Source organism: Veillonella sp., assembly GCF_032470285.1.
Taxonomy (GTDB): Bacteria; Bacillota; Negativicutes; order Veillonellales; family Veillonellaceae; genus Veillonella.
Map to the genome: position 1 here is coordinate 173,014 of NZ_JAWEKP010000004.1, position 57,671 is coordinate 230,684.

Here is a 57,671-nt window from a genome sequence, read left to right on the forward strand (position 1 = left end):
CTGCTATTACAGAACATGTTCATGCTGTTGTAATAGCTGGTGATATTTATAATAGCGAAGACCATAATTTAGAGGCTCAAGTCCGTTTTGTGCGCGCCATGTATCGCTTGGCGGAGCATCGTATTGATGTCTATATGGTACAAGGTAACCATGATCCTGCTGAAAGCTGGAAAGCACAATTACAGATGCCAGATAATGTACATGTATTTTCTAGCGAACAGGTACAGCGTTTCCCGCTCATCGTTAACAATATAGAAATTGGTGGCGTATATGGTATTAGTTGTGGTCATGGTAATGAAAGTGACAACTATGCTCGTCAATACAGAGCTTTTGAACGGGATGAATTTTCTCTTGCTGTCATGCATGGTACTGTAGGTTCTAGTGTAGGCTCTGAAAACCACAATGTAACAGGACCTTGTAACTTAACTGATTTAACAGAGGCCGCTATGGATTATTGGGCATTGGGCCATATTCATAAATCTCAAGTTCTTAGCGAGGAGCCTCTCGTAGTTTATGCTGGTAATTCGCAAGGATTGCATCGTAAAGAACATGGACCTAAGGGGTGTTATCTTGTATCTGTATCTCATAATGGTCATTGTGATTTGCGATTTATCGACACCTGCGCTGTCCGGTTTGAGGAAATCAAAATCGATATTGCTGGCATGCAAAATGAAACAGATTTCTTAGAGATTTTGCGCCGTAAAAAAGAAAACTTGCGAAAGCAGCATAAGAAAAACATCTTGCTATCCATCGTTTTGTCTGGTACAGGACCTCTACATCGCCTATGTACGCAAGAGGGGATTCGAAAACTATGGTTGCAAGAGTCTCAAAATGAAGAGAAAGGCAAATCTATATTTGTTATGCCTTACCGTATCATTTCTAATACAAGACCTAGTATTAATCTAGTTGAACGACGTCTATTAACAGATGTAGTAGGTGATTACTTGCGTGCTTATGATGATATGGTAGATGGGAATGCGATACAGACTGCGCGCCAAATTATGGCGGATCGTCCTGAATTTAAACGCTTAGGCACATATGCAGATTTATTAAGTGATGAATTATTGGCACGAGCTTTGAAACGTTGTGAAATTGAAGGTGTTACTGTATTGATGGGGGCTAATGATGAACATTAAACGCATACGATTTGATGAATTTGGCCCGTATCGTGACTGGTCTTTCACTACGGGTGACAATGGGGTTCAACTCATGTATGGCCCTAATGAAAGTGGTAAAACATCCTTGCTCGAAGGGATGCGCACCTTGTTATTTGGCGGTACTCATAAGGCTTATGGTCCTATGACGGGGGCCCTTGATGTGGACCGTAATGGTGAAAGCTACTATATCGGTCGTAAGGGTAAGCAGTTAGACTTTTACAGTCCTGGTAATCCTGCCATCCATGAAGAGCCGGCTCAACATTGGTGGCATGGCATCGATAAAAAAACATATAACCGCATATTTGCGTTAACATTAGACGACCTACAAGGCCTTGATGTATTACAAGAGGTAGAGGTTCGTTCCCGATTCTTTGGCGCTGAAGGGGGAGAACACTTAGGTGGCGCTGTTAAGGATGTTGAAAAAGGGGCTACAGACCTACTTGTAGCATCCTCGAATGGTAAACGTCGCATCAATGTATTGATGGATGAGCTTAAAGAAAACCGCCAAAAGCTGAGTCAGTTGGCGGAGCATGAAGCGCAATATGTGGAATTACAAACCGTCTTTCACAGTACGGAGCAAACCGAAATGGAATTGCAAAATCAGTTGAAAGAATGGAAGGAATATCGGGATGGTATCGATGTAGTATTGCGTGCGTGGGATACGTATCGTCGCAGTGAAGAGGCACGTATGCACATGCAGCAGTACAATAGTGAGCTCGCCTTGAGTCGTGATGAGTTTCTTCGCCTTGATGAAGAAATTAAACGGGCTCGTGACAATATGCAATTATGGCAGGAAAAGGAAGCGGCATTGATGCCGGCTAACTTTAGTCCTGATAGCCCATTTGGAACTTATGGCCAAGATATTGAAGATCTTATTCAACAAGGTGCTAAATGGGAGCAATTACGCCGTGAGTGCGAAGAAGGCGATGCGTACATCCGTAAGGTTAGAGAACAATTGGAGTTTTCACGCACCCTACATTCTGCGTGGCGTTATGATGAGCCAATGGCAGAAGACATCAATTGGTTTGATGGAGAACGTTTAGCCAGTCGTTTGCGCACCGCAAAAGAACAACTTTTACATTGGCAAGACCGCAAACCTGCAGAGGCTACCGATGAGGTGCCGACGGCGAACCTTGAAGGGGCATCCTTACCTAACTTTAGTGAAGAAGAATTAGCTAAAAAAGAATATTTAGAACGTGAATTAGATCGTATCTTAATGGATATAGATCGAGTAGAGGCTAGACGGAATAGTCCTGGTTCAGATACACAGCCTACAATTCTGCCAAAATGGCTACAACGCATTAGTGGTATAGGTGCTGTTATTGCTGTATTAGTAGTATTAGCAGGCTTGTTGGTTCTTGAATCGGCATTATATACTATAGGTGGTTTTATTTTCTTGATTCTATCTATGGGGCTATTCTGGTATGCTACATGGAGGCTTCATAATGGTAACTCTGAAGTGTCTAAATTAAACTATGAGTTACAAATTTTATCCTCCCGTAAATCCGATGTAGAGCATCAGCTAGAGGCTTTGATCAAGGCTGCTACGCCTACAGCGAGTCCTGTACCATCCTTAGAAGGGGTGGCACATCTTGAACGTTGGATTCAAGAAGGTCATACATTACAAGGCATTTACGATGAAGCTCTCGCAGCATGGCAAAACTGGTTACCCCGAGGGGCGGCTAAGAGTCTCGATGAAGATGATTTCTTTGGCCTCAAACATGAATATGATCAATATCATGAGCAACTACGTACCATAGAAGGCTATGAAAAGCGTTTGGCGGAGCATAAAGAAGGTCTACGTATTATTGAAGACCAAGCGATGGCTTTGTGGTATAACCTTGGGATAGAGGCGCCAGTATCTCCAACAGAGCTAAAACGCATTTATAACCAATATAAGAACTTCCAACAAAATAAGATTGTATGGGAACAAAAGGAAGCACAACGTAAAAGCTTCCGCAATGAATACGATAATTGGCATCGTAAGGAAAAAGAGCTACTCCTTCGTCAACAAGAATTGCTCCATAAAGCGGGTATGGAAAGTTCCAACGAGTATCGTCAACATCTTATCGATGAGGACCAATATAAACAGTGGCAAACCATCTACAAGCAAAGTCAAGTGCAGCTTGATTTGCTTGCTCCTGATGCGGAGAATAAAGACTTGTTCTACCGTCGTTTGCGTGAAGGCAACAAGGATAACTGGTTGGATGAATTGGCTCATTCTGAGCGTGAAATAGCCTCTATCGAAGATAAATTGGCTACCTTGTATGAGCGTCGCGGCCAAATCGTTGAAGCCATGCGTACACTTGGTTCTGACCAGGAACAACACCAAATGTTGCAAGAACGAGAGGCTTTACAAAGTGAATTAGAGTCTGCTCTCGAAGATTGGGCTACGCAAGTATTGATAAGTCATTGTATGGATAAGGCTCAACAATCATATGAACAAGAAAAACAACCTCATATGTTAGAGCTTGCCTCCTCTTATGTTGAAAGACTAACTGGTGAGAGGTATACGCTTGATATTCTAGGTATCAATAAAGGGGTAGCACTTATCAACAACAATGGGGAACGACTAGAACTTAAATTCTGGTCTAGTGGTCTAGCTGACCAAGTATACTTGGCATTGCGTCTTGCCCTAGCCAAGGTATTCTCTTATCAAGTAGAATCCTTGCCGATTATCTTGGACGATATTTTGGTGCGTTTTGACGAAAATCGTCAACGTAGTGCCTTGGAACTGTTGGCTGAGCTTGGAAAGAATCAACAGATTTGGCTCTTTACCTGTCAACGCTCCGTATATGATATGGCTCAATCTATTATGGGCATCGATTGCCATAGACTAAGTCGTAGCTAAATGAAATTTGGACTTGAATTAAAGACTCAGTCAAATTAAAGTAGTGGTTACATTACAGTACTAGTAAATTTAACGACATACTTGAATTAAAGTCTTAGTTAAATCAAAGTGGTAATGAAATAATAATCCCTGTGGAGGCACATGCTTTCACAGGGATTATTAGGGATTATTAAAGAATAAATAATGTGTGTGATTGTAACCAAAGTAACTGTTTTAGTTACCATAGTGTGTTAGTATACATTTAGAACGAAAGGGGTTGAGTACTTGAACACAGCTTATTTGGACATGATCCAAGGGAAGAACCCTGGTGTAACGCCTGTGTGGTATATGCGTCAAGCTGGTCGTAGCCAAGCGGAATATCGCAAAATCAAAGAGAAATATTCATTATTTGAAATTACAAAAGAGCCCGAGTTATGTGCTCGTGTTACGGAATTACCTGTTAAGGAATACGGCGTTGATGCGGCAATTCTCTACAAAGATATCATGAGCCCAATGGTGGCTATGAATGTAAATGTTGAGCTCAAGGCCGGTGTGGGTCCTGTGTTTAGCACGCCTATCCGTTCTATGGCTGATGTAGAGGCTCTAGATTCCTTTGATCCTACCAAGGTAGAGTATATCGGTAAAACGATTACACTCTTAACATCTGGCATGCTCGACGTGCCACTCATTGGTTTTTGCGGTGCGCCGTTTACGATTGCATCCTACCTTATCGAAGGGGGACCAACGAAGAACTACAATAAGACTCGTGGCATGCTCATCGGTGCTCCTCATGTGTGGAATGCATTGATGACTAAACTGGCGGACATGTCCATTGCGTACTTATCCATGCAAGCCGAAGCGGGTGCCAATGCACTTCAAATCTTCGACTCTTGGGTAGGGGCTGTTAATGCAGATCAGTATAAACAAGGGATTTACCCTCATATGGAACGAATCATTAAGGCTGTAAAAGCTAAATATCCTCATTTACCAATGGCCATGAATGGCGTTGGCACTGACCATTTGGTGTCTATTTGGTCTCATTTGCCATTAGACGTCATTGCCCTTGATTGGCGTAGTTCCATTGTTATGGCGAATGAACGGGGTGTAACGCAAACCGTGCAAGGTAACTTGGATCCAGCGTATCTGTTCGGGGACGAAAAAACATTGGCTCACGAAGTAGATCGTATTTTGCTCGAAGGAGTTCGCTATGGTCGCCATATCTTTAATTTAGGTCATGGCGTATTCCCCGAGGCAGATCCTCAAAAACTCCATTGGCTAACGGACTATGTGCATGAACGTAGTCGTGAAATTTGGGCTCAAGAGAGGTAAATTAGTGAAAGTAGAAAAAAAAGGATTATTATTCCTGTCTTATGGTAGCCCTTTAAGTAAGGATGATTTAGTACCCTATATGACGAGTATTCGTCGTGGCCGTGTACCAACGAAAGAAGAGATTGCTAATCTTACTAAGCGTTATGATACAATCGGTCAATGGGAAAATGTTGAACTTCAAACTATGGCAGAGTGCCAATATAGAACCTTGCTTACTCTGTTGCCGACTATGCCTTCCGCTATTGGTTTTTTACACATGAAACCGTCCATTGCAGATGCAGTTGACTCCTTAGTCCAGCAAGGAGTGGAGCATATTATCGCTATTGTAACGGCTCCATTCTTCACCGCTCTCGGTACTGGAGCTTATGAAAAACAAGTGCAAGTAGCTATTTCCAACCATGATAATATGACATTCGACTTTATCCGTTCCTGGTGGGATCAACCAACTTTCAAGGAATACTGGGTAAAAGCAGTTTCAAAGTGTGTGAATATTAATAAAGATTTATTTGTTATTTTTAGTGCTCACAGTATACCTCTTATCAATAATCATGGTGGCGATTCGTATGCGTTAGCTTTAGAGGAAAGCGCCAAAGAGATTGCTGAACATTGTAAATTACCGAAATGGACTGTGGCGTGGCAAAGTGCAGCTCCTCATGGACAATGGTTGGGCCCTACTGTAGAGGATGCTATCAACGAAGCCTTACAAACTGGTGCTGATCGCATTGTTTTTGTACCATTTGGATTTGTAAGCAATCACGTTGAGGTATTGTACGATAATGATGTGGAGTGTAAAGAACTCGTTGAAGCAAAGGGCGCAACATATATGCGTGCACCCATGCCAAATTGTAATGAAATATTTTTACAAGCAATGGCGAGTGCAATAATAGAAAGGATTCATTCGTGAACGTAACAATTGTGGGCGGTGGCTTAACAGGGCTAACAGCGGCTTATTATCTAGGTCATGCAAAGCCAGAATGGACCATTACTCTTTATGAACAAGCACCACGATTTGGTGGGAAAATACAAACGCAACATGTGGATGACTTCGTAGTGGAACTCGGTCCTGACTCCTACTTGGGTCGTAAAACAGAAATGACAGATCTTGTGCATGATCTTGGACTAGGGGATACCCTTGTGTCTAATGAAACAGGCCAAGCCTTTGTATATGATAAGGGTTCTATCCACCCAATTCCAGGCGGCTCCATCATGGGCATTCCTACGGAAATGATGCCCTTTGTGAAAGCAACGCTCATTTCTTGGCCTGGTAAATTGCGCGCTGGCTTAGACTATTTTAAGAAACCATACCAACTCGATGAAAATGGTGATGTATCCATTGGTCATTTCTTTAAATACCACTTAGGTCAAGAAATGATGGATAAACTCATCGAGCCCCTATTAGCGGGTATTTATGGTGGGGATATTTATAAAATTAGTCTATTGTCGACATTCCCTCATTTCATTCAAGTAGAACAAAAATATGGGAACATGGTGAAAGGTATGATGGCTGCTAAGATGAGTCATTCCAAAGCAGGTGTCTCTAAAGCAGCTAAAGATGCTGTAGCAGAAGGCGATGTGCCTCGTGCTGGTAAAGGTACTATGACAGACCGTCAATTTGAAAGCCACGAAGCAAAGTCTAGTCAAGCTAATTTTGCTAGTAATAGTGCAAGCAGTTCTAACCATATAACAAAGACTAGTTCAAATCATCAGTCTGCTAAGGCGCAAACGGATATGGAAAGTCGGAAGGGAACAGCGGCTCAATCCGGCATGTTTCGTCAATTGACAGGCGGCCTTGAAAGCGTGATTACCGCTATTGTTGAGGCTATGCCTAGTAATGTACACTTGCATACAGGTACACTAGTTTCGGATATTCGATATGTTGAAGGCATGTACGCAATCGATGTGGCCAATCAGTATAACAATTCTTGTGGTTGTCAATCTATGGCAGACCATGTGATTATCACTACACCGCCGGCAACATATACTCAATGGTTCAAGGATGATGCGGGTTTTGATTTCTTGCGATCCATGGAGCAATCTAGTTGCGCCATTGCTATTATGGCCTTTGATAAAAGTACTTTTGATGGTGATTTAAAAGGATCGGGTCTGCTTATTACCCGTAATACGGATACACCTCTTACAGCGTGTACTATTCTTAATCAAAAATGGCCTCAAACTACCCCTGATGATAAGGTGGTTTTGCGTGTCTTTATTGGTAAGCCAGGTAATGATGTAGTAGAACGACTCAGTGAAGAGGAACTTTCAGAATTGGCAGTCAAAGAAATTCAACATATTATGAATTTTTCTGCCAAGCCAGAGTGGGTGCGCATCAATCGTCTCATTCACTGCATGCCTCAATATAATGTAGGCCATCGTGCAGGTATTAAAGTCGTACGTGAACATGTAGCCGAGCAGTATCCAAATCTACACCTCATCGGCACACCTTTTGATGGAATCGGGATCCCTGACGGTGTAAAACAAGCAAAAGAACTCGTAGAAAAACTTGTGAATGACAAGTAAAATAGTGACTTGCTTAAAAGAGTTAGTACAGTATTAAGCGACATAGGATTATCTCAGCCTAAAAGCAGTAATTTAGTCTTAACTAAAGAATATACTAATAAAAAATCTCAATAGAAACTAAATTGAAAAGACTCTATATGCTATAATAATAAGTGGAGTCTTTTGATTTCCGTAATTATAGATATACATTATTATTTTGATATAATCACCATAGATAGGAGTGATCATAATGGGAAAAGCAATCCCTACAGTAGAAGGTTGGCATAGCCAACACATGGTATTCGCCATGGATTTCAGCGCATGGAACTGCTTCACAGAGGATGAAAAAGCAGCAGCGCGCAATGAATTAAAAGCATTCTTAGCCGACCTTGAAGCTAAACATCAAGCTAAAGAAGGTAGCTATGCATTCTATGATTGTAATGGAGCAAAAGGGGATTTAATCTTATGGATTCTCGGTCCATCCCTTGAATACTTGGCTCAAGTAGAACGTAAATTCCGTCGTTTAGCTATTGCAAGCGTGTTGGTGCAAACTTATTCTTATACTTCTGTAACAGAAGTAAGCACCTATGTTAAGGCCAAGTTAGATACAGAGGAGGTTAATCAAAAATTATATCCTCATGTACCTCGCGATAAATATATCTGTTTTTATAATATGAGTAAAAAACGCGAAGGTGATGACAATTGGTTCATGTTACCACCGCAAGAGCGCGGTGCTTTGATGAAAGCTCACGGTGAACTTGGTAAAACATACTTGGATGTATTATCTGAATTCACTACTGGTGGCTGTGGCCTAGACGACTGGGAATGGGGTATTACTATCTTTAGTAACGACGACATCCAATTCAAAAAAATTGTATACGATATGCGCTTCGAAGAAGCCAGTGCAAAATACGGCATCTTCAGCGACTTCTACGTTGGTACTATCATCGATGATGCACTACTAGAAGAAATCTTTGGATAACAAAAAGAGCCTGCAATGCAGGCTCTTCTTTATTATTTAATTCATATATATCGATAAATAACTGCTTATTGTATCGTATATTTGTTCAATTTATAATGTTGTTAAGGTAGTTGGCGAGGTTGGGCCTCTCTTCGTTATAGAAGGGGGTGAGCTTATGAGTGACTTTGAACTTATTACAGTTATTACTGGAATCTTGACGCTAGTCGTTTCCTTTGGAGCACTTATAGCGCTTATTTGCCTCACAAAAAGCAAATAGCCCTCCGTTACCAAGTGTAATTAGATAAACAGAAAGGCCATTTCCTAGATAATTAGTTTTTGAGATGCGCCTGACGTTCCTACTCGTCTGACTATCTATTTATATTATAGAGATAAAGGTATATATCGTCAAATTAGAATGAATGGACTGCCTAGCAGTCCATTTTTCTCCCCTCAAAATGAAGGCTATAATTTTGAGGGGAGAAAAGTTAATATACGCACTATACTTCGTAAAATATAATTCACAATATATGAGTATCGCACTAGCAACTATATTCTCATAAAAGAGAACCCCGCATCTATCCGACTTACGAGGTCAAGGCCCTGGGCCGCAGACCTGATAAGTATGGAGGAGAGATGCGGGGTTTCTTTTATCACTTAGTATAGAGAAGTGAATTATATTTTGTAGTACTGTTCAGTGAACGTAAATTTTCTGTTCCAGAAAATTATACGTTCATGTTTGCACCTTTACGCACATAGAACCAGTAGCACACTGCTACAGTTACAATGTTAAATGCAAGTAATACAGCAAAGGCTGGGTGAATATTGCCGAACATGGAATATACAAAGCCGAAGATTTTAGGTGTAATGAAGGCACCGTATGCAGCTACAGCGGCTACGAAACCTGTAATTAAAGAGGAGAGCAAAGGATTGCCAAATACGTGTGGAATCATACGGAATGTTGCGCCAGTAGCAAAACCACAGCATACAAAGGTTAATACGGACATTGCAAAGAAGAATGGGAAGTTGTGCATATCTACACCAACCGCAATCAATGCAGTGGAAGCACATAAGCCAATAAGACTAATGAAGGTAACTTTTGTACCGCTATTGATCTTATCTGCTAACCAACCGCCTACAGGACGAAGGGCACCTGATACAAGAGGACCAACAAATGCGATAGACGCAAATGGAACTTCAGGGAATTCTTTACCTACTAATAAGCCAAGTGCTGCCGCATAACCAGAGAAAGCACCGAAGGAACAAGTGTATAGCAATGTAAGTGCCCAAGTGTGTTTGTTCCCAAAGATTTGTACAAGATTTTTAGGATTTGGTTTTTCTAGTGGTAAGTTATCCATGAAACGTGTCATAAGTGCAAGGATAACAACAAGTGGTACAATCCACATGAAAGCCGCATTGGCAAGGTATACTGCGTTACCTTTGATGATAGCTGGTGTTACACCAAATACGCTACCTAATGCAGCAGAACCCATAGCGAATGGAGCCAAGAAGTAGATTACAGAAATACCAAGGTTACCAACACCGCCGTTGATACCAAGAGCAGTACCTTTTTCGGATTTAGGGAAGAAGTTGCCAATGTACGCCATGGAGGACGAGAAGTTGCCACCCGCTAAACCGATGAGGGCAGTTAAGATCATGAATGTCGTATAAGAAGTTGTTGTATCTTGAACGGCAAAGCCGAGCCATACAACAGGAACTAATAGAATAAGTGTGGAAATAAATGTCCAGTTTTTACCACCGATTAAGGCTGGCATGTAGGTATATACAAAACGTAATGTAGCACCTACAAGACCTGGTAATGCGGCTAATGTAAATAATTGATCGGTTGTGAAATTAAAGCCTGCGCCGTTGAGTTGCGCTGCAATGGTTGCCCATAAATACCATACACAGAATGAAAGGGTTAATGCAATTGTGGATATAACCAGGTTTTGTTTAGCAATTTTTTTACCAAACTTTTCCCAAAATTCTGGATTATCTGGTTGCCAATTAGCCACAATTTCGCTACGGCTTGCCCCTACTTGAGGCATTTTTAGTTCGCTCATTTTGAACTTCTCCTTACTGAAAAACTATACATGCAATGAAGACATGGAGGATACAATTATCAGTCAATGTATATGAATATTGCAATCTATAGAATTTCTATAGAAAGTATTCGAATTACTTAGAGAACTGAGTTATAATTATTGTATCAACAAAATTTGCAATGTCTTATATCACAAATATATTATATATTGTAAAAATTTTTGTGAATGTGACATAAAACACACATATTCTGAAATTAATAAGTTATAATAATCTTATATATACAAAAAAGTATATAATACATGTACTTTTACTATAAATAGATTAGTATAACTAATGGATTTTATTTTAAAAGTACAATGGAGTGGTGAAGGTATGGATAAAAATTTAATTAACCAATTACTTGCTTTGCCGGGCGAGGAACTCCATCTTAAAAAAGGTGATTTTCTCTTCCACGAGGGGGACAAGGCAGAACACTTTTACGTAGTGTTAAAAGGTAGAATGAGCATTAAGAAATTCGAAGCTAGTGGGCACATTTTTGCGTTGCGTCTAGTAGGTCCGAATAATGTAATTGGTGAGGTTCCGTTGTATGAGGAGAACACAAGAACTTATGTGTTCAACGCCATCGCTCGGGAGGATTGCTCTGTTTATTCCATTCGCTATGATGTGTTAGAGTCAGCTATTGCAAAAGATCATTCATTGGCTATTGCGATGATGCAAATCTACACATTACATATGCGTCGTCAACAGGCAAAATACCGAGACTTGCTACTATATGGCAAGAAGGGAGCATTTTATTCTACCTTGTTGCGCTTAGCCAATAGTTATGGTGTAGAGCGCGAGGATGGTATCTTTATCGATATCGCCCTAACAAATCAAGAGTTGGCTGAATTTGCTGCCACATCAAGAGAAAGTTTAAATCGCATGCTAAGTGAGTTGCGTAAGTTGGGCTATGTAGCCTATGACAAACACCATCTAGTAATCTGTGATTTTGACGCTTTAATCGGATTACTAGATTTAGAGGTTGATAATATAGACCCTAATATTAGTAATATCGAATAACAGTATTTTCTCCCTTGTGTTAGCTCAGCTAATGCAAGGGATTTTTTTGTAGTTTTGAAGGAGGACATGAGATGAGCTTGTTGTCTCAAAAGTTTAAGTTTCTTCGGAAGAAGAACGTATCTCCAAGCGGCCATCAAATAACTGAAGATGGCGGTCGCGAGTGGGAAAATTTTTATCGTGACCGTTGGTCTTACGATAAAGTTGTCCGCACAACGCATGGCGTAAACTGTACTGGTTCTTGTAGCTGGAATATCTACGTTAAGAATGGTGTTGTAGCGTGGGAAAATCAGGCTACTGATTACCCTGAAACACCAGATGATATGCCGGATTACGAACCACGTGGATGCCCTCGTGGTGCAACATTCTCTTGGTATCTCTATAGCCCATTGCGCGTAAAATATCCATATGTGCGCGGCGAATTGGCTGAGCTTTGGAGAGAAGCTAAAAAGCATGCTAAGAACCCAATCGAAGCTTGGAAATCTATCGTAGAAGATCCTGAAAAAGCGAAGAAATACAAATCTGCCCGTGGTATGGGTGGCTTTGTGCGCTCCACATGGGATGAAGCGACAGAAATTACTGCTGCATCCTTATTATATACTGCAAAAACATACGGCCCTGACCGCAACGCAGGCTTCTCTGTAATCCCAGCGATGTCCATGTTGTCCTATGCAGCAGGTGCTCGTTTCCTTAACTTAATGGGTGGTACACCATTGTCCTTCTATGACTGGTATGCCGATTTACCACCTTCTAGCCCTCAAGTTTGGGGTGAACAAACTGATACACCTGAATCTGGTGACTGGTACAATGCTGGTTACATCATGACTTGGGGTTCTAACGTACCATTGACTCGTACGCCAGATGCTCACTTCTTAACAGAGGTTCGTTACAAAGGTACTAAAGTAGTATCCGTATCCCCTGACTATGCGGAATCTACAACTTCTTCCGATGCTTGGCTCAATGTAAAAGCCGGCACTGATGCGGCTCTTGCTATGGCAATGGGCCACGTTATCTTAAAAGAATACTACATCGACAAGGAAACTCCATACTTCAAAGAGTATGCTAAAGAGTTCACAGATATGCCATTCCTTGTACGCGTTGAAGACATCAACGGCACAGTTCAACCTGGTCGTTTCTTGAATGCTAAGGACTTAGGTCGCCAAGAGGAAGGCGCAGACTTCCAAATGGTATTGATCGATGAAACAACAAATGAAATCGTTATTCCTAATGGTACAATGGGCGAACGTCATACAAATCCACAAAAATGGAATTTGCGCCTTGAAAACCGCGATACAGGGGCTAAAATCGATCCTCGCTTATCCGTGTTTGATCAACGTGAAGACGTGACTGTTGTTAAGTTGCCATACTTTGGCGATGAAGAGCACGAAGGTGTAATTGAACGTGCTATTCCTACAATTACAGTACAAACTGTAGATGGTCCTGTAAAAGTAACTACCGTATATGACCTTATTCTTGCTAACTATGGTATCGACCGTGGTATCGGTGGTGAAGTGGCAACATCTTACACAGATGACACTCCTTACACACCTACATGGCAAGAAAAAATTACTGGTGTAAAAGCAGATATCGCTATTACTACAGCTCGTGAGTTTGCAGATAATGCAGAAAAAACTAAAGGTCGTTCCATGATTATCATGGGTGGTGGTATCAACCACTGGTACCATGCTGACGTGATTTACCGTACCATCTTGAACCTTATTATGTTCTGCGGTACAGAAGGTGTTAACGGTGGTGGCTGGGCTCACTACGTAGGTCAAGAAAAACTTCGTCCTATTGAAGGCTGGGGCGGTATCATGACAGCTAATGACTGGAGTAAAGCTCCTCGTTTGCAAAATGGTACATCTTGGTTCTACTTTGCTACAGAACAATATCGTTCTGATTGCATCGACTTGGCAGACCGCGTATCTAAATTAGCTAAGCCTCGTTATCGTCACCCTGGCGATTACAACGTATTAGCGGCTCGTTTAGGTTGGTTGCCATCCTATCCTACTTTCAATAAAGGCAGCCAAGACTTGATTAACGATGCTCGTGCAGCTGGTGCTGGTACAGAAGCAGAAATTAATCAATATGTGGCGCAAGCGTTGAAAAATAAAGAATTACAATTCTGCGTAGAAGATCCTGCGGCTAAAGAAAACCACCCACGCAACTTGTTTGTATGGCGTGCGAACCTTATCGGTTCCTCTTCTAAAGGCCACGAATACTTCTTGAAACATTTATTAGGTACTAAAAATGCGGTATTAGAAGATGATGATGCACCTACACGTCCAGAAGAAATCAAATGGCGTGAAGCTGATGGGGCAGGTAAACTTGACCTCTTAATCGACATCGACTTCCGTATGGCTTCTACAGGCTTGTACTCTGATATCGTATTCCCAGCAGCTACATGGTATGAAAAAGAAGACTTGTCTTCTACAGATATGCATCCATATGTACACGTATTCCAAGCAGCTGTTGATTGTGCATGGGAAACTAAATCTGATTGGGATACATTCCGTACCCTTGCAGAAACAGTATCTCGCGTAGCAAAAGAGTCTGGCTTCACAGAATACGAAGATATCGTAGCATTGCCTCTTGGTCATGACAGCCCAGGTGAAGTGGCTCAACCAGAAGGTAAGGTTCTCGACTGGAGCAAAGGCGAATGTGAACCAATTCCTGGTAAAACAATGCCTAACCTTGTTCATGTAAAACGCGACTATAGCCAAATCTTTGAAAAATTCATTGCATTGGGACCTAACATCGAAAACAAAATGGGTGCTCATGGCTTGGCTTGGGATGTATCTGATGAATATCAAACATTGTACGCACAAAATGGTACAATCGATAATCCAGAATTCATTTCTCATGGTCGTCCAAGCATTTACGAATGTAAAGAAGCTTGTAATGTTGTATTGACATTGTCTTCTTGTACAAATGGTAAATTGGCTGTTCGTTCTTGGAAGGCAATGGAAGAAAAAACTGGCCTTTCTGGTCTTGAAAAGAACGCAAAAGGTCGTGAACAAGAAAAAATTACCTTTGATGACATGGTTCGCCAACCACGCTTCATCATTAGCTCTGTAACAAGTACTGGTAAAAACGATAAAAACCGTCGTTATTCCCCATTCACAACATCTACAGAGGATAAAGTACCATTCCGTACCGTAACAGGTCGTCAATCCTTCTATTGTGATCATGAAATGATGCGCGATTACGGTGAAGCTATGGCGTTGTACAAACCTGTATTGTCCTATAAACCAGTACAAGGTGACTACAAACAAGAAGGTATTCCAGAAATTACATTGAAATACTTAACACCACATAATAAGTGGTCTACTCATAGTATGTATTTTGATAGCCAACAAATGTTAACATTATTCCGTGGTGGCCAAACAATTTGGCTCAACGAAGATGATGCAGCAGAAATTGGTGTTAAAGATAACGACTGGGTAGAAGCTTTCAATAAAAATGGTGTAGTTGCAGCTCGTGCAGTTGTATCTCCACGTATTCCTCGTGGCATTTCTTATATGCATCACTCCCAAGACCGTCACATCAACGTTCCTGGTACGCAAGTTAAGAAAGATCGTCGCGGTGGTACACACAATGCGCCAACACATATTCACATGAAGCCGACACACATGATCGGCGGTTATGGTCAATTGAGCTATGGCTTTAACTACTATGGCCCAACTGGTAACCAACGTGATATGACAATTGTGGCTCGTAAATTGAAGGAGGTGGATTGGCTTGAAGATTAAAGCTCAAGTATCCATGGTCCTAAATTTGGACAAGTGTTTAGGCTGTCATACATGCTCTATTACTTGTAAAAATACATGGACGAACCGCGAAGGCGCGGAATATATGTACTTTAATAACGTGGAAACCCGCCCTGGCGTAGGTTACCCACGTAATTGGGAAAACCAAGAGAAATGGAAGGGTGGCTGGACTCTCGATAAAAGCGGTAATTTGGCGCTTTCCACAGGCTCTAAAGGCTCTCGATTGATGAAGTTGTTCTATCATCCAGAACAACCAGAAATTACGGATTACTTTGAACCTTGGACATATGATTATGAAACATTGATTCATACCGGTCGTAAAAATAATCAACCTGTAGCACGTCCTCGTTCCTTGCTAACAAAGCAAAAAATGGAAGTAACATGGGGCCCTAACTGGGATGATGATTTGGCTGGTGGTCATCATGCACGAGAAGATGTGAACTTGGCTAAGATGGGTGACGATATCGTATTTGACTACGAAGAAGTATTCATGCGTTATTTACCACGTCTTTGTAACCACTGTTTAAATCCTGCATGTGTAGCGGCATGTCCATCCGGTGCCATCTACAAGCGTGATGAAGATGGTGTTGTACTTGTTTCCCAAGATGTATGCCGCGGTTGGAGACATTGCGTTCCATCTTGTCCATACAAAAAAATCTTCTATAACTGGGAAACAAACAAAGCTGAAAAATGCGTATTCTGTTATCCTCGTTTGGAAAATGGCTTGCCTCAAATCTGCGCTGAAACATGCGTAGGTCGTATGCGCTATGTTGGTGTAGTTTTATACGATATGGATAAAGTTCAAGAAATGGCATCTACTAAGGATGAACAAGAAATTTACCAAAATACAGTAGATTTAATTTTGGATCCTAATGATCCAGAGGTTATTAAAGCCGCTCGTGAAGCGGGTATCTCTGAAGCATTCTTGAAAGCAGCTAAAAAATCTCCTGTTTACAAGCTTGTAAAAGAATGGGGCGTTGCATTGCCATTGCATCCAGAGTATCGCACATTGCCAATGGTTTGGTATGTGCCACCGCTCAGCCCAATTTTACAACGTGTTACATCTGATGTATACTTGCCAGATGCACATGAAATGCGCGTGCCTGTACAATACTTAGCTAATATGTTTACTGCTGGTAATACAGATATTTTAGCTCGTGTATTACAACGCATTCTCGATATGCGTGAATACATGCGTCGCCGTGAAACAGGTGATGAAGCAATCGCTCATGAAGTAGATCTTACAGAAGAGCAAATGTATGCTATGTACAAATTGTTAGCCTTGTCTAAATATAATGATCGTTTTGTTATCCCATCCGATGTTAATGTATCTCGCGAAGGTCGCTTAGAAATGCAACACAATCGTGGTTTTGCATGCCCGACAGGGGGTTGCCATAATGGATGATGCACAAAAAATAGCTCTCATTGCTTCTTTTTTGCTTCGGTATCCAGATGAATCTTGGTACAATGAACTTGGTGAATGGAAAGCGGATACTCGCTCTGTTGAGCATCCTCAACTTCGCCAAGGATTGTTAGAGTTCTTTGATTACATTGAAGAAACGGATCGTAAGGCCTTTGAAGACCAATACGTACGTATCTTTGACTTCAGTCGTAATACAACAATGTACTTATCAACTTATGAATTGCAAGGTACAGGGGAACAAGCAGAGGAACTCGTTAAATATAAAGCCTTCTTTCTAGAAAATGGCTATGATTTACCAAAGGAGATGCCTGACTATATTCCAGCTATTTTAGAGTTATGTGCAGTTATCGAACCTGAAAAGGCTCGTGAAGTGTATGATTATTGTAAACCAAAGCTAGAATATATTAGGGATCGATTGATCGAAGCAAAACTGACCTATGCATTCTTATTTGATATCATATTGTCGGTTGCAAATGGATTGGAGGACGGTGCACGATGAATCTATTTTTATGGGGCGCTTTGCCATATATTGCGTTTACCTTCTTAATCGTAGGCACACTTGTTCGTTTCTTCTACTTTGAAAGAAACTGGACTACAAAATCAAGTGAATTTTTAGAGAAAAAACAATTGCGTATTGCCAATCCATTGTTCCACTTTGGTTTGCTATGCGTTATCGGCGGTCACGTAGTAGGTGTACTAGTACCTAAAGCTTGGACTGCAGCTATGGGTATCAATGACCATATGTACCATGAAGGTGCATTATATATGGGTGCTGTAGCGGGTATCATCTTTATCGTTGGTTTCTTGCTCTTGATGAAACGTCGCTTTACTGTACCTGCTATGAAAGTAAATACATCTGGCCTTGATAAATGGTTATATTTATTCTTAACATTAGCTATCTTTAGTGGTATGGCTGGTACATTGCTTAATGCATCTGGCTTTTTTGACTACCGTGTATCCATCGGCCCATGGTTCCGTAGCTTATTATCCTTTATGCCTGATCCATCCTTGATGGAAGGCGTGCCATTCATGTTTAAATTCCACATGTTGGCATGGATGGTGGTTGCTATTATCTTCCCATTCAGCCGTTTGGTACACTGCTTGAGTGTTCCACTCAACTACTTAACACGTCCGTTCATCGTATATCGTAAACGGGATCAAAAATAATTAGGATGATGATTAACTTGTATGCCTATATATAATAGGATTCATTAATCTATGGCCCCTTGTAGTGGTGAAAGCATATGCTCACAACTATGAGGGGCTTTTTATTTACCGATTCTGTATTAGTAGATTACAATGTATTCCCTGTAGAGAAGAAATTTATTCATTGTAATAAGCTTAGAATGACTATAATAAGTATTTTAATTTAGAATTATTCTTATAATATATACTATGTATCTAATATAAGTAATCTACAAAATCCGATTTAAATGATAAACTATATCGTATATATTGAATTTTTTAGGTATTATTTTCGAGAGGTATATGATGAATCAAGTTGAAACAAAACAGAAAAAAAGTATTTACCATATCTTTGTATGGATTGCTATTTTCTCCTTAGTTATGATCGGTTTATTAGAGTGGGGCTACATGGCCGGTGGTCGTGCCTTTGGTAACTATAAAGTGTATACGGGTCTTGTGCCATGGTGTGTATGGATCGTCATGACCTATTTAACGACTCGCCCTAAATGGTTTACAAGCCGCTATAATTTAGGTGACATGTATAAGGTACACCGTGCATTAGGTATTGCCACTGTAGCTGTTATTGCATTTCATTTATATCTCTATTTTGGTAAAGCGGCTAAATCCATCCTTGGTTGGTGGGGCGGATATGTGGCTCTTACCTCCTTTGGTATTGCTACAATCTCTGGCCTTGCGTTTTTAACTCCAAAACTTAGAAAGGTTACACCATCTGGTCGTAATGTAGGTATTTGGTTACATCGATTAAATCTTGTAGCACTTGTTGCTGCAGATATCCATATTCATGGTTTTAATCGTATTTCTAAAATGGTGCCATTTTTACAAGTGTTTGATATCATTACATACGGTCTCGTTCTTTACTGCATTTACTTGATATTTAAAAAGAAATAATATGAATTACTAGAATCCCTTCTGTATCATGCAGAAGGGATTTTTCGTTACATTTATAGTTTCTAGTAAATTAACATAGGATATTATCAGTTTGAGTCATAAATAATTGTGAGATTGATATACATTTTCCCTTTACTCATATAATGAAAATTGTTATTATCTGTATGTTAAACATGATAATGATAATTAGGTTCACAGATTCATTATCTATTCATTTTTATTCTTGTTATTTTTATTGTGTGAGGTTTAGTATGATTAAACGTAAAATGACCAGTGCTTTTGCAGTGGCTGCCATGATGGGTGTGGCTACAGCTTTTGCTGTTAACCCATTTTCTGATGTTCCTTCTGATAGTTGGGCTTATCAAGCAGTAGATCAATTGGCTACAGCTGGTATTATCAATGGATATCCTGATGGTACTTTCAAAGGGCAAAATAATATTACGCGTTATGAAATGGCCCAAATGATTGCGAAAGGTATGGCTAATCAAGATCGGGCAAATGCGGAACAACAAGCTATGTTAAATCGCTTGGCGGATGAATTTTCCAATGAATTGAATACACTTGGTGTGCGTGTAGCTAAATTGGAAGACCGCGTAGGCAATGTAAAAGTTACTGGTGATGCTCGTATCAATTACATCGGTAAAGAGGGTGGCGATGGTTATGATTACGAAGATAAGATCACAGCTCGTGTACGTCTAGGTCTCGACGCAAAGGTTAATAAAAATACCTCTGTCAAAGCACGTATTACAACAGGCTCTATTGAACTAGGTGATAGCTCTAAAGAGGCACAAGCTAATTGGGATTTAGCATATGTAGAGCACAAATTCGGTAAAAATGTTGTGGTCGATGCGGGTCGCTATACTCAAAAATTTGGTGGTGGCTTGATTTATAGCTCTAACTTTGATGGGGTAGGCGCTACAGCTAAGCTTGGTGATAAAGTTACATTAAATGGCGCTTATGGTTACATGACAGCAGGTCGTTTTGCTAAGACTAGTAAAGCTGATAATGGTGATGTAGGTCTTATCAATGCTAATGTAGCTGTTAATGATCGCTTTGGTTTTGGTGGTATGTTTGCTCATGTAGGTACAACAAATGTACGTATGGGTAATGGCAAGAAAAATAACGAATTCGATAATGTATATGGATTAAATGCTAAGTATAATATTGGTAAATTCGGTATTGATGGCGAGTGGGTAAAAGCATCTGGCTTGAGTGATTCCGATATTTGGAACGTTGGCGTTAAATGGGGCGACTATAAAATTAATAAGAAGAACTCTTGGGCTATCCGATTAGATTACTTTGATCAAGCTAAGAATGCACCTGTATTTAAAACACAAAAATATGAATCTAATGATTTATTAAAGAAAACACGGTATGAAGGCTATAAAGCATGGCAATTAGGTGCATCCTACGCACCAGAGAAAAATATCGGCATTAATGCATACTACGGCTTTAATGCTAAAACACAAGAAGGCAATCGCGTAAATGATTACTATCGTGCGGATCTTAACTTCAAATTCTAATTTAATGATTGGATTTTAAGTTAATCAGTAATTAGTTCTAAGTAGAATGCTATAGGGTGAGAGTGTTTTATTAGCATGCTACATTAGGCCAAACTAGATGTATACTTGTAGATTGTATAAGACATAGAGAGGTTTATTATGGCAGAAGTTGTAAAAAAACAGTTTAAGAGTAAATATCATATTTTAATTTGGATTGCAGTTTTATCCTTAATATTTATGGGCATGGTGGAATATGGTTATGTAACAGGTGGTAGATCATTCGGCAATTGGAAGGTTCACTTAGGCCTTATTCCTTATGTGGCATGGCTTGTATTAACATACATTGCAACAAAACCAAAATGGTTTATCAAACGATACAATCCAAAAGAAATGTTTGAAATTCATCGCATCGTAGGTATTGTTAGTGTGGTTCTCGTATGTGCACACTGGTATGTGTACTTTTTGAAAGCTTTGAAATCCTTCTTAGGATTCTGGGGTGGTTATATCTCCCTTGTGGCTATGTTTATTGCTCTTATCTTTGCGGTATTATACTTAACACCTTGGGTAGGGAATATGGCAAAATCTGTATCTCGTAGAAAAGCAATCTGGATTCATCGCTTGAATCTTGTTGCTATTATTGCGGCAAATATCCATGTTCATGGATTTGGACGTTTATCTAAAATGGTGCCATTCTTACCTGTGTTTGATGTAGTGACTTATGCGCTTGTTATTTACTATATTTATTGGATGTTCAAACAAAAATAATATATCGTAGGCATCTCTTTCTTTGGTAAAAGTAGGAGAATCACACGATAAAAAAGACCATCGCTGACCCTTATGGGTATAAGCGATGGTCTTTTTAGGTTGTTTGCGATACAATAGAATTATAAGTATATATTCTATGGATTTATGTAAATATATGCTGTTGCATTCTTTTGAGGTAAGATTAAAAATCTGTTCTATAAACATTTCTTTTGTATTATAGTATTCTTTAGCTCATATCGATATGTATATTACTACCTTTATAGGTAATTTCATATAAGAAAGAAGGATATTATGGATTCTTCTTGGAAACGAATTATATACCTAATCTGTACTATACAGGTTGGTGGGGGTATAACAATTATTGGTGTATTATCCTTTCTTCCGTTATTTTTAGCTGAGCTAGGTCTTCATGATCCAGGAGAAGCCGCCATGTGGGCAGGCCTTGTATCAGGTGTAACGCCTTGCATGGTGGCACTGAGTGCACCCTATTGGTCGCGTAAGGCTAATCAGCTTGGTCCGCGTAAGGTGATGATGTTCATCTTGTTTACCCTGATGGTGACTGTTGGCGCCTGTGCTTTTACACAAACACCATGGCAGTTATTAATGTTACGTATATTGCAAGGTGTGGTAGGGGGCTATGTTCCAATAGGATTGGCTATTATTATTCTCGTAACCCCTGAAAATAAGGTACCTTGGGCAATGGGTTTATATCAAGCCTCCATGGTTATGGGCCTCGTTTTTGGACCACTCATGGGTGGTTTGGTGGCGGACTTATTAGGTTATCGTGCACCATTTGTTATGTTCTCAGCCTTAACAGGGCTTTGTATGTTGGGAATTTATCTATTCATGCCTAATCTACAGTTTGAGCATAAGGTAGATGCTAGAGAGTCGCAGCTGTCTCTAATTAAATCCTTTTTGGTCATACCTCGAGTTCGCCTCTTGGTAGGGCTATTGTTCTTATGTAATTTTGGTATTACCGGTATTGGCCCCATTTTACCACTATACATTAAGCACTATATGCATATGAATGATAAGTTTGTAGCCACTATTGTTGGTATAATCATCTTTGGCGCCGGTTTGTTTAGTGCTTTAGCTTCAATCTCCATTGGCAAGATAACAGAACGTTTAACCATGCCTCGTATTGTTTTTACTGCTACATGGGCTGTAGGGACTTTGTTTATACTTCAATATATAATGCCTAGTATATGGGGCCTTGGAATATTCCGTGCCATTGCAGGATTCTTCATGGGTTTTATTACACCGATTGCCAATACGCTCATATCCAAGGCGGTTCCTATTGAGCGGCGAGGTATCGTGTTTGGTGCGGTGTCTAGTGTGGCCATGATGGGAAATGTATTGGGGCCTGTCCTTAGTGGCATGATTGCTCGTGCCTTTGGGTACGGGGCGGTCTTTTGGTCTACAGCAGCTATATTCTTTGTAGCGGCGCTGTTTATTTATCGTAGTTTAGTTATTCCCAGTGAAAGTCAATCGGCATAGCTGATTTGCTTTCACCATTTTAGACATAGTTAAATATATTTAGTAGTATGTATAGAATCTATAAATACTATGTAGAGAAAACGTATGGCAAACTCCAATATGGGGCCGTATGTTGCGAAATGTTTCAAAGATATTGAGCTGTCTAATCTGTAAGAGAGATGAGAGTGCATCGTTATGTTATTAAAACAATTAGAGTATTTTGTGTGTGTAGTAGATAACAACAGTTTTACACAAGCTGCAACAGAGCAATATGTATCTCAATCTGCTATATCTCAGCAAATCAAAGCTCTTGAAACTAGTCTTGGTGTTGAACTAATGGTTCGAGAAAAACGAAGCTTTCATCTAACACCAGCAGGACAATATTTATATCGATCTGGGAAAAAACTATTAGAACGGTTTCATGATATTAAGGTAGAAACGACGCGTATCGGTACGGATGCACGTGTGAGTTTGCGCATTGGTTATTTGAATCGTTACAGTGGAATTGCTATGCAGCAAACGGTGATTCACATGGCAAAGCGTTATAAAAATTTAGATATTCGTATGTACAGCGGCAGTCATGAAGAGCTATATGGCATGCTCAGTGATCGTCGTGTAGATGTAGTATTTAATGATCAATGGCAAATTTTATCTGATGATTTTGAAAGTCATTTAATTGATAAAGCCACTACATTTATTGAGGTACCACAAGGATATACTAATGAAGACTGTGTAGAACTAAAGCATATCGATGATTTACCACTTATTTTATTGTGTCGTGGGAAATATACCTTGTCTGAAGAAGAACACTATCGCAAAGCCATAGGTTATAATGGCGCCTTCGCTTATGCTCGTACGTTAGAAGAAGCACGATACTTGGTTGCAGGGCAGCAAGGGCTATTACTATTAGATTGTTTTAAATATTTAACAGATCCTATGCCAGGTATCGAACGTAAGGTATTGATGAATCATGGTAAACCTATGGAACGCCACTACTACTTTATATCTCAACGAAATCAAAATAATTCATATATTGTAGCACTCAGAGATATGTTCCAGCAGGTACTTGAAAAATTATAAATGAGATTATAAATGAAAAAGCCGTTAGCAATTTGCTAACGACTTTTTTCTTTTTCTGTACATCGTCTATTTGTATTTTCCTTATATAGTTATGATAGTATTAGAAATTTAAATTTTTCTTGTATCTATGAGTATAGCCTTACAAAAAGTCTTTTAACATCATGAGGCCATCAATACATAGCTTGATACCGTAAATGACGAGAACCGAACCACAGAAACGGTTAATCCATGCCATATGAGTAATCTTAATTTTTTTAGCTAGAAGATGCATTGTGGTAGCAAGAGATCCAAACCAAATAGGTGTCATTACCAAGAAACCAGAGAAGAAGTGGTAGATGCTTTCTTTTGGAATATTAGCCTGAAAAGCACCGAGCATCATTGTCGCATCTAGAATGGCTTGTGGATTGCCCCATGATACAGCGATGGCTGAGACGATAATTTTCCTAATTGGAATATGCGTGTCTACGTTGCGCATGTCTGGTTGAGTTTTAAATATATTAAAACCCATATATACAATGAGGAGTCCCCCAAAGATGAGAACTATGAGTTTTGTGATTGGCCACATTTCAAGAACGGTACCAATACCATAGAAGGCGGCAGCACTTAAACTCATGTCAAAAAACGCTAGTATGATCAGCGTCAATATAATACGGCGAACAGGTTGCACCAAGGCCGTATTAATAATGAAGAGGTTTTGCATGCCAACAGGGGCAAACGTAGCGAGGCCGACAAGAAGTCCTTGTAAGAAGTACATATTAACCCTCCTGACTATGGTATGATAAAGCACTAATAAGGTGAATAGTAGCACGAAACCCCTCCATTACTGGAGGGGTCCTTACTATTCTATTCATATATAATTATAACATAATATACAATATCTGTATATTTTCTACCATAAACCTATCATATGTTGTGCCATAAGGCTTACAGCGGAGATAGCAATCCAGCAACAAGCTCCTAAGGCAAGGGCTGAGCCACCGGATTTTAATAATTTTACAATATTTGTATTAAGGCCAATTGCTACCATGGCCATTGTAATAAAGTATTTGGAAATTGTTTTGAAGATACTCAAGAATTGAATATCTACATTAGCATAGGATAATGTTGTTGTGACAAGGGAGCAAAGTACAAAGTATAAAACAAATCTTGGAAAAATTTTAGCAATACTAACATTTGCGCCATCTGTTTGAGAGGCATTTTTCTTAGCTTTGTATACTTGATAACTAGCAAGACCTAAGCATATAGGAATGATAGCTAGGGTACGTGTTAGCTTTACGATAGTAGCATATTCCAGAACTTGTGTGCCAGTACCTTTCATACTATCCCATACAGCAGCTGTTGCTGTTACAGAAGAAGTATCGTTAACTGCAGTACCAGCGAACAATCCAAAGCCCATGTTAGAGAGTCCAATGGCGTCACCTAATTGAGGAAATACAAAGGCGGCTACTACATTGAAGAAGAATACAACAGAGATTGCTTGTGCAATATCATGATCCTCAGCTTTAATAACTGGTGCCGCCGCAGCAATAGCGGAACCACCACAAATTGATGAACCGACACCGATGAGGACTGCTGCGTTAGAGTCAATATGGGTTAATCGATAAATAACATAGGATACGATTAATGATGTAGCGATGGTAGAAATGATGACAGGTAAAGAAATCCAACCTACATGTAGAATCTGTGTAATGTTAAGACCAAAGCCCAACAAAATAACGGCCCATTGTAAAATCTTTTTTGATGTAAACCCAATGCCAGCACCTGTTTTTTCCCGTTTCCATGATGTGAAGATAGAACCGATAATTATACCTAAAATAATGGCAAAGATTGGACTACCTACTAGATGAAATTGCTGTCCTAGCAACCAACAAGGAATAGCGAGAATGGCACAGAGTAAAATGCCTGGCAACGTTTTTTGATTGATACCCATTATAAAACCTCCTTACTGTACATACAGTTCACGTCATATGCGGTATCATGTGGCGTTTGCTTTCTATAGTGTTAATAGTACCATAGGAAGGGTTTTTAAATCTACTATATATGTCAGAATTATACAGAATATTCATCGTATTTTTGAAGATTTTATATGATTGATATAAATAAAAATTAATTATAAGATAGGAGTTAATATTATTGAGTTAAAGATTTTGTATAATCTTAAAATTCATAATAATAATTTATAACTTGTAATTTAAACTTGTTTTGTGATGAATAAGGTGTATATAATGAATAGGATCTATTTCAGTTGGGAATAGAGTATATAAAGTGAGGACCCTTATGATTGATATTACGAATATAATTGAAACCAATAAAGATTATGTAAAACATCATCCTGAGCTACCAAAGGCAGGGTTAACAAGCCATCCTACAAAAAAGTTAGCCATCGTAACTTGTATGGATACCCGCTTAGTAGGTATGCTAGAAGAAGCACTAGGCTTTAATCGAGGCGAGATAATTGTCATTAAAACTGCAGGGAATAGTGTAACACAACCTATCGATAACATCGTGCAAAGTCTGCTCGTTGCTACCTATGGTATGGAAATTGAAGATGTGCTAATCATCGGTCATGAAAACTGCGGTATGATCGACTTTTCTGCTACTACATTTATGGAATCTATGAAAGCGAAAGGTATTAGTGAAGATGCTATTCGCATGATCGAACCGGGCCTTATCGACTGGATGGATCGATTCCATATCTCTGAAGACAATGTAATTTATACAGTTAACTTCCTACGCCACCATCCACTATTTCCAAAAGGAATGGGGTTCTATGGAGGCATGATGGATCCTGATACAGGCGAATTCCGTTATATTGAGATTTAGTGGTGGCCTCGATGGGGCCCCATTAGATAATTACATTTAGGTAAAAAAGAGTGATGACTAATCTCTACGCTCCAAAGCGAGCTAAGTCGCTAATCGATTAGTCATTACTCTTTTTATAACTGTATTTGTGAACTCGTCCCATCGAGTCTATCCATAAATCAATAAAACAAAATTCACTGTATCAAAAGAGAAAGGGAATGGCTTAGCCATTCCCTTTCTCTTTTCCCATATAGCCAACCTATTATTATCGTATTCAAAGTAGCGGTCTGTGACTCTATGGGACTAATACTGCGATAATGTTATAAAAAGCTGTGTTCCTAAGCGAAGTGCGACTTAGTTTACTATGGAGCGCGGAGGTTAGGGACACAGCTTTTTAGCTAAAATGTAGCGATGTATTCGGGACCCATAGAGTCATAGCATCGTAAACTTGAACAGTAATAATAGGTTGACTATATATTCCTTTTCGCTGTATATTGTAATTAGATTGTAAACTTAATCATATAAATTAGTTAACCTATGCGGCAGTAAGTATTCGCTTGAGAGGAGCTTTGTATGAAGCAGTTAGGTATTTCTATAATTGGTACAGATACAGATGTAGGTAAGACGTTTGTGACAGGGTTATTGGGGGCGATGGCTGTAGACGATGGCTTTGCTGTTGGTATGGTGAAACCTGTGTCTTCTAGTGCAGTTCCTTTCCCTGAATGTGTGACGATGGATGAGGATAATTATAATATTGGCCTTGAGAGTAAAGATGCAACACATTTGATGCGCTCCGCAGGTATTCCTGAATCTCGTCGTCATGAAGTGAATCCTTATGCTATAGCCGGTGATTTCTCTCCTCGCCTTGCAGCGGAATTGGCTGGTATCGAGATTGACTATGATGGCCTTGTAGAACATACATTAGATGTAGTGAGTCGCTATGACATAACCTTTGTAGAAGGTGCAGGCGGTATCACGACCCCTCTCTATGGAGATAAAACTTTCACGGATTTTATGAAAGATATCAAATTACCAGCTATTGTTGTAGCAGATGGTCGTCTTGGATCTATTAATCGCGCCGTTTTGACTTGCGAATATGCTAAGTTGCATGGTATCGAGGTGAAAGCTATTATCGTAAATGATACAACAGCTGTAGATCTGTTTTTGTTGAAAACAAATGTGGCAGATATGGAGCGTTACACAGGTGTTCCTGTAGTAGCTGTAGTGCCGCCATACCAAGGTCCGGATATTCAAAAGGTTCAACTTGGTTGGGCTCGATCTTTTATTGATTCTAAGGAATTATGGAACACAGTATTAGGTCTATAAATAATAATTGGCTGATTTTCTATTAGCTATAGCAAGTTAATATATGTTAGAAGTGATATTGAGTACATATTAACAGTAATTTTGAGACGTATTAAATTTGTGATTTAGCATACCTTAGATTGGGCAACTTAATTTAGTTTATATAAGGTATATGTGATAGAGAGTTATAGTTTGTAAACTTAGTAAGTATGAGGTGACGAAATGGCAGAGAAACAGCTTTCACAAGCAGCACAATGGGACCACGAGTTTGTATGGCATCCATTTACACAAATGCAAGATTGGCTAGCACAAGAACCAGTAGTAATTGAACGCGGTGAGGGGGTATACCTCATCGATGAGAACGGTAAAAAGTATTACGATGGTGTATCCTCTTTGTGGGTTAATATTCATGGTCACAACCATCCTGTATTGAACCAAGCATTGAAGGATCAAATCGATAAAATTGCGCATAGCACGTTATTAGGCCTCGTAAGTCCTCCGTCTGCACAATTGTGTAAAGAACTTGTAGAGCTTGCTCCAGAAGGCTTAGATAAAGTATTCCTCTCTGATGATGGCAGTACAGCTATCGAAGTGGCTATTAAAATGGCGTACCAATACCGTCAACAAGTAGGGCAAACGAAAAAGACTAAGTTCATTGCCCTCAATGCAGGCTATCATGGGGATACATTAGGTACCGTATCCGTAGGTGGTATTCAATTATTTCACCAAGTATTCCATAATCTATTATTTAAACCATTAACATTGCCAAGCCCTGGTGTGTATAGAGATTTGGCAGATCGAGATAAAGCTTTTGAAGAGTCGTTGACTGAATTGGAACGCATCCTTAACGAAGAAGGCGATGAAATTACAGCTCTTGTTATGGAACCATTGGTGCAAGCAGCGGCAGGCATGCTCGTAATGCCTCACGGTTATTTGAAACGGGTTCGTGAGTTAACAGAACAACACGATGTATTCCTCATCGTTGACGAAGTAGCTACTGGCTTTGGCCGAACTGGCAAATTCTTTGCTTGCGAACATGAAGGAGTATCTCCAGATTTTATGACCTTATCCAAAGGCATCACTGGTGGGTACCTTCCATTAGCAGCAACATTGACTACACAACGCGTATTCGATGCATTCCTCGGCACCTTTGAGGAAAAGAAAACATTCTATCATGGTCACTCCTATACTGGTAATGCCTTGGCCTGTGCCGTTGCGTTGGCTTCTTTGAAAGTATTCCGTGATGAAAAGGTAATTGAACAATTGCCTGCTAAAGTAGAAGCTTTCACAAAGGCCTTAGAACCTATTAAATCTTTGAAGCATGTGAAAGAGGTTCGTCAGCGGGGTCTCATCGTAGGTATTGAACTTGAAAAAGATGTGTCCACCCACGAAGCGTATCGCCCAAATGATGCGGTAGGTGCTAAGGTGGCAATCCTTGCCCGTGAACAAGGTCTTATTTGCCGCCCTATTGGCGACGTGGTTATCCTTATGCCTCCATTGGCATCGACTGTGGAACAATTAGAGGACATGGTTCGTATTGTAGGTGAAAGTATCCAACGTGCAACTGAGGAAGAGGGGATACTTGAAGATATGCGCCCAATTATTTTATAATGCTAAATTAATTATTGAAAAGCTACACCTATTGTCTTTTGTTAGTAGTTTAAGGCAATGGGGTGTAGTTTTTTTGCATAACATATCGAAATTTCGTCATATTTTAAACTATAGACTATACATTGCCAAAATTCGATGATTATTTAGCATATCTATGATACTATATATGTATAAAGGAGGTCATCGTATGGACATTTATGTAATTATGCAAGTTATTATTTTATTTGGTGCCATCTTCCTCGGTGTTCGCCTAGGTGGCATGGGCATCGGTTACGCTGGCGGCCTTGGGGTTGTGTTGTTAAGCCTTGGTATGGGGATGTTTCCGGGACAGATTCCATGGGATGTAATTCTGATTATCATGTCTGCTATCGCAGCCATCTGTGCCTTACAGTTAGCCGGCGGTCTTGATTATTTGGTGCGCATTGCTGAAAGTATTTTGCGTAAAAATCCTAAGCATATCAACTATTTGGCACCAACTGTTACGTATTTCTTAACTATTCTAGCGGGTACTGGTCATACAGCATTCTCTATGATTCCAGTAATCGTAGAGGTGGCGAAAAGTGAAAACATTAAGCCATCTGTGCCATTATCTATCGCCGTTGTAGCAAGCCAAATTGGTATCACAGCGAGTCCTGTATCGGCAGCAGTAGTTGCTATGAGTGGGTTCCTTGAGCCATATGGTGTTAACTATCCTACATTGCTCGCCATCTGTATTTCCACAACATTTGTAGGGGTTATGATTACGGCATTTATCATGTCTACCTTTGCGAATAATGATTTATCTTCTGATCCAGTGTATCAAGAACGTTTGGCGGCAGGTCACGTGGCGCCACCTCGTGAAAAAAGCACTGATTTCCACTTAAAACCTGGTGCAAAAACTTCAGTATTGATTTTCTTGATTGGTATCATTTGTATCGTATTCTACGCAACAGCAATTTCCAAAAACATTGGTATTATTAAACCAGTTATCTTTGGTCGAAATGATGCTATCATCGGCTTTATGATGATTATTGCGGCTGCTATCACATTCTTCTGTAAGCTTGATACAGCAGAACTTGTTAATACAAGTACATTCAAATCCGGCTTATCCGCTTGTGTCTGTGTACTAGGCGTAGCATGGTTGGGTGATACCTTTGTAAAAGGTCATATCCCTGAAATCAAAGCGCTCGCTTCTAGCATGGTAACAGCATATCCGTTCCTATTGGCGGTAGCGTTCTTCTTTGCAAGTACATTGTTGTATAGTCAAGCGGCAACTACGCAAGCTTTGGTACCAGCTGTAATTCTAGCTCTCGGTATTACACCAGAGAACACAGGATCCGTTTATATTATTATCGCATCCTTTGCAGCTGTATCTGCACTCTTTGTATTGCCTACATATCCAACACTTTTGGGGGCTGTACAAATGGACGATACGGGCTCTACGCGAATTGGTAAACTCGTATTTAACCATCCATTCTTCATTCCAGGCGTACTTGCTATTGCCATCTCCGTAGCACTCGGTTTCCTAGTGGCTCCGTTAATGCTGTAACTGGTGAAAACTAAATAAGGTTAATACAAAACATATTTAAAGCTAAAAAGGACGTAACTATCAGTTGCGTCCTTTTTGTTGTTTAAACATTAGTTGTCTATTTTCTACTTCTTGTTTTTGCACTTCTTACAAATCCCTGCGATCTCAAGGTGATGTTCCGTCACAGTGAATCCTGCTTCGCTGAGTTCTTGAGGCATTTCTACGACAGGACAGGTATGGAGTGGTATCATGGCACCACAGCTCGTACATACAGCATAGTGTCGATGTGTATGAGGGGTAATTTCATAATATGCCATCTCACTACCCATGAGCGTGGTACGTGTAACGATACCCTTAGTTTCTAATAGTTCAAGTGTACGGTAGATAGTAGACATCCAAGTAGTACTACCATTACCTAAGCGTTCTGCGATTTCAAGGGCTGTAATAGGTTTATCTGTAGTTGTTAATACAGACCAAATGGCTTCGCGCTGTTTGGTCTTTTTTATGCCTTCCGGCCAAGCTGTTGTATTCATAACTCTTTTTCGATTCTGTTTTAATACTAAAACTGTTATACACTTGTATAGTTAGATGATTTATATGGCTAATAGAATATCAAATATGCTATCGCATTTGGTTAGATATATTTTTATATTTAACTAGTTATATATTTTAATTAAACTAGTTATATTATTTAACTCTAACTAGTTATATTACTCTAACTAGCTATAATATTTATGCCTAAATATATTAATTATTGTTTTAGCTTATCTACTAAACTGAAAGCGTCGTATGATAGTGCGAATATTTTTAATGACTAATATTACTAGTAGGATCCCTACCGATGTTAACGATACGAAGCCACCAGGTGCTACGTTAAGGAAGTAGGAGCCAAAAAGTCCAATGATCATGGCTAGTAAACTAAATCCAATGGAACAGAGTAGTGTTGTTCTAAATCCTTTTTCTAATTGTAATGCAGATGCTACTGGTAGTGCAATCATGGCACTTAATACGAGAACACCAACAATTTTAATAGAAATCGATACGGCGGCAGCCATTAAGATAGCAAAGATATAATTGATAAAATCTACCTTAACTCCTGCTACACGAGCCGCTTCCTCATCGTAAGCGATGTAGAGTAAGGAGTTATACAAAAAGTATAGCGTTAATACTGATAAAATGGTGAGCACTGCAATGCTAATCATATCGGTTGCGTTTACCGTTAGGATGCTACCAAAGAAGAATACATTTGCGTTAGCCTTTAGTTTGCCTGAGCTAATAAGTGTAATAGCTGTACCGATGCTGAGGGATAAGATGATAGTAAGAATAAGATCGAGATGGTGTGAAAAATATTTTCGCAAGAACTCGATGAGTGCACCGCAGATGGCAGTGAAGATAAAGGCTCCTAAAATTGGATTAGTATTCGTTAATAAACCTAGTGTAATACCTGCTAGTGATGCGTGACTCATGGTATCGCCAATCATACTGGAACGGCGTAGCACCATGAAGATACCAATACATGGACATAAAAGAGAAATACAAATTGCTACGAAGAAGGCATTTTGCATGAAATCATAACTAAACATGGCGCACCTCCTCAACTGTGGTATCATCGGCCTGAGCCTGAGCCTGAGCCTGAGCCTGAGCCTGAGCCTGAGCCTGAGCCTGAGCCTGAGCTTCTATTGTTACATCTGTGAAACAGGAGCAGTTTTTGTGATCTATTGGATTGCGACCTGTACTGTGCATGATTTCACTAGCATATTGCTCAGGGGAGCAAAGGTGACCTTGACCATTTGCAATATGGTAGATATTGGTAGAGTTGGCGAGAGCCATTTCGATATTGTGCTCAACAGAGATAATCGTAATATGGTGCTCTTGGTTCAAATTTCGAAGTAGAGCATAGATGCCCTCTTGGCTTTTTCTATCGATACCTGTTGAAGGCTCATCGAGGATGATGAGGTCAGGCTTACCGATGAGGGCGCGGGCGATAGATACACGCTGAGCTTGTCCACCTGAAAGTTTGCTGATGAGACGGTCTTTAAATTCCGTCATATGGGTAAGCTCTAATACGCGATTGACTTCCTGTTTATCTTTAATCTTTAAAAGTTTGCGGTAGGAATCGAGGATTTCTTTTACCGTAATAGGAAATCCTGCGTGAGAGAAGTCATTTTTTTGAGACACATACCGAATATTATTGGTGCTTCGCTTGATAGAGCCCTTTACAGGGGTAAGAAAACCTAAAATGAGACGGAGCAAGGTACTTTTACCACACCCATTATCCCCAACGATGGATATATAATCACCACTGTGAATATGTAAATTAAGGTCATTTAACACATAAGGCGGTTGACCTTGATAGGAAAAATAAAGATGTTCTATTGATAACATATGAAAACCACATTTCTGATTGACAAAATTCTAAGTAAGTTTATACTATAACTATATTACAAATGCAACTGAGTCGCAACTGCAACTAAAGAATGGAGTATATTCTGTATAGGCATAGCGATCAGGTTTTTACAAAGGAGGACTACGATGATCAAGAAACTGATTTTGTTAGTTGTAGGTATTATGATGGCTGCTTTATTTGCAGGTTGTGGCAATGATGCACCGAGTGCACAGAAGGAACAAGCAAGTAAAAAAATCCAAGTGGTAACAAGCTTTAATGCAATGGCTGAGTTTACAAAGGCTATTGGTGGTGACAAGGTAGAGGTATCTACTATTATACCAGATGGCGTAGAACCACATGATTTCGAGTTGAAGCCTGAAAATATGAAACAATTGGCAACAGCTCAAGTATTTGTGTATAACGGTTTTGGTATGGAGCCTTGGGCAAAACAAGCTATCGAAGCAGCTAAAAATGATAAACTCATATCTGTTGTAGCTACTGAAGGTGTTGAAGCTATTAAAAATACTGACCCAGAAGAAATTAAAGAACATGGTGCAGAAGATCCTCATGCATGGTTATCTTTGAAAAATGCTAAAATTGAAGTGAAAAATATCAAGGATGCCCTTGTAAAAGTTGACCCAGCAAATAAGGATTATTATGAAAAGAATTATACTGAATACGTTGCTAAATTAGATGCAATGATTAAAAAATATGAAGAGCAATTCGCTAAAGCTCCGCATAAAAACTTTGTTACAGGCCATGCAGCATTTGCGTACCTATGCCGTGATTTTGGTTTAGAACAAAACAGTGTGGAAGATGTATTTGCTGAAGGTGAACCTAATGCAGCACAATTGGCTAAACTCATCGAATATGCTAAAGAAAACCATATTACTACTATCTTTGCAGAAGAAATGGCTAGCCCAGAGGTATCCAAAACTTTAGCACAAGAAGTAGGTGCTAAGGTAGAAACTATTTATACTATCGAAAGCAACGAAGATAATAAAACATACTTAGAACGTATGGATGAAAACCTTACAAAAATTGCAGCATCTTTGCAATAAGATAAATAAAAGAGCAGCTCCTAGTGGGCTGCTTTTTTGCGTTATAATAGTCTAAAATAATATCTTCAAAGTTAGATTATATAGTATAATATATTATCAGATTAAATAAAAAGGAGACTTGATATGGTTATCATTAATAAATCAGGGGTTGCTGATGAAAGGTCTTGACCATAATCTTTTCTTAGATTTACGTATTCGTGGTGGTTCGGGTGGATTAAGCACCATGGAGCTAATTAATGTTTTTATTATGGCAAAACTCATGTCTAAGCAATTTGGTCTAAATCTTTGGATAACGGGTATTTCTTTTTACATAGTATCCTTCATCTTTGGTGTGGGAGGTATAATGTTGTCCATGACGGTTTAAATATAGTTTGTGTTACAATTAGATAGATATAGGTGTTTTGGAGGTTTTATGGAAACAAAATGGTATTCAGATATTTGGCAACTTGTGGTAGCTCCATTTAAACGTGGTATTCCACAGATTGTAGAGCATGGATCTTGTCGCAAAGGGTTCTATGCTACAGTAGCTTTGGCATTGGTGGCATTCGTATTTTCAAATATTCTACCTACTTTTTTGAGTATGATATTTGTGGATAAACTTAGTGTTGCACTTACTGGTGCGGCGGCTCTTTCTGGGGCCGGTATATTAGGCCTAGCGGTTGGCTTGCTATTTGCTTTTATTGGTATTGCTATTTATTCTGCGATTTTCTCTTGGGTCGCCAATAAATTTGATGCCCATACTACATATGAGTCTGTGTTAAAAATCATGTGGTACGAACAAGCTTATAATCAGATTATGGGCTTAGTATATTTCATTGGCTTCCTATTACTATCATTGCCATTTTTGTTGCTACTAGGCTCTAATCCTGACTCTATAGTAGGTAGTATTGTATGGATAACTATTATTATATTCGCAACGATAGCTTTTGCAGTCTATACATTCTGGGTATGCTTAACATTGTTGAGTCGCCAAATTAATAAATCCCGTTTAGCAACTTTTGGTATTTCTATTATTACGAGTTTGATTCCTGTAATCCTTTTAGGTATCTTGATTGGCATGGTAGTACTTGCTACTTCCAGATAATTACATAACATGAAAGGGGCTGTAACAAAATACCCCTTACTACGAAAAAAGCTATTAGCTGATTATATATAATCTGCTAATAGCTTTTTCTGTATTTTATAAGGGAAAAGGGCCCCGAAGGACCCATTCCATTAGGATAATTAAAGTATGAAAAGATGTCTGTTTTGTGCTATAATGATGAACGGAAAATGAAAAGGAACTATTTTTTATAGCTCCTTATTGTGTGTTGTATGTTATAGTATCTAAACTTAAATGTTGTGTATGTATATTGTGTAAAAGGTGGTGATACCTATGATGGTAGGTTTAATGCAGTTTATCTATCGTTTATTAAACCCTATTGAAGAGAATAATCCTCGTATGTATCACTTTGATATTGCCTATGGGCAACTCATAGGAATGTTGCTATTAACACTCATATGTTATCAATTTACTATTGTAGGTGAAGGCGTATATTTAGATGCTATACGTGCGTTTATACGTAATTCTTCATTATTGGTAAGGTGGGAATCGCTATCTCTTCCAGTAGGTCAACATGAAATACAACTTTTTTTGGAACAGATGGGTAGTTCTAGAGAATTTTGGAATATAGGTCGCTTTGCATGGGTAATCGGAAAAGTTATTTTCATGGCTTGTATCATTATAGTTTATGCGGTTGCTCAACAGCGTAAATTTTATGTTCGAACTGTTACAACCGGTATTTTGCATATCATGTCATTTGCTCAACTTGTTGTGGCATTGATTACTTTTACAGCAGGGATTATGCTGATTTTAACTTCGGTACCATTAATACTGCAAGCAATCATTGGCTTCTGTATGATTGTGCTATGTGTTTTAAGTACCGTATTATTGTTACAAACTATGGGACGTATTGTGGGAGCATGTATTAATGGGACCCCTTATGAAGGTTTGATTCTAATGTTGATTGCTCTTTTGGTAGCACACGTGTTTGAATGGATTTATATGTTGACTCGATAAAATACATATGATATATCTAGGACGAGACATGGCTCGTCCTTTTTTACTAGTTTTAAACTAAAAGGAGCATTTATGACATGGAATAAGGATATATTGCATTTATTTACCAGGCTTAGCGAACAATCTTTTCAGAATATTATCAATTATGGATCTCATACAAGAGCCATTCTGAATCTAGTCGTATCTACTATTGTATTATATATAATGACCTATAGCTTACCGTTTATGGTGAAAGTGATATCTCCAATGCTCGGAATTAAACGGATTACTGGGTTAACTCATTTTGATGTAATTAGTATTTTAGCAAGTTCTGTATTTTTAATTTTTCAAATTATCATCGGTTCATTTGTTATATGGCGCTTACTTGTTTTATTAGGTGGTCGTGGTACTTATGGTGGGGTATTGCGCAATTATATATATGGATTAGCTTATACAAATGCACTTCGCACGGTTGTCTTAGTATTAATTCATATACTAGGGATTATTTTTTTCTCTTTGTCTCTTCAAAAATATGTAGGGGATATGGCTTATCTTATTACGATGTTCAGCCAGTATTATGCCGTGTTCATTGTAGCCCAATTAATGAGACGTTATGTTGAATTAGGTATCATTAAAACCTATATTGTTATCTTTATTGTGGCATTATTATCTGTCTCTGTATTACCTCAATGGATTCGCTTTGTTCATACTCTCTTCAAATGATGTATTATAATAAGACTTAAAAAAACCGCAAGATAAAATTCTTGCGGTTTTTGTTCACTCTATAATAAGTTGGGCTTCGTAGTGTTGTAATAATAGCGCCACATTATCTTCGTCGTATTCGATTTGTTGTGACCATCTAGCAATTTGTTTTAATGGTTGTCCCTCTAAGGCGCTGGCTATAAGTATATAGTCAGTACCATTCTTTGCATAGGCTAAGATAGATTCCAAGGAATAATCTGATAGCATATCGATTTGGCGATACAATATATATTGGTACACTTTGTTAAATAGGCTCATATCTTCATGCTGTATATAGGTCTGTACGGATGTGATGAGTTGGTCTAGTTTACTAGATAATGTATTAACTTGTGCTGTCCAATTCTCATCGATGGGCTCCGTTTTTTTATATAGGTCTAATAATTCTTTGAAAGCTTGCTTTGAAGGATTTGGCGTATATTGGAATAGATTAGGATTTAAATCAAAGGCTAATAATTCAAAAATATTGTGGATTGTTAATCGCTCCTCTGGATTGAATTCATTATGGTCATCTTCAATTGTAAAGAAGAGAAAGTCCATCGGTTCTTGTTGGGCCAATAGTTCAACCGATGCTTCACAAGATAATCCAACGCCACATAGTTCTAAGTCTTCAATGTATTTATAAAAGCGTGGATGCATATGACAGGTATCACATAGTCCTTCTTCTCCCAATTCAAGAACTACTTTGCATAGACCTTTTTCATTGAGTAAGGGACACATAGGTTGTGCTTTAGAAAAGATAAAATGACTGCCTTCATCATCAACCGTGATGGCTTGGCGTAAGCTTTCACCAAGAGAACCTGTCATGGCATGATAACGTTCAGCAGTAGGCTCATCTATATCGATGGTCCACAGCTGACAACATGTATTTTCGCATTGATCGGCTTTGCATTGAAATTTGTGATATATAGTGGGGTAAATTGAAATCATAGTTAGCTCACATGTAGTTACAAAAATAAATCTATGTGCATTGTATCATAGGGCGCAGGTACATGCACTAATTATATAAATAAAGATTATAAACCGCGTTGATTTAGTGTATAATTGTATATATATTGTTATGATAACTGTTTGAGATATGGAGGAACCAATGAGATCATTTTTTGTAAAAGGTAGCCTTGTATTGGCCTTGGCAGCGGCATTTGGCATTCCAAATGCAAGTGCAGCCCCTTTAGTAGCTGTAGAGCCAACTGTGGCAGTTGTTGATGGCAACCATGCGGCGATTGTAGGCGCTAATGGTTTATTAAATGCCTTTATCCAAAATCATCCAAATGCAGGAATTACGGAAATCGCCTTTGATGCGGATGGAGGTCAAATTAAGTATGATGTTGAAGGTTTTGATGAATCTGGCAAGTATGAGTTAACGTATATCTATGCTACTAATCAAATCTTTGAAAAGCGCGAAGGGGACTTCCATAAATCACTAAAGAAAAAATCGTTTGATCCTCGGGAAATCTTACCGCCTGCAGCTGTGGTGAACTTTGCTTATGCCCAAACAAAGGGTAAAGCTGTGAGTCTTAATGAATGGGCTGTGCGCTATGATAAAGGTAAAATCGTCTACAAAGTTAGCTTTGGTACAGCAGATAATAAAGAGGTACATGTGCGTATGGATGCAATGAATGGTAAATTGCTATCTGTTAAATTTGACGATTAATATATGATTGACTAGTTATTATATCTTAATAGTGCCTAGTTATTTTATTCTGAATATAATAATTAAATGCCTTAATACTATTTTTCTTAAAAAAATAACTAGTATTGAGGCATTTTTTGTGAAAGTTTGCTCATGAATGTGCAATTTTAGATATCGATACGTATATTTTGAAGCCGTTTATCCCTTATATATGGGATAAACGGCTTTTGATATATTTTTCATGGAATTTTTAAGTATAAAGTAAATCCCATAGGATTTCATAGGAATTATATATAAATTCATTCTAAACTCACTATAAAATAAGCTTTTAACAGTGCTTCTACATTTTGACTTCATAGACTGTCGATAGTATGTGTACCAGTCGAAAGACAAACTCAAGTATATCTGAAATTTCCAAGCTATATATCTACAAGTCCATGCTGGATATATGTTTTGGAACTTACATGATGACATTGAGTTGACTGGAAATATACATGCGTAAAGTTGCATGTAAATGAATTAATAAGGAGGACAATATGAAAAAATCTATTTTAAAAAGTAGTATTGCTTTAGCAGTGGCTGGCGTATTTGGTGCCACTGTAGCTGTAACAGCAGCTGAACCAGTAACTCCAATGCCTGTTACGCAAGAAACAGCGAGTGCAGCGACTCCAGCACAACCAGTTACTGATCCAGTAGTTCCTACTGTAGCGGTGGCTCCAGATGTGGCTACTACTGCAGTTGCACCTAAAATTCCAGTAGCTCCTGTAGCAGAAGCTAATCAAGTAGGTACAGCAGTTCGTAATACTACACCAGTTCCAACAGCTACACAAGATGTTAAAACACCAGTAGCTCAAGAAACTGTAGTGCCTAGTACAGAAAATCCTGCAGCAGCGGTCCCTTCTATTGAAACTGCATCTGTAGCTAAAGCTCCTAGTGAACCAAGAGTAGTACGCAGTGGTGATAAAAAATCTGAATCTGTAGCGAAGCATGGTAAAGAAGTTAAAAATACTAAAAAAGCTGCAGTAGATAAAGCGCCTAAAGTAAAAGTTGTGAAAGACGAAAAAAAAGCTGATAAAGAAGAGCCTACTAAAGAGGAAAAAAAAACTCTAAAAGTAGAAAATCACAACCTAGCACAACCAACCAGCAAGAAGGCGTAGTAGACCAAAATAGTATTTTCGTAGCTGGTGCTAATTATTTAATTGACCAATTCGAAAGCAAATTTGGAAACTCCAAAATTACAAATGTATCTTTCAAAACTCAAGGTAAAACTGCCATCTATGAAGTAGCTGGTTTTAATACTAGTGGTGCTCATTCTATGACTCTAGATGTGGCTACTGGTAATGTAACTGATGGTACTCCTAAAGCATATGATGCATCTATGGAAGCTAGTGCTATTGATGCCGGAACAGTAATACCTCCACATGTGGCAATTAATGCAGCTTTCGTACAGTCTGGCAAGGTAGCGACTGGTATTAATGCGTGGTCTCTTGCTAATCAAAATGGTAAACCACTATATACCATAGAATTCCATGATGCACAAAATAAACCGATATCCGTTGTATTGGATGCTAAAACAGGGACGGTAGCAAAATAAGTTGATCTCCTATTCTATAGCGCTGTAAAGCAAACCCTTTCAAAAACGAACACTAAGCACTCAAAACTATACACACATAACATAAATACACTTACACACACATACACAACACACAAAAACACACAAAAACACACACAATAAACAACACACACAATAAACAATTACACACAGCCCTCTGGATTGGATAGATAAACATTGACTCTCTCCTATGCCATCTATCGTTCAGAGGGCCCCTTATGAATTGTGGTTCCCTCCGAATCATAAGATTATATACTTGGTATATATACTCTCTCTCACAATAAGAACGTAACTGCTTTACAGCACGCTGGGTATAGGAGAGCAAGAAAGCCCGTATCACATGTAGAATTCTACATGTGATACGGGCTTTCTTTATTTTACATAGGTTAAATATATTGTCGTGGTACGCGCTCTGAGAATCCACAAAAGATCTCATAAGGAATTGTGGAAGCAAGGGCTGCAATTTCTAAAGCAGAAATGCTTTCATGACCTTGAGACCCTAGAAGCACCACCTTATCGCCAGGCTTTACCGTGATTGTATCCGGAACAGAAACCATGAATTGATCCATACAAATACGACCTACTACGGGACAACGAGTGCCATGAATCAGTACGGTGCCCCGATTGGATAAACTACGAGGGTAGCCATCCGCATAGCCTACAGGGATAGTAGCAATTGTCATTGGTTCAGTTGTGATATAGGTAGATCCATATCCAATGCCTTCGCCAGCAGGGATATGTTGTACATGAACAACTTCACTATGGAAAGATAAAACAGGTTTTAAGCCCAATCGATTTGGCACATCAAGAGATGGCATGATACCGTATTGAATAATACCAGGACGAGCATCTGTGAATAGACTATCTTTGACAGATAAAAGACCTGCACTGTTGGCGAGGGAGAAACGGTAATCTGCTTCTGGACGGAATGCTCGTATTTCATCTACCATGCGATGAAATTTTTGCGTTTGGCTATGGGCGTGTGATTGATCCGCCGCATCAGCATTGCTCATGTGAGAGAAGAATCCGTCTATTTCCAAATTTTCGTAGGACTCAATGCGTTTGATAAACTCAATGGCATCCTCAGGCTTGATACCGATGCGATGCATGCCTGTATCAACGGCAACAGCAACGCGAATAATCATGTCGTGATTATCGGCTACTTTATTGAGTGATTCCAAGTCGGTAGATTCACAAACGGCAGGAATCGAATTAGTGTCTGCCACAAGTTCAAAGGATTGTGGCCTTGTGAGTCCTAATAAATAAATAGGTACCATAATACCTGCATTGCGAAGTGGTACGGACTCCTCTGGAATAGCAACGGCTAAGGATTCGTAACCTTCCTCCACGGCAATACGCCCCATCATAACACTGCCGTGGCCGTAGCCATTGGCCTTGATGACAGCTGTAGACGTACTCCATTCAGGTAAACTATCTTTAATTTTACGCAAATTCTCGCGAACGAGACTTGTATTTATGGTCAAATAGGTAGGTCTCATTGTATTCCTCAATTCTATATAACATTACTTTTATTTTATAACTTTTGGGGAATTACACAATACTTTTGTGAAAGTTATATACAGAAAAATGAGTTTTACTTTGAATTTTATAGGATTTATACATATATTATATACAATTATTGTGAAAGTATACTAATTAGTTGTGAAAGTATATTAATTGGTATAGGTAGTTGATATATAATAGAAGTTATTTTAGTATAAAATTATATAAATAATAGTATAATTTATGTATAATTTATATAGAAGTGGTATTACCTATGTTTTAGGCTATTCAATTTAGGAGGTTCTCATGAGTGAACGTGTAGTAGTGGTAAACGCAAGTAAAATGAATTACGACCATGCATTAGATTTTTCTGTATTATCTAGTGATGTAAAAGTTTACGAGGATAGTACAAATGCAGAGCTTATTGAACGCATTCAAGGTGCTCGCGTAGTAGTAACAAAAGAGATTCCTGTTACTGCTGAGTTACTTTCACAATTCCCAGATACAGTAAAGCTCATCGTAGAAGCTGGCACGGGTTATAATAATATTGACCTTAACGCAGCGAAAGCAAAGGGTATCACCGTATGTAATATCCCGGCCTATAGTACGGAACGTGTAGCGCATACAGTCATCATGATGATCCTCAATTTTGCATCCACTATGCAGCAACAAATCGGCATGCTTGCTAAAGGTGATCGCAGTAATTTCACAAAACATTTACAAGTGAGCCATACAGAAGTGAATGGTAAAACATTAGGTGTTGTTGGTGCTGGTCACATTGGTATGGAAGTGATCAAAGTAGCAAAAGCACTCGGTATGAATATTTTGGTTCATACACGCACACCAAAGGCTGATGGAGATGGTATTCGTTATGTAAGTCTTGATGAATTACTAGAAAATAGTGATTATATTACATTGCATTGCCCATTGAATGACCAAACTAAGCACATGATTAATAAAGAAACTATCGGTAAAATGAAATCTAGTGCAGTCATCATAAATACTGGTCGTGGTCCACTTATTAATGAAGCAGACCTTTGTGAAGCATTAGCGGCTAAACGCATTGCAGGTGCGGGCCTCGATGTACAAGAGGTAGAACCTCCAGCAGAGGATAGCCCTCTATATACATTAGATAATGTTATTCTTACACCTCATATGGGCTGGAAAGGTTTAGAAACACGTCAGCGTTTGGTAGGCATTATTCGTGACAATGTACAAGCCTTCTTTAAGGATGAACCAATTAATGTAGTATCTTGATAGAATTTAAATAATTATATAATAGGTTCTATAACGGCATGGAAGTAATTGTCTAATTTTGTAGGCGATTCTTTCATGCCGTTTTTTACCCACCATAACACCATTTCGACAAAACTACCTGAAATATGATTGATAATAAAGTCATCCGGTAGATTTGTATTTGCTTTACGGTTTTGATTGATGAAATATCCTTGCACCAACTCATTTAGATGATCTCTAAAATAGCGCAAAAAGATTTCGTTATTATCACTAGCTAGTAGTTCGAGGATTTTATTTTCATTTTGCTGTAAATGTTGTAATAAATGACCAAATACTGAGACTGGGTAAATACTTTGTTGATAAAGACCATGAGCATGAGGTAAATGATTAATACTATCTTTTATATGTAAAAACAAGTCTTCGCAGAGGGCTTCTAGTAATGCCTCTTTTGTGTCGAAATGAGCATAAAATGTGGTGCGGCCAATATCTGCGGCACTAATGATTTCTTGAACGGTGATTTTGTCATATGCCTTATTAGATAATAATTCGTTAAAAGCTATAAATATGGCTTTGCGAGTTCTTTTCTGTCTACGATCCATATTAACTCCTATCATACTTTTAGTACAAAACATCATATATGTTCCGTAATGAACATATATGATGTTTTATATATTGTATTAGAACCATAGGTTGATACAATTAAAGTGAACAAAGTGTTCGCTATCGTAATTATTGTACTGTAAGTATAGTCATAATTCAATTCATGTTGATAGTGAAAGTCTGATAAGGGGATTGCTGTATGGTACATCGAATATATGATATATTATCTGGTTTATATATGACGATTTTAGCGGGGCTATTTTTACTGCTTGATGGAATTCCGCATTTGATAGAAGAGTTTTGTGGACAGAGACTATTTCAAAATATAATCCCTTTTGAACCTTCCTGGATTACCGTTATTATTTGTGGTTTTCCTCTTGTATATTTATCTATACGAAGGATTATATATAATAAGGGGATTAGTAAAATCTCGTCAGCTTTATTGATTTCCATGGCTATGTTTGCGGCCATTGCTATTGGAGATATATTTGCGGCTGGTGAGGTCGCCTTTATTATGGCTTTAGGCGCTCTCCTTGAAGAAGCAACTACGGAGCGAGCAAAAAAAGGGTTAAAGAAGTTAATTTCATTAGCACCTGTTAAGGGTCGTAAAATACAAGATAACAAAGAAATGATGGTTCCTGTAGAGTCTATACAAAGTGGTGATTATTTACGAATCCTTCCGGGCGAAACGATGCCTGTAGATGGACGCATTATTAATGGTGAAACAACGGTAGATCAATCTATTATGACAGGAGAGTCTATCCCTGTTGATAAAACAATTGATGATGATGTATTTGGCGGAACGATTAACTGTTTTGGTGCCATAGATATTATAGCTACCAAAGTGGGCGAAGATAGTTCTATTCAAAAAATGATTCAACTTATTAAAAATGCGGAACAGAAACAGGCTCCGATTCAGCGTATAGCTGATATTGTTGCTAGTCGATTGGTTCCTATTGCATTGATGATTGCATGTATAGGCTATTTAGTAACTGGTAATATCATCGTCGGTGTTACTGTGTTGGTTGTGTTTTGTCCTTGTGCATTGGTGCTTGCTACACCTACTGCGGTTATGGCCGCTATTGGTCAAGCTACTAAACATGGCGTTATTATTAAATCTGGTGAAATTCTTGAAACTATGGGAAAAGTAGATACCATGGCATTTGATAAAACCGGCACATTAACACGTGGTCAGTTATCAGTTCAATCTATTTTAGCCGTTGATACAGATTATAGTGAGATTGATATTCTTCAATTAGCTGCATCTGTAGAGGCTAAGAGCGAACATCCTATTGGCAAGGCTATCGTTTCTCATGCCATAGAGCAAGATTTAGAAATACTTGATACTACTTCATTTACGATGTCTGTAGGTAAAGGGATTATAGCCGTAATAAAAGGTCGGGAATTATATTGTGGAAATGAACGATTTCTTGAAGAGCATAATATTATTGTATGTGATTCTATTCAAAAAGCCATTAATGTATATCGAAGTGAAGGAAAGGTATCTGTCATTATTGCAGATAAAGAGCATATTATAGGTATCATTACATTATCTGATACAATGCGAAATGATGCGATAAATATGATATCTGCTATCTCAAGCTTAGATATGACAACAGTATTACTTACTGGTGATAGTAAAGAAGCAGCTACATATATTGGAAAGAAATCTGGCGTTTCCGAAATACATGCGGAGCTTTTACCAGGAGAAAAAGTAAGTATTATCGAATCATTGCAAGGGAAACATCATAAGGTTTGTATGGTTGGCGATGGAATTAACGATGCACCGGCTATGAAGACTGCTGATGTGAGTATTGCAATGGGGACTATTGGTAGTGATATTGCCATAGAAACAGCAGACATTGCTTTGATGAGTGATGACCTTAGTAAAATTCCTTATATTAAACGATTATCAGATGCTACGATTAAAACTATAAAATTTAGTATTGCTTTATCAATGGTCATTAATTGTATCGCTATTATTCTCTCATTGCTTGAGGTTTTGACGCCTACTACAGGTGCATTAGTGCATAATGTGGGATCTTGTTTAGTGGTCCTCATCGCTGCCCGTTTGTATGATAGAAAGTTTATTTAAATGCAATAAGAGCCGTCCCCGGTTGTATGGGGGCGGCTCTATTGATTAGGGCTATCATAGATCAAGTCTTGGTATATATATTTATATATATCAAGGGAGGTAGTTATCCTCAAACTTGATTATGATTGATGTTGTGTTTTGATGGGACTCCACCAATGGCGTCTATAGGCCTTGATGCCTTCCACCACGGTTCTTGTCGCTTTAGCTGCAATATCTTTCGTTGCAGCTGGGATGCCCTCTAGGCGATAGGGAATACCTAACTCCTTATATTTAGCAATACCCATAACGTGATAAGGTAAGCAATCAACGGCTTGTAAATTTTTCAGAGATCCTAGGAAAAAGCCTAGACGATAGTGACGATCGGCATTATCTGTAATCGTAGGGACTACTACGTGACGAACCCAAATCGGAACTTCCACGTCTGCCGTCAATCGAGCAAACCCGAGAATGGGCTCTAACGGTTTACCCGTTAACCATAAATGCTTGGCTGGATCGATTTCCTTAATGTCTAGGATGACGAGACTAGTTACACTGAGTAATTTACGGTATGCCACCTCTTGGTGGGGGTCAAAACAAATTCCACTTGTATCTAAACAGGTATGGACGTTTCTTTCACGGAAATATGTGAAAAGCTCAATAACAAAGTCGATTTGCATAAGAGCTTCCCCACCTGTGACGGTGATACCACCATTAGTATAAAATTGGCGGTTACGTTCGTACTGGTCCCATAATTCCTTTACGGTCATGAATTTAGCATTATCGCTAGTTTCATCCCATGTATCAGGATTATGGCAATAAGCACAGCGCATGGGGCATCCTTGAAGAAATACCACCATGCGCATGCCTGGACCATCAACCGTACCCATCGTTTCAACCGAATGAATACGTCCAGTCATAGGAAACCTCGATTAGATACGTTGATGGAATGTACGGGAAATAACTTCGTCCTGTTGTTGTTTTGTCAATTTGTTGAAGTGCACCGCATAACCGGATACACGAATCGTCAATTGAGGGTACAACTCAGGATGTTTTTGAGCGTCTAACAATGTTTCACGAGTAAACACGTTAACGTTCAAATGATGGCCGCCCTTTTGGGAATAACCATCCAATAACTCTACCAAGTTATCAACTTGTTGGTTGCTCATGGGTATAACCTCCTTTCAACCAAGACTAACACTCGTATCGGTGCCGGTGAAAGCAGTCCGATACTGTGGAAGATTTTATTTATCTTCCTTTATAGTAACATTTGGTTCGCTGCATGCGAAGTTTGTATTGCTGTTAGGCAATTGAGAAGGGTCTAACTCAATATCAAAATCGCTAACGGAAACAAATGTTTCACCAGATTTACCTAATGCGTCCGGAATGATAGAGAAGGTATTAGAAATACCATCGGAGCAATCACGCCATGGCATTTTAGCTACGGATGCCAACGAGGATACGGCACCGTGAGAATCACGACCGTGCATTGGGTTCGCGCCAGGCGCGAAAGCTTCGCCAGCTTTACGACCATCTGGAGTAGAACCTGTAGCAGTACCATATACTACGTTGGAAGTAATTGTTAACAAGCTCATAGTTGGAACGGATTGACGATATGTAGGATGTTTACGAATCTTGTTCATAAATGTGGAAACAACCTTTGCTGCCAAGCTATCTACACGGTCATCATCGTTACCATATTTAGGGAAGTCACCTTCGATTTCGAAATCAACAGCGATGCCATTTTCGTCACGGATAGGTTTTACCTTAGCATATTTAATAGCGGATAAGGAGTCTGCTACTACGGATAAACCAGCGATACCAGTTGCAAACCAACGAGTTACCTTGCGGTCATGCAATGCCATTTCTAGTTTTTCATAAGCATATTTATCGTGCATGTAGTGAATGATGTTCAATGCATTTACATATACGCCTGCCAACCATTCCATCATGTCGTCGAATTTTTCCCATACTTCGTCAAATTCTAAGTATTCGGAAGTGATAGGGCGGTATTTAGGACCAATTTGTTTCTTCAACTTTTCGTCAACACCGCCATTGATTGCGTAAAGCAAGCATTTAGCCAAGTTGGAACGAGCACCGAAGAATTGCATTTCTTTACCGATACGCATTGGGGATACACAACATGCGATGGCGTAGTCATCACCAGAGTTAGGACGCATCAATTCGTCGTTTTCGTATTGAATGGAAGATGTTTCGATGGATAATTTCGCACAGAAACGGCGGAAACCGATAGGCATGCGAGGGGACCATAATACAGTGAGGTTTGGTTCTGGAGCAGGACCAAGGTTAGTCAATGTATGTAGGTAACGGAAGGACATCTTGGACACCAATGTACGGCCGTCAGTACCCATACCACCGATGGATTCAGTGGTCCAAACAGGGTCACCTGTGAACAAATTGTTGTATTCGTGGATACGTGCGAAGCGAACCATGCGCAATTTCATGATGAAATGGTCTACGAATTCTTGGATTTGTTCCTCTGTGTATGTGCCGTTGCGAAGGTCTCGTTCCGCATAGATATCGAGGAATGTGGAGTTACGGCCAATGGACATAGCAGCACCGTTTTGCTCTTTAATGGCACCAAGATAGCCGAAGTAAATCCATTGCATGGCTTCACGAACATCCTTAGCTGGTTTGGAAATATCATAGCCATAGGACGCTGCCATCTCTTTCAATTCTTTCAAAGAACGGATTTGATCTTGTATTTCTTCACGGTCGCGAATGATATCCTCTAGCATGTCACCCATTGTGATGCTAAATTGTTCTTTTTTATCTTCAATGAGATAATCAACACCGTAAAGAGCGATACGGCGATAGTCACCGATAATACGACCGCGGCTGTACGCATCTGGCAAACCAGTTACAATGTGAGCTGTACGTGCAGCACGCATTTCTGGAGTATATACATCAAATACGCCATCATTATGAGTTTTGCGATGTTTCTTAAAGAAGTCCTCTGTTTGCGGATCCATTTTGAAGCCGTATTCTTCAATAGCGGATTTTGCTGTGCGCAAGCCACCATATGGGAACATAGCGCGTTTTAAAGGTTTGTCAGTTTGTAAACCAACGATTGTTTCAAGGTCTTTGTCGATATATCCTGGCGCATGGGCAGTAATGTGTGTGGCCACGGAAGTATCAGCATCAAGCATGCCGCCTTTTTCACGTTCTTCTTCATAAAGCTTCATTACCTGTTCCCACAATTTTGTTGTTCGTTCTGTAGGACCAGCAAGGAAGGAATCGTCCCCTTCATAGGGGATATAGTTTCTTTGAATAAAGTCGCGTACATCAACGGCTTTATCCCACACACCTGTGTTAAAATCTTTCCATGCAGTATGTTGCATTTTGCACCTCCATAAAAGGATATAACTATAGATTTCTATGCCTATAGTGTACAATGTTTGTAACAATTCCACAATAAATAGATGATATAGATTTTCAATACATACTATGCGATTTTGTGAAGTATCTCATAAACTTCCATAAGCTAAATTGTTTAAATACACCAGTGTATATAGGTTTGTATGAGTTCTTGTTTTTTGTGATTTTATTTAATGTGTATATAATAATATGAAATTGCATATCAATATTGTTAAGAATCCTTGGTTACAGATTTTTCAATAATATTGGATAGCTTATATTTGTGTATAGTTCAAGCAGTGAAAAAAGGTATGATTTGATTTCTTGTAGTTTCAGTGGTATATTATGGTACAATTTAGATCGTGTTATTAAGATATAAAACATGTAGATAACATGATCTTGGTAGAATGAATCAAGATAGAAATAATTTGGATAGAATATACGTTAATCAAAGTGGATTATAAGATTGTATATGCGAATACTATTGAAAGGCGGATGTTAATGACAAATCGAAAGAAAGCACTTTTAGGTGCATCTGCTACAATTGCTGTATGGGCTACTGCATTTCCTTTCAGTAAAATAGCATTACAATCCGTAGATTCATTAACACTTTCTGTGGCAAGGGTTATGGGTGGGGCCTTACTTATGCTGGTAATCGGTGTTGTAAAAGGCTTACACATACCGACAACATGGCGTGAGTGGGGACTATATATTCTGTTAGGCGCCACAGGGAATTTTGTTTACCAAGTTGTTTTTAATGAAGGTTTGCGCACAATTCCGGCGGCCACATCTAGTATTATTATGGCCTTGACTCCGATGACGACGGCACTGATGGCCATGATTGTTTATAAAGATAAAATACGCCCCATAGGCTGGTTATTTACAATAACAGCTTTTATAGGTGTAGCCATAATTATTCTTTGGAATTCAACCCTTACAATTCCTACAGGTGCATTATGGACTTTGCTGGGGATGACACTCTTTGCAGTTTATAATATCCTTAATCGTGGCCTTAGTTTAAAAGGATATAAGCCTATCACTATCGCCATGTGGTCTATGTTTACAGGTGCCATTATGGCTTTGCCTTTTGCGGAACATGCCATTGAAATGATAGCTGTGGCACCGATTAGTGCAAAATTTGCCATGGCCTATTTAGCATTTCTTTCTAGTGCGTTAGGCTTTGTTTTCTGGAGCTATGCCTTGGAACATGCGGAAAAGGTTTCAGATGTAACCAACTTTATGTATATCTCACCCATAGTGGCAGCTATTGTAGCCGCATTTTTATTGGGAGAAATTCCTAATATGGGGCTCTATATTGGGGCACCGGTCATTTTAGGATCCCTATATCTTTTTAATCGATATAGATAAGTTATTTTGTTAGAGTCTGAATCGGTTCAGCTTGATGTAAAAAATATAAAATTAGATAAATAGGGATGTAAACCCTTATAAGATAAGAGCTATATAATAAAAGAACCTCAATCTTTTAATTGGTGAGGTTCTTTTTTGTTTGACAGTCATTATAAATTGTAGTAATCTAAGTACATAATTAAAACATACCTTGAAGATATGTTTTAGGAGAAATATTAATTCCTATCAATATAAAGGGAAAGAGGCGGTACAGTGATTGCTATACGAAATGTAACGAAAGAATTTGACGTTAATAAGCAAAAGGTTACTGCATTATCTGATGTAAACTTTACCATAGAAAAAGGGGACATATTTGGCATTATTGGCTTCAGTGGAGCTGGCAAATCCACACTGTTACGAATGATTAATGCTTTAGAGGTACCTACCTCTGGTCATGTTGAAATAGATGGTGTGAATATCAATGGCTTAAGTTTTAACGAGCTCAGAAAGGTTCGTAAGCGCATCGGCATGGTATTTCAACAGTTTAATTTATTGAATGCTAAATCTGTGTATGATAATGTGGCTATCCCGCTAATTCTTAATAGGGTACCAAAATCCGACATTGATAAAAAGGTTAAAACCTTATTAGACTTTGTTGATTTAGGCGATAAAGCAAATGCATATCCTGGAGAATTATCTGGCGGTCAAAAGCAACGCGTTGGTATTGCCCGTGCATTAGCTACAGATCCATCCATATTGCTTTGTGATGAAGCAACTAGCGCTCTAGATCCTGATACAACAGAATCTATATTACAATTATTGAACGTGTTAATCGTGAACTAGGGGTAACAGTAGTTATCGTAACTCATGAGATAGATGTAATTCAGAAAATATGTAATCGCGTTGTAGTTATGGAATATGGGAAGCTTATCGAGAGAGGTTCTGTACTTGAGGTGTTTAGTAAACCTAAGCATGAAACAACAAAGCGATTTGTTAGGACTGTAATTCCTGATGAGATTCCATCAACTGTGAAACATACATTAGCTTGTGATAAAAGGCCATACACAATTCTTAAGATGCATTTCTTAGGAAATAATACGACAGATAATGTTCTATATCATATTAATAAAACCTTTGATTTAGAAACGAGTGTATTATTTGCTACGGTAACAGAGTTAGAACATACTGTACTTGGTATATTCATTGTTCAGTTTATTGGCGATGATCTTGAGGTGGGCAAGGTAAAAGAGTATCTTGTTGCTCAAGGTATTGAATGGCAGGAGGTGACACTATAATGGATTTCTTCATGCAAGAACTTGGTGTTCCAGGAGCGCAGTTATTATTAGCCGCAGAACAGACATTATATATGGTGTTCCTATCTCTATTCATTGGTACTGTATTAGGTCTAATTATCGCAGTTACATTGGTGGTAACAAATCCTAATGGTATCGTCAAAAATAGTATTGTTTATACCATTACAAATACAATTGTTAATATTGTACGCTCCGTACCATTTATCATTTTGATGGTGTTTATATTACCGTTAACTAAGATGATTGTAGGTACTCGTGTTGGTACAACAGCGGCTATTGTACCACTTGTTATATTTATTGCCCCTTATCTAGCTCGACTCTTTGAAAACTCTATTTTAGAGGTTAATAAAGGGATTATCGAGGCTGCACAATCAATGGGGGCCTCTTATTTTGAGGTGATTTGGCATTTTCTTTTACCAGAAGCAAAGGGTTCACTTATTTTATCTATTACAACGGGTACTATTGGTCTAATCGGTGCTACTGCTATGGCTGGTGCTATTGGTGCTGGTGGTGTAGGTGATTTGGCCCTCACCTATGGTTATGAACGATTGAACTTCCCATTGATGTTATTTACCGTAATTATTTTGATTATTTTTGTTCAAATTATTCAAACAATAGGTAACTATTTCGCACGTCGTGCACGTCGTTCCTAATTTGATGAAATAGATTTTGGTTATATTGATTGTGAAAGTATAGGAGAATGTACTATGAAATTTAAAAAACTTCTTGCCCTTGGCGCGGCATTAGTATTTAGCGTAGCTTTTATCGCAGGCTGCGGTTCCAATAATAGCGATAATGGTGCTAAAAAGGAATTATCCTATAGTAAGTCTCAAGGCCCTTACTCTGAACTATTTGAAAAAGGTGTAAAACCAATTTTGGAAAAACAAGGCTATACCTTTAAAGGTGTAGATATGTCTGATTTGGTACAAGCGGACCAAGTGTTGAGCGATGGTGAAGTAGATTTCAACGTTGAACAACATACAGCATACATGAAAAACTTCAACGAAAAACAAAATGGTCATCTTGTAGCGTTGACTCCAATTCCAACGGTGCCAGCAGGTATCTTTAGCGGTTCTAAAACCTCTTTAGACCAAGTGGCAGATGGTGATACTATTGCAGTACCAAATGATGCATCTAACATGGCTCGTGCCTATGCATTGTTGCAAAAAATCGGTTGGATTAAACTTGATCCTAACAAAGATTTAGCAACAGTAACACAAGCTGATATCATTGAAAATCCTAAACATCTTAAATTTACTGAAATGAACTCTCTTACAATTCCTTCTGTACGTACTGATTTCGACTATATTGTTATTACCGGTGCTATCATTTATAATGCAAAAATTGATCCAAAATCAGCGTTGGCTAACGAAGATGTATTGCCACAATGGTTGTTACAAGTAGTAGTTAACGAGAAAAATAAAGATGCACAATGGGCAAAAGACCTTGTAGCAGCTTACCAATCTCAAGAATTCAAAGACTACATGGAGAAAAATAATAACGGCCTATGGTTCGTACCAAAAGGTGAATAAATAAGAGAACCACCGATAAGTTGCAGCTTATCGGTGGTTCTTTTTTCCTATAATTCTATTGTATGGTAATACAAAAAATAAACCAATTAACAGTCAATAACGTCCAATCAAGCGGACAAATGAGTGTTAATCAGTTTATGATTAACAATAGTATACTAAACGAAAAAGATTTAGACAAGCTTCAAAAACAATATAATTATCAGTACTATCAAGCTGCGTGTCATGGGTCGTCACATGATTTTGATTTGTTTGATTTAGGTGCTATTAGGTTAACTACGGAACAAGGTTTGAATAAAATAAGGGTTTCACCTAATGATTTTAATTTATATGAAATTATATATTATAATAAAAAGCAGAATTACTGCTGCTGCTGTACATAAAGGTACAGGTAGTCAGACCAGTAATTCTGCTTCTATGGTTACTATATATGAAATGACGAAAGATATCAATGATGGATATGGAACCCTTCACATTGATGTTAATGGCAATCCTGAATTTTATATACTTATTCCTGCCACATAGTTTTCGTATAGTTCTTTATAGTGACCACCGCGTTTGATGAGTTCGTGGTGTGTTCCTTGTTCTGTGATAGTGCCGGTAAAAATCCAAGTATCTTGCAGTACCATGCCTACCGTGTTGTGTAAGCTTTCACGAGATACGTCGCGAATATCTACGCCATCGTTGATGATTGTGGCCGTTAAGGTTGGTATATATAATGTGCCTGCCACGGTGAGTAACGAAAGAATTGATACGATAATGACTGGAAACCATAAAGATTTTATATAGCGTATAAAAGGTTTCATTTAAATCCTTTCAGTAATTTTAGTTAAATTAATAATTTTCGATATTTATATTGTATTGTATAAAACCAAAAATATCTAGTAAAAACTATTACTAAAAGTTTAGTATTAATCAATAAGTATTATGACGAATATTATATTCTCACTAAAAAAATTCTGCTATACTGTATTAGCAATTTTGCAGTTTTATTTTTAGTAAGGAGTGTTCTTAATGAAGTTGAATTGGAAATTATTTGCACCGCTTGTAGTAGCTATTCTTGTATGGCTCATCGGTGCTCCTGAAGGTCTTAGCGCAAATTCTTGGATTTATGTAAGTATTTTTGCAGGCCTTGTGGTGGGGTTGATTTTAGAACCAATGCCACCAGCTTTCATCGGTATCATTGCTGTTACCGTATCTATGTTATTTAAGGTTGGTCCAGCACCTATTATAGACAAAGCAACTGGTGTAGCAAAGGCGATTACTGATGCACAAGCTATCAGTTGGGGTCTTAGCGGTTTCTCTAATGCCATCGTGTGGTTGATCTTCGCAGCCTTCATGATTGGTATCGGTTATGAAAACTCTGGCCTTGGCCGCCGTATTGCCTTGTTCCTCGTAGCAAAGCTTGGCAAGTCCTCTTTAGGTCTTGGTTATGCCATCGCTATTACGGACCTTGTATTGGCGCCGTTCATCCCAAGTAATGCGGCTCGTTCTGGTGGTACGATTTACCCAATCGTATCTAGTATTTGTCCAATGTTTGACTCCTATCCAGATAAGAATCCTCGTAAAATCGGTTCCTATTTGAACTGGGTAGCGTTGGCAACTACATGTGTATCTAGCTCCATCTTCTTGACTGGTCAAGCGCCAAACCCATTGGCTCTTGAATTGTCTGCTAAGTCTGGTATCGTAGCGGCAAACTGGGGGACATGGTTCTTAGCTTTCTTACCAGTAGGTCTTATTTTGTTTATCATCACTCCATTGTTGACTTATGTATTCTGCAAACCAGAGGTAAAAGGTTCCCCTGAAATTGCGGCGTGGGCGAAAGATGAGTATAAGAAATTAGGCTCCATGACGCGCAGTGAAATTTTCATGGCCTTGATTTCCGTGTTGGCTCTTGTATTGTGGATTGGTGCTTCTACATTTAAAGTAAACCCAACTACAACAGCTTTGATTGTTATTATCTTGATGATTTTCACTAAGATTATGACATGGCAAGACTTCCTTGCTAACAAACCAGCATGGAATGTTTTGACTTGGTTCGCTACACTCGTACCTATGGCTGCGGGTCTTAAAAATGTAGGTTTCTTGGACTGGCTTGCTAAATCTGCAGGTGGTTCTTTAGTGTCTCTAGATCCAACTATGGCTGTTCTAGGTTTGTTGTTAGCATTCTGCTTGCTTCGTTACTTCTTTGCATCTGGTACTGCTTATGTAACGGCTATGGTAGGCTTATTTGCTACTCTAATTCTTCAAATTCCTGGCGTTGACCCAGCTCAAGTTATGTTAATTCTTTTAGTACCAATGGGTATTATGGGTATCCTTACACCATATGGTACTGGTCACAGTCCAATCTGGTTTGCTAGTGGCTATAACAAAGGGCCTGAATTCTGGAAATTAGGCGCTATCTTTGGGATTATCTACCTTGCGATATTTATCGTGGTGGGGATTCCATGGATTCAGTTCGTAATGCCACTTTTAGGATAATTAAATAGTGCCCCTCGTAGCATTCTGCTCGCTCTCCATCCCTTGCAAGTCGAGCTTACAGAACGCTACGAGGGGCTTCCTTATATCCGAAAATGGCATAACTCACTTCGGGAGGGCAAGTCGCTGGACAGACATATGGCGGCTTCTTTTATCCTGAAATGGCAATACTCACTTTGGGAAAAGCAAGTCGAGCTTAAAGAACACTACGAGGGGCTTTCTTTATATCCGAAAATGGCATAACTCACTTCGAGGGGCAAGTCGCTTAGTAGATACAACGCGGCTTTTTTTATTTTAAAATGGCAATATTCGACAAATCTAAGAAAATAAATATAATATAATATTGATATGATAGTAAATATCTTTTTTTGAGTTTTCTGATGGAGGTAGTTTATTATTATGTCTGCTACAGAGCGTGTTGTACAGTCGGTTTTATATGAGCTGGGCTGTGTTTTGATTGGCTGTTTGGTGATGCAGTTTGTTCCGCATGAGGGGCAGCCTTTGGTCTTGATGATTATTTTTTCCTTGTTGGCGATGGTTTGGAATTTTGTGTTTAACTGGATATTTGATAAACTAGTACCAGGTGACCGATTAGCGCGAGGTCCTGTAATCCGCATAATTCATGCGGTGTTGTTTGAAGGTTTGTTTATGCTTGCAACGGTACCGATAATCATGTACATGATGCATATGAGCTTTTGGATGGCCTTTGCTACAGATATAACGATGACATTAGTCATATTAGGTTATACTTATATTTATAATTGGGTATATGATCGAGCACGTCTATATTTTGTAGAGGCTTAATTTTAAATGTGAGGTAGGTACCTCTTGTAAAATCTATATCGTATAGTAGGAGGTTCTTATGTCTACAAAATCTATTACGGGCACAGGTCTCTTGTTGGCCGTTGCCTTATTGGCGCAAAGCTTGCGCCTCATTTTCCCCTTTATTCCTAATCAGGTGAGCATGTTCCTCATCGGGTCTATTACGTCCGCAACCTTTGTACTCGCCACATGGCGCTATGGATGGAAGAATGGTCTTGTTATTGCTTGGATTGCACCAGTAGTGGCGCATTTACAAGGCATGTTGCCGTTGCCGCCGTTCATTTTGATTACGGCCCTAGGAACGACAGCGTATGTATTCGTAGCCCACTGGTTACAACATAAACCAAAAGCATTGCTTATCATTGTGGCGGCTTTGGTAAAAGCCGGCGTACTCTTTGGCGGGTACTCCTTGTTTTTCTCCTTGTTCCAATTTCCACCAAAGATTGTAAATACCATGCTTTTCGTATCTAGTTGGCCGCAATTGGTAACTTCGTCATTAGGTATTATTTTGGCATTACTTATTACAAAACGCACTAAAAATTAGGTCAACTTAACTTAGAGTTATGACAACCCATTCAAAATAGATATGTCTTTTTAGGGGCACTCAGGATGTATGAGTGCCCATTTTTGTTGACCTTAATCATTGTCTACTCTTATAATTAACATATTGTATACAAATATGAGGAGTTGATTGGAAT

Annotated in this window: 51 protein-coding genes and 2 pseudogenes (2 of these 53 only partly in view); 40 read left to right on the forward strand and 13 right to left on the reverse strand. The window is 38.9% G+C overall.

Going from position 1 to position 57,671, the window contains the following annotated elements; genetic code table 11:
* From E7B10_RS06405 to hemQ, 6 genes are all read left to right on the forward strand, one after another.
* A protein-coding gene (locus tag E7B10_RS06405; RefSeq protein WP_128114386.1) for a DNA repair exonuclease crosses the window boundary here: on the forward strand, positions 1-1,136 show its 3' portion. Its footprint begins 136 nt before the window's first position; 1,136 of the gene's 1,272 nt are visible here — the last part of the coding sequence; its start codon lies off the left edge, out of view; it ends in the stop codon at positions 1,134-1,136.
* The gene (locus E7B10_RS06410; RefSeq protein ID WP_287510509.1) at positions 1,126-4,008 is read left to right on the forward strand and encodes an AAA family ATPase; all 2,883 of its coding nucleotides are present in this window, start codon (positions 1,126-1,128) and stop codon (positions 4,006-4,008) included. Before E7B10_RS06405 ends, E7B10_RS06410 begins: the two co-directional genes overlap by 11 nt.
* Before the next feature lie 264 nt (positions 4,009-4,272).
* Positions 4,273-5,316, forward strand: coding sequence for a uroporphyrinogen decarboxylase (gene hemE, locus E7B10_RS06415; protein WP_105086893.1), 1,044 nt, complete (start codon positions 4,273-4,275; stop codon positions 5,314-5,316).
* A 4-nt stretch (positions 5,317-5,320) separates the two neighbouring features.
* Positions 5,321-6,220: a ferrochelatase gene (gene hemH / locus E7B10_RS06420; RefSeq protein ID WP_105086894.1), complete on the forward strand. Its 900-nt coding sequence runs from the start codon at positions 5,321-5,323 to the stop codon at positions 6,218-6,220.
* On the forward strand, positions 6,217-7,833 hold the full coding sequence (gene hemG / locus E7B10_RS06425; protein ID WP_287510508.1) for a protoporphyrinogen oxidase: 1,617 nt from the start codon (positions 6,217-6,219) through the stop codon (positions 7,831-7,833). The genes hemH and hemG overlap by 4 nt, the downstream gene beginning before the upstream one ends.
* A gap of 229 nt (positions 7,834-8,062) precedes the next feature.
* Positions 8,063-8,794 carry a hydrogen peroxide-dependent heme synthase gene (gene hemQ, locus E7B10_RS06430; RefSeq protein WP_278456701.1) on the forward strand — a complete coding sequence of 244 codons (732 nt, stop codon included), beginning with the start codon at positions 8,063-8,065 and terminating at the stop codon, positions 8,792-8,794.
* 701 nt (positions 8,795-9,495) lie between these two features.
* On the opposite strand, the gene E7B10_RS06435 is transcribed toward hemQ, so the two are convergent.
* Positions 9,496-10,833, reverse strand: a complete 1,338-nt coding sequence (locus E7B10_RS06435; protein ID WP_287510506.1) for an MFS transporter — start codon at positions 10,831-10,833, stop codon at positions 9,496-9,498.
* Between the two features lie 355 nt (positions 10,834-11,188).
* Here E7B10_RS06435 and E7B10_RS06440 point away from each other — a divergent pair, with 355 nt between their 5' ends.
* The 10 genes from E7B10_RS06440 (at position 11,189) to E7B10_RS06485 (ending at position 23,982) form a co-directional block, all read left to right on the forward strand.
* Positions 11,189-11,875 carry a Crp/Fnr family transcriptional regulator gene (locus E7B10_RS06440; protein ID WP_287510504.1) on the forward strand — a complete coding sequence of 229 codons (687 nt, stop codon included), beginning with the start codon at positions 11,189-11,191 and terminating at the stop codon, positions 11,873-11,875.
* Between the two features lie 71 nt (positions 11,876-11,946).
* Entirely contained in the window at positions 11,947-15,624 is a 3,678-nt protein-coding gene (locus E7B10_RS06445) for a nitrate reductase subunit alpha (protein WP_287510503.1), read from the forward strand.
* Positions 15,614-17,047 carry a nitrate reductase subunit beta gene (gene narH, locus E7B10_RS06450; RefSeq protein ID WP_119562401.1) on the forward strand — a complete coding sequence of 478 codons (1,434 nt, stop codon included), beginning with the start codon at positions 15,614-15,616 and terminating at the stop codon, positions 17,045-17,047. The genes E7B10_RS06445 and narH overlap by 11 nt, the downstream gene beginning before the upstream one ends.
* Positions 17,040-17,564, forward strand: coding sequence for a nitrate reductase molybdenum cofactor assembly chaperone (gene narJ, locus E7B10_RS06455; protein WP_287510502.1), 525 nt, complete (start codon positions 17,040-17,042; stop codon positions 17,562-17,564). The genes narH and narJ overlap by 8 nt, the downstream gene beginning before the upstream one ends.
* A complete protein-coding gene (gene narI / locus E7B10_RS06460) occupies positions 17,561-18,232 on the forward strand; it encodes a respiratory nitrate reductase subunit gamma (RefSeq protein ID WP_227037651.1) in 672 nt (223 codons plus the stop codon). Before narJ ends, narI begins: the two co-directional genes overlap by 4 nt.
* 324 nt (positions 18,233-18,556) lie before the next feature.
* Complete coding sequence (locus E7B10_RS06465; RefSeq protein WP_287510501.1) at positions 18,557-19,159, forward strand: hypothetical protein; 603 nt, start codon at positions 18,557-18,559, stop codon at positions 19,157-19,159.
* Positions 19,160-19,410: 251 nt separating this feature from the next.
* A complete protein-coding gene (locus tag E7B10_RS06470) occupies positions 19,411-20,682 on the forward strand; it encodes a putative porin (protein WP_287510500.1) in 1,272 nt (423 codons plus the stop codon).
* Between the two features lie 138 nt (positions 20,683-20,820).
* The gene (locus E7B10_RS06475; protein ID WP_221741395.1) at positions 20,821-21,426 is read left to right on the forward strand and encodes a hypothetical protein; all 606 of its coding nucleotides are present in this window, start codon (positions 20,821-20,823) and stop codon (positions 21,424-21,426) included.
* A 291-nt stretch (positions 21,427-21,717) separates the two neighbouring features.
* Entirely contained in the window at positions 21,718-22,923 is a 1,206-nt protein-coding gene (locus E7B10_RS06480) for an MFS transporter (RefSeq protein ID WP_287510498.1), read from the forward strand.
* Positions 22,924-23,097: 174 nt separating this feature from the next.
* Positions 23,098-23,982, forward strand: coding sequence for a LysR family transcriptional regulator (locus E7B10_RS06485; protein ID WP_195394492.1), 885 nt, complete (start codon positions 23,098-23,100; stop codon positions 23,980-23,982).
* 139 nt (positions 23,983-24,121) lie between these two features.
* Here the strand turns inward: E7B10_RS06485 and E7B10_RS06490 are convergent, their stop codons facing one another.
* Both E7B10_RS06490 and E7B10_RS06495 read right to left on the reverse strand, forming a co-directional pair.
* Complete coding sequence (locus tag E7B10_RS06490; protein WP_101928710.1) at positions 24,122-24,736, reverse strand: LysE/ArgO family amino acid transporter; 615 nt, start codon at positions 24,734-24,736, stop codon at positions 24,122-24,124.
* A gap of 135 nt (positions 24,737-24,871) precedes the next feature.
* Positions 24,872-25,912, reverse strand: coding sequence for a YeiH family protein (locus tag E7B10_RS06495; protein ID WP_287510496.1), 1,041 nt, complete (start codon positions 25,910-25,912; stop codon positions 24,872-24,874).
* Positions 25,913-26,259: 347 nt separating this feature from the next.
* Here E7B10_RS06495 and E7B10_RS06500 point away from each other — a divergent pair, with 347 nt between their 5' ends.
* The 4 genes from E7B10_RS06500 to E7B10_RS06515 all read left to right on the forward strand — a co-directional run bounded on the left by E7B10_RS06500 (position 26,260) and on the right by E7B10_RS06515 (position 31,228).
* Entirely contained in the window at positions 26,260-26,805 is a 546-nt protein-coding gene (locus tag E7B10_RS06500) for a carbonic anhydrase (RefSeq protein WP_278467015.1), read from the forward strand.
* A 552-nt stretch (positions 26,806-27,357) separates the two neighbouring features.
* Positions 27,358-28,110, forward strand: coding sequence for a dethiobiotin synthase (gene bioD / locus E7B10_RS06505; RefSeq protein WP_008603035.1), 753 nt, complete (start codon positions 27,358-27,360; stop codon positions 28,108-28,110).
* A gap of 201 nt (positions 28,111-28,311) precedes the next feature.
* Positions 28,312-29,700 (forward strand): adenosylmethionine--8-amino-7-oxononanoate transaminase, encoded by a 1,389-nt coding sequence (gene bioA / locus E7B10_RS06510; RefSeq protein WP_008603034.1) that lies wholly within the window; start codon positions 28,312-28,314, stop codon positions 29,698-29,700.
* A gap of 187 nt (positions 29,701-29,887) precedes the next feature.
* Entirely contained in the window at positions 29,888-31,228 is a 1,341-nt protein-coding gene (locus E7B10_RS06515; protein WP_008603031.1) for an anaerobic C4-dicarboxylate transporter, read from the forward strand.
* A 104-nt stretch (positions 31,229-31,332) separates the two neighbouring features.
* Here E7B10_RS06515 and E7B10_RS06520 read toward each other — a convergent pair whose 3' ends face one another.
* The 3 genes from E7B10_RS06520 to E7B10_RS06530 all read right to left on the reverse strand — a co-directional run bounded on the left by E7B10_RS06520 (position 31,333) and on the right by E7B10_RS06530 (position 33,592).
* Positions 31,333-31,740 carry a Fur family transcriptional regulator gene (locus E7B10_RS06520; RefSeq protein WP_287510495.1) on the reverse strand — a complete coding sequence of 136 codons (408 nt, stop codon included), beginning with the start codon at positions 31,738-31,740 and terminating at the stop codon, positions 31,333-31,335.
* Between the two features lie 231 nt (positions 31,741-31,971).
* Positions 31,972-32,790 (reverse strand): metal ABC transporter permease, encoded by an 819-nt coding sequence (locus E7B10_RS06525; protein WP_287510494.1) that lies wholly within the window; start codon positions 32,788-32,790, stop codon positions 31,972-31,974.
* Positions 32,783-33,592 (reverse strand): metal ABC transporter ATP-binding protein, encoded by an 810-nt coding sequence (locus E7B10_RS06530; protein ID WP_287540698.1) that lies wholly within the window; start codon positions 33,590-33,592, stop codon positions 32,783-32,785. Before E7B10_RS06530 ends, E7B10_RS06525 begins: the two co-directional genes overlap by 8 nt.
* Positions 33,593-33,739: 147 nt before the next feature.
* Between E7B10_RS06530 and E7B10_RS06535 the strand changes: the two genes are divergently transcribed.
* The 5 genes from E7B10_RS06535 (at position 33,740) to E7B10_RS06555 (ending at position 37,415) form a co-directional block, all read left to right on the forward strand.
* On the forward strand, positions 33,740-34,654 hold the full coding sequence (locus E7B10_RS06535) for a metal ABC transporter substrate-binding protein (RefSeq protein WP_287510493.1): 915 nt from the start codon (positions 33,740-33,742) through the stop codon (positions 34,652-34,654).
* A 154-nt stretch (positions 34,655-34,808) separates the two neighbouring features.
* Positions 34,809-35,018 (forward strand): hypothetical protein, encoded by a 210-nt coding sequence (locus E7B10_RS06540; RefSeq protein WP_287510492.1) that lies wholly within the window; start codon positions 34,809-34,811, stop codon positions 35,016-35,018.
* Positions 35,019-35,066: 48 nt separating this feature from the next.
* Positions 35,067-35,738, forward strand: coding sequence for a hypothetical protein (locus E7B10_RS06545; RefSeq protein ID WP_128114167.1), 672 nt, complete (start codon positions 35,067-35,069; stop codon positions 35,736-35,738).
* Positions 35,739-36,029: 291 nt separating this feature from the next.
* Complete coding sequence (locus E7B10_RS06550; RefSeq protein ID WP_287510491.1) at positions 36,030-36,713, forward strand: hypothetical protein; 684 nt, start codon at positions 36,030-36,032, stop codon at positions 36,711-36,713.
* Between the two features lie 225 nt (positions 36,714-36,938).
* A complete protein-coding gene (locus E7B10_RS06555) occupies positions 36,939-37,415 on the forward strand; it encodes a hypothetical protein (RefSeq protein ID WP_314051561.1) in 477 nt (158 codons plus the stop codon).
* A gap of 54 nt (positions 37,416-37,469) precedes the next feature.
* Here E7B10_RS06555 and fliB read toward each other — a convergent pair whose 3' ends face one another.
* Entirely contained in the window at positions 37,470-38,381 is a 912-nt protein-coding gene (fliB, locus tag E7B10_RS06560) for a flagellin lysine-N-methylase (RefSeq protein ID WP_287510490.1), read from the reverse strand.
* Between the two features lie 160 nt (positions 38,382-38,541).
* Between fliB and E7B10_RS06565 the strand changes: the two genes are divergently transcribed.
* From E7B10_RS06565 to E7B10_RS06575, 3 genes are all read left to right on the forward strand, one after another.
* On the forward strand, positions 38,542-39,105 hold the full coding sequence (locus tag E7B10_RS06565) for a PepSY domain-containing protein (protein WP_195213491.1): 564 nt from the start codon (positions 38,542-38,544) through the stop codon (positions 39,103-39,105).
* A gap of 515 nt (positions 39,106-39,620) precedes the next feature.
* A complete protein-coding gene (locus tag E7B10_RS06570; RefSeq protein ID WP_287510489.1) occupies positions 39,621-40,241 on the forward strand; it encodes a ribonuclease E in 621 nt (206 codons plus the stop codon).
* A 158-nt stretch (positions 40,242-40,399) separates the two neighbouring features.
* On the forward strand, positions 40,400-40,678 hold the full coding sequence (locus E7B10_RS06575) for a PepSY domain-containing protein (RefSeq protein WP_004697959.1): 279 nt from the start codon (positions 40,400-40,402) through the stop codon (positions 40,676-40,678).
* Between the two features lie 404 nt (positions 40,679-41,082).
* On the opposite strand, the gene alr is transcribed toward E7B10_RS06575, so the two are convergent.
* The gene (gene alr, locus E7B10_RS06580; RefSeq protein ID WP_004697849.1) at positions 41,083-42,195 is read right to left on the reverse strand and encodes an alanine racemase; all 1,113 of its coding nucleotides are present in this window, start codon (positions 42,193-42,195) and stop codon (positions 41,083-41,085) included.
* A gap of 310 nt (positions 42,196-42,505) precedes the next feature.
* Between alr and E7B10_RS06585 the strand changes: the two genes are divergently transcribed.
* Positions 42,506-43,456 carry a 2-hydroxyacid dehydrogenase gene (locus tag E7B10_RS06585; RefSeq protein ID WP_024062772.1) on the forward strand — a complete coding sequence of 317 codons (951 nt, stop codon included), beginning with the start codon at positions 42,506-42,508 and terminating at the stop codon, positions 43,454-43,456.
* Between the two features lie 14 nt (positions 43,457-43,470).
* Here the strand turns inward: E7B10_RS06585 and E7B10_RS06590 are convergent, their stop codons facing one another.
* Entirely contained in the window at positions 43,471-44,034 is a 564-nt protein-coding gene (locus tag E7B10_RS06590; protein WP_278604646.1) for a TetR/AcrR family transcriptional regulator, read from the reverse strand.
* 200 nt (positions 44,035-44,234) lie between these two features.
* Between E7B10_RS06590 and E7B10_RS06595 the strand changes: the two genes are divergently transcribed.
* Positions 44,235-46,130 (forward strand): cation-translocating P-type ATPase, encoded by a 1,896-nt coding sequence (locus E7B10_RS06595; RefSeq protein WP_287510487.1) that lies wholly within the window; start codon positions 44,235-44,237, stop codon positions 46,128-46,130.
* 119 nt (positions 46,131-46,249) lie between these two features.
* On the opposite strand, the gene pflA is transcribed toward E7B10_RS06595, so the two are convergent.
* The 3 genes from pflA to pflB all read right to left on the reverse strand — a co-directional run bounded on the left by pflA (position 46,250) and on the right by pflB (position 49,468).
* Positions 46,250-47,026 carry a pyruvate formate-lyase-activating protein gene (gene pflA, locus E7B10_RS06600; RefSeq protein WP_004693958.1) on the reverse strand — a complete coding sequence of 259 codons (777 nt, stop codon included), beginning with the start codon at positions 47,024-47,026 and terminating at the stop codon, positions 46,250-46,252.
* A 12-nt stretch (positions 47,027-47,038) separates the two neighbouring features.
* Positions 47,039-47,275 carry an autonomous glycyl radical cofactor GrcA3 gene (gene grcA3 / locus E7B10_RS06605; protein WP_004693956.1) on the reverse strand — a complete coding sequence of 79 codons (237 nt, stop codon included), beginning with the start codon at positions 47,273-47,275 and terminating at the stop codon, positions 47,039-47,041.
* Positions 47,276-47,350: 75 nt separating this feature from the next.
* On the reverse strand, positions 47,351-49,468 hold the full coding sequence (gene pflB / locus E7B10_RS06610; protein WP_287510486.1) for a formate C-acetyltransferase: 2,118 nt from the start codon (positions 49,466-49,468) through the stop codon (positions 47,351-47,353).
* Positions 49,469-49,985: 517 nt separating this feature from the next.
* Here pflB and E7B10_RS06615 point away from each other — a divergent pair.
* The 5 genes and pseudogenes from E7B10_RS06615 (at position 49,986) to E7B10_RS06635 (ending at position 54,198) form a co-directional block, all read left to right on the forward strand.
* Entirely contained in the window at positions 49,986-50,852 is an 867-nt protein-coding gene (locus tag E7B10_RS06615) for a DMT family transporter (protein WP_287510485.1), read from the forward strand.
* A 252-nt stretch (positions 50,853-51,104) separates the two neighbouring features.
* Positions 51,105-52,126, forward strand: a pseudogene (locus E7B10_RS06620) (methionine ABC transporter ATP-binding protein).
* Positions 52,126-52,797, forward strand: a complete 672-nt coding sequence (locus E7B10_RS06625) for a methionine ABC transporter permease (RefSeq protein ID WP_012863838.1) — start codon at positions 52,126-52,128, stop codon at positions 52,795-52,797. Before E7B10_RS06620 ends, E7B10_RS06625 begins: the two are co-directional and overlap by 1 nt.
* 54 nt (positions 52,798-52,851) lie before the next feature.
* Positions 52,852-53,676: a MetQ/NlpA family ABC transporter substrate-binding protein gene (locus E7B10_RS06630; protein WP_287510481.1), complete on the forward strand. Its 825-nt coding sequence runs from the start codon at positions 52,852-52,854 to the stop codon at positions 53,674-53,676.
* 327 nt (positions 53,677-54,003) lie between these two features.
* Positions 54,004-54,198, forward strand: coding sequence for a hypothetical protein (locus E7B10_RS06635; protein WP_024062566.1), 195 nt, complete (start codon positions 54,004-54,006; stop codon positions 54,196-54,198).
* A 59-nt stretch (positions 54,199-54,257) separates the two neighbouring features.
* Here the strand turns inward: E7B10_RS06635 and E7B10_RS06640 are convergent.
* A pseudogene (locus E7B10_RS06640) lies at positions 54,258-54,479 on the reverse strand (hypothetical protein); the annotation flags it as partial.
* 208 nt (positions 54,480-54,687) lie between these two features.
* Here E7B10_RS06640 and E7B10_RS06645 point away from each other — a divergent pair.
* The 5 genes from E7B10_RS06645 to E7B10_RS06665 all read left to right on the forward strand — a co-directional run.
* Positions 54,688-56,154 carry a DASS family sodium-coupled anion symporter gene (locus E7B10_RS06645; protein WP_287510480.1) on the forward strand — a complete coding sequence of 489 codons (1,467 nt, stop codon included), beginning with the start codon at positions 54,688-54,690 and terminating at the stop codon, positions 56,152-56,154.
* A gap of 42 nt (positions 56,155-56,196) precedes the next feature.
* The gene (locus E7B10_RS06650; protein WP_316055548.1) at positions 56,197-56,394 is read left to right on the forward strand and encodes a hypothetical protein; all 198 of its coding nucleotides are present in this window, start codon (positions 56,197-56,199) and stop codon (positions 56,392-56,394) included.
* A gap of 156 nt (positions 56,395-56,550) precedes the next feature.
* Positions 56,551-56,955, forward strand: coding sequence for a PACE efflux transporter (locus E7B10_RS06655; RefSeq protein WP_278473115.1), 405 nt, complete (start codon positions 56,551-56,553; stop codon positions 56,953-56,955).
* A gap of 58 nt (positions 56,956-57,013) precedes the next feature.
* Complete coding sequence (locus tag E7B10_RS06660) at positions 57,014-57,517, forward strand: ECF transporter S component (RefSeq protein WP_021147700.1); 504 nt, start codon at positions 57,014-57,016, stop codon at positions 57,515-57,517.
* A gap of 152 nt (positions 57,518-57,669) precedes the next feature.
* On the forward strand, positions 57,670-57,671 hold a 2-nt sliver of the coding sequence (locus E7B10_RS06665) for a PLP-dependent aspartate aminotransferase family protein (protein ID WP_021147701.1). The gene runs 1,132 nt beyond the window's last position; just 2 of its 1,134 coding nucleotides fall inside the window; its start codon straddles the right edge of the window (only 2 of its three bases are visible, at positions 57,670-57,671); the stop codon falls past the right edge of the window.

Bases quoted from the DNA above. Each gene is read 5' to 3' on its own strand.
- E7B10_RS06470 (WP_287510500.1), top strand. From the start codon at position 19,411: ATGATTAAACGTAAAATGACCAGTGCTTTTGCAGTGGCTGCCATGATG.
- pflA (WP_004693958.1), bottom strand. From the start codon at position 47,026: ATGACTGGACGTATTCATTCGGTTGAAACGATGGGTACGGTTGATGGT.
- grcA3 (WP_004693956.1), bottom strand. From the start codon at position 47,275: ATGAGCAACCAACAAGTTGATAACTTGGTAGAGTTATTGGATGGTTAT.
- bioD (WP_008603035.1), top strand. From the start codon at position 27,358: ATGAAGCAGTTAGGTATTTCTATAATTGGTACAGATACAGATGTAGGT.
- E7B10_RS06465 (WP_287510501.1), top strand. From the start codon at position 18,557: ATGAATCAAGTTGAAACAAAACAGAAAAAAAGTATTTACCATATCTTT.
- E7B10_RS06485 (WP_195394492.1), top strand. From the start codon at position 23,098: ATGTTATTAAAACAATTAGAGTATTTTGTGTGTGTAGTAGATAACAAC.
- hemQ (WP_278456701.1), top strand. From the start codon at position 8,063: ATGGGAAAAGCAATCCCTACAGTAGAAGGTTGGCATAGCCAACACATG.
- E7B10_RS06495 (WP_287510496.1), bottom strand. From the start codon at position 25,912: ATGGGTATCAATCAAAAAACGTTGCCAGGCATTTTACTCTGTGCCATT.
- E7B10_RS06615 (WP_287510485.1), top strand. From the start codon at position 49,986: ATGACAAATCGAAAGAAAGCACTTTTAGGTGCATCTGCTACAATTGCT.
- E7B10_RS06570 (WP_287510489.1), top strand. From the start codon at position 39,621: ATGAAAAAATCTATTTTAAAAAGTAGTATTGCTTTAGCAGTGGCTGGC.
- E7B10_RS06590 (WP_278604646.1), bottom strand. From the start codon at position 44,034: ATGGATCGTAGACAGAAAAGAACTCGCAAAGCCATATTTATAGCTTTT.
- E7B10_RS06660 (WP_021147700.1), top strand. From the start codon at position 57,014: ATGTCTACAAAATCTATTACGGGCACAGGTCTCTTGTTGGCCGTTGCC.
- E7B10_RS06515 (WP_008603031.1), top strand. From the start codon at position 29,888: ATGGACATTTATGTAATTATGCAAGTTATTATTTTATTTGGTGCCATC.
- E7B10_RS06565 (WP_195213491.1), top strand. From the start codon at position 38,542: ATGAGATCATTTTTTGTAAAAGGTAGCCTTGTATTGGCCTTGGCAGCG.
- E7B10_RS06435 (WP_287510506.1), bottom strand. From the start codon at position 10,833: ATGAGCGAACTAAAAATGCCTCAAGTAGGGGCAAGCCGTAGCGAAATT.
- E7B10_RS06490 (WP_101928710.1), bottom strand. From the start codon at position 24,736: ATGTACTTCTTACAAGGACTTCTTGTCGGCCTCGCTACGTTTGCCCCT.
- E7B10_RS06520 (WP_287510495.1), bottom strand. From the start codon at position 31,740: ATGAATACAACAGCTTGGCCGGAAGGCATAAAAAAGACCAAACAGCGC.
- E7B10_RS06440 (WP_287510504.1), top strand. From the start codon at position 11,189: ATGGATAAAAATTTAATTAACCAATTACTTGCTTTGCCGGGCGAGGAA.
- E7B10_RS06550 (WP_287510491.1), top strand. From the start codon at position 36,030: ATGATGGTAGGTTTAATGCAGTTTATCTATCGTTTATTAAACCCTATT.
- E7B10_RS06445 (WP_287510503.1), top strand. From the start codon at position 11,947: ATGAGCTTGTTGTCTCAAAAGTTTAAGTTTCTTCGGAAGAAGAACGTA.
- E7B10_RS06530 (WP_287540698.1), bottom strand. From the start codon at position 33,592: ATGTTATCAATAGAACATCTTTATTTTTCCTATCAAGGTCAACCGCCT.
- E7B10_RS06555 (WP_314051561.1), top strand. From the start codon at position 36,939: ATGGTGAAAGTGATATCTCCAATGCTCGGAATTAAACGGATTACTGGG.
- E7B10_RS06535 (WP_287510493.1), top strand. From the start codon at position 33,740: ATGATCAAGAAACTGATTTTGTTAGTTGTAGGTATTATGATGGCTGCT.
- E7B10_RS06540 (WP_287510492.1), top strand. From the start codon at position 34,809: ATGAAAGGTCTTGACCATAATCTTTTCTTAGATTTACGTATTCGTGGT.
- E7B10_RS06500 (WP_278467015.1), top strand. From the start codon at position 26,260: ATGATTGATATTACGAATATAATTGAAACCAATAAAGATTATGTAAAA.
- E7B10_RS06545 (WP_128114167.1), top strand. From the start codon at position 35,067: ATGGAAACAAAATGGTATTCAGATATTTGGCAACTTGTGGTAGCTCCA.
- fliB (WP_287510490.1), bottom strand. From the start codon at position 38,381: ATGATTTCAATTTACCCCACTATATATCACAAATTTCAATGCAAAGCC.
- E7B10_RS06585 (WP_024062772.1), top strand. From the start codon at position 42,506: ATGAGTGAACGTGTAGTAGTGGTAAACGCAAGTAAAATGAATTACGAC.
- bioA (WP_008603034.1), top strand. From the start codon at position 28,312: ATGGCAGAGAAACAGCTTTCACAAGCAGCACAATGGGACCACGAGTTT.
- E7B10_RS06525 (WP_287510494.1), bottom strand. From the start codon at position 32,790: ATGTTTAGTTATGATTTCATGCAAAATGCCTTCTTCGTAGCAATTTGT.
- E7B10_RS06410 (WP_287510509.1), top strand. From the start codon at position 1,126: ATGAACATTAAACGCATACGATTTGATGAATTTGGCCCGTATCGTGAC.
- E7B10_RS06595 (WP_287510487.1), top strand. From the start codon at position 44,235: ATGGTACATCGAATATATGATATATTATCTGGTTTATATATGACGATT.
- E7B10_RS06480 (WP_287510498.1), top strand. From the start codon at position 21,718: ATGGATTCTTCTTGGAAACGAATTATATACCTAATCTGTACTATACAG.
- E7B10_RS06655 (WP_278473115.1), top strand. From the start codon at position 56,551: ATGTCTGCTACAGAGCGTGTTGTACAGTCGGTTTTATATGAGCTGGGC.
- E7B10_RS06635 (WP_024062566.1), top strand. From the start codon at position 54,004: ATGAAATTATATATTATAATAAAAAGCAGAATTACTGCTGCTGCTGTA.
- alr (WP_004697849.1), bottom strand. From the start codon at position 42,195: ATGAGACCTACCTATTTGACCATAAATACAAGTCTCGTTCGCGAGAAT.
- E7B10_RS06630 (WP_287510481.1), top strand. From the start codon at position 52,852: ATGAAATTTAAAAAACTTCTTGCCCTTGGCGCGGCATTAGTATTTAGC.
- E7B10_RS06645 (WP_287510480.1), top strand. From the start codon at position 54,688: ATGAAGTTGAATTGGAAATTATTTGCACCGCTTGTAGTAGCTATTCTT.
- E7B10_RS06475 (WP_221741395.1), top strand. From the start codon at position 20,821: ATGGCAGAAGTTGTAAAAAAACAGTTTAAGAGTAAATATCATATTTTA.
- pflB (WP_287510486.1), bottom strand. From the start codon at position 49,468: ATGCAACATACTGCATGGAAAGATTTTAACACAGGTGTGTGGGATAAA.
- E7B10_RS06575 (WP_004697959.1), top strand. From the start codon at position 40,400: ATGACTCTAGATGTGGCTACTGGTAATGTAACTGATGGTACTCCTAAA.
- narJ (WP_287510502.1), top strand. From the start codon at position 17,040: ATGGATGATGCACAAAAAATAGCTCTCATTGCTTCTTTTTTGCTTCGG.
- E7B10_RS06625 (WP_012863838.1), top strand. From the start codon at position 52,126: ATGGATTTCTTCATGCAAGAACTTGGTGTTCCAGGAGCGCAGTTATTA.
- narI (WP_227037651.1), top strand. From the start codon at position 17,561: ATGAATCTATTTTTATGGGGCGCTTTGCCATATATTGCGTTTACCTTC.